Origin of the sequence: Nocardia sp. NPDC019323 (assembly GCF_044389845.1) — a bacterium.
Classification (GTDB): Bacteria; Actinomycetota; Actinomycetes; order Mycobacteriales; family Mycobacteriaceae; genus Nocardia; species Nocardia implantans.
The window spans coordinates 1-57,465 of sequence record NZ_JBIRYN010000005.1 but is presented as its reverse complement, the minus strand read 5'-3'; the positions used below and the strand labels follow the sequence as shown (position 1 = coordinate 57,465).

Genomic DNA, 57,465 nt, shown 5'->3' with positions numbered 1-57,465 from the left:
GGCGATCGGTCCGATCGATATCGGTCACCGGCATCAGCACATTCGAGCCGAACATCCGCCACGCCACGAATTCCTGCGGGAACTGATCGATCGACGACGCCGAGAAGAAATTCCGCGTCAACAACACCGACCGCAGCAACACCGCGTACAGCACCGACGAACTGTGCGCGGCCGGATTCCCCAGATACATGCCCACAGCACTGTTCCCGTGCTCGCGACGCACCTTCCGCAGCCGCCGCCCGATCTCGGCGAACGCCTCGTCCCAGCCGATCGGCTCGAACGACGAACCCACCCGCCGCACCGGCGTCCGCAACCGGTCCGGGTCGTGATGCAACCCGCCCATCGCCGTCGCCTTCGGGCAGATGTAGCCCTTCGACAACACGTCCTGCGGATTGCCCTCGATCCGCGTCACCTGATCACCCTCGACCGTGACGAGAATCCCGCAGTGCGCCTCACACAACGTGCACTGGCGGGCAATGGTGGTAGCACTCATGAAATTTCACCTTCTGCCGGATCGCTTCCCACAGGCTATCTGGGACAGCTCGTTCCGTACAGCTCTCTATGTCGGACCGATGCGGACATGCACGTGCATGTCGTGCCAGCCATCCGCGTGCAACCCCGCGCTGCGCTTCACACCTTCCGGCGCGAACCCCGCCTTCACCGCCGCCCGGCACGACGGCAGATTACGCACCGAATGCGACACCTCCAGCCGATGAAAACCCACCCCGAACGCCCACCCGGTCACCGTCTCCACCGCGGCGGGCGTCACCCCGCGACCCCGCCACCCCGGAGCCGTCCAGTACGCGATCCCCGCCACCCCGTCCGCCGGCGCCATATGCCGCAACCCGACCCGTGCCGCCACCACATCGCCGACCACGACCGCCCACTGCGGGCCGTCACCACCACGCCAACCCGCCCGCCAGCGCGCGATCAACTCCCGCGCCTCGGCCTCGGAAACAACATCACGAACATGCCAGCGTTGAATATCCGGATCCTGATAGACGGCCCGGATCACCGCCGCATCGTCATTCGTCCACGGCCGCAACAACACACCCTCACCCCGCAGGCTCGGCTGGGATTCGGCGGCGAACACTTCGGCGGCGACCACATCGGGCATCAGAGCGGACACACCCGGATTGTCACCCGACCCACCACCCGCCGCCACGGAATCGTCGAAGTGCCCGATGACGCCTCGCCGCAAGCGGTTCGCACGCAACCCGCACCGCCGGCGGTGAGCGCGGAGACGCCATCGGGCGCGGTTCGAGGACCTCGCGCTGCGCATACCGCGAATAGGCCGCGAACATCTCGGTGCCGAATCACCTCGCCGAACAGCGGCCCATTCCCACACGCGCGGCCGCCGACGGGGGACCGGCTTACCGAACACCCCTGTCCGGCCGTGGCCACAGGGCACCCCACGCCACCAACGAGACGGACGTGCTGTCAACCGTCCCAGACCGTGCGGCAGCTACACCGTGCCCGGTTCGGCGCGGGCGCTCGGCACCGGCACCGGCACACCGGAGTCGACCAGAATCGACGCCAGCAGCCGACGGGAGCGGGCCGGATCCGAGGCGAGCGCGTCCATCCGGTCGATCTCCGACTTCAGGATCGCCACCACCTCGGCACACGGTTCCAGCCCCGGGAGACCATCGCGGGTGCACGGCAGCAACCGGCCGATGACATCGGTGCTCAGTCCCGCCGCCAGAAGAGCCCTACGCGGCCGGGACTCCCACCGCCGCACCGCCGACGGCAGCCACCGGCTTCGGCGCCGAGAACCCCGGCAGGAACCGGTTCACCGCGGGGATCATCAGATGGATCAGCGGGCCGATCCCGAAGGCGTACACCAGCGTTCCGACGCCGACACTGCCACCGAGGACGAACCCCGTCGTCAACACCGTCAACTCGATCGCCGTGCGCACCACCCACACCGAGCGACCGGTCCGACGAACCAGTCCAGTCATCAGTCCATCCCGCGGACCCGGACCCATGCCCGCCCCGATATACAGCACACTGGCCACAGCGTTCAGCACAACCGCGGCCGCCATGGCGCCCACCCGCACCCCGAGCGCATCCCACGACGGCAACCACGCCAACCCGGCGTCGACCGACACCGCGATCACCACGACATTGCTCACCGTGCCCAGCCCGGGCAACTGCCGCAGCGGAATCCAGACCAACAACACGGCAACACCGGTGAGCGCCGTGACGGCACCGAAACTGATCGGCACATGCCGCGCCACACCCTGATGAAACACATCCCACGGATCCATCCCGAGCTCGGCCCGCACCATCACCGCCATCGAGAACCCGTACAACCACAATCCGACATACAACGCGACCAACCGACGAACCAGCACCACCCCAGCGTGCCCGCAACTGGACACCACAACCAGAGCCAATCACCGATCACTGGACCGTACAACGAAAGCCACGAAACGCGGCAGCGTGAGGACGTCGCACCGTAGTCCCTCATCCAGACGACGCAACAGGATGTGCCGCTAGGCCAGGGGAGTGCGATCTAGAAAAAATCCGAGACTTACCGCATCCCCGCCAGCCGAGTACGCGCCAGGCGCTCGGTTGCGAGGCGATGACGAAGGACGGGCACAGGGGACCGCGGCGGGTTCCGTCTCAGCCGCGCCGTTCCCTGGAGACGCCGTCCGAGGAGGTGACAATGCGTGGATACCGAGCCGAGGAGAAACCTGGTGACCTACGAAGACGATGCGGTCGCGTCACTGTGGGCGAGGAGGGCTCGCTGGGCCCGCGCCGCCGATGCCGGGAAGCGGCGCGCGGACCGCGCTCGCACCGCCGTACTGAATCTCGGCGGCGCCGGGGCCATCGCCGCGGCGATGACCGCGACGATCTTGCGGACATCCGGCCTGCCACAACTCGTGGTCACCACCATCGGCGCCATCTGCCTTGCCGTGGCGACCTTCCTCACAGCTCACTTCCTCACACCCGCCGAGTTCCGCCGCTGGTCTCGCGCCCGCGCGGTGGCAGAGAGCATCAAGCAAGTGATCTACCGGTTCCGCGCACGAGCGCACCCCTTCCTCGGGGACAGCGCCTTGCCCAACCTGTACCGGGCGATCGCCGAGATCGAGGAGAAAGCCGAGGACCTCCTGCCCTACATGACCGAAAACGCTCCCGACTCCACATCCAGAGGCGACACCCAACGCCCGGATACCGCGGCACCCCCTCCGCTGACCCCCGAAGACTACGTGGTCCTCCGAGTGCAGCACCAGATCACGCACTACTACCAGCACAGGGCGCAAAATTACGCCCGACGAGCACGGCGCCTGCGGAGGTGGACCCTCATGCTCGGCCTGGCTGCCACCGTCCTCGCCTCCGTCGCCGCGGTCCTGGCCGGCACCGCGACCGTCTCGACCCCCACCTCCCCGGCCTCCGCACTGACGCCATGGGTAGCGGCGCTCACCACGCTCAGCGCGGGAGTCGCCGGTCATCTGACCGGCCGCCGATACGAGTTCTTGGTGATGACATATTCCGCGACGGCACGTCGCCTGCAACAACTCCTCCAGGAGTGGAGGGCACAGGGAGCACCCACCGACGACCAGCGGTGGACAGCCTTCGTCGACAACTGCGAGAACATAATCGCCGCCGAGAACCAGACGTGGGTCGCGAAATGGGCCGAAGAACCACCTGACCACAGATGAAGCGCCGGTCCCGTGCACAGCGGCAGGCCGTCTTCGACACCGCGGAACGAGTAGTCCACTACTCGCGCCACCTGTCGCAAACCGCGACAGCATTTCCCTTATGTATCGGGTATTCGTGAGCCATTCCAGCCGCGACAAAACGGCCGCGGTAGCCGTCACCCGATGGCTGACCGAGAACGAACCGAGCCTGAGCGGGGAGATCTTCCTCGATGTCGACCCCCGAACCGGCATCGCACCAGGAACCCGCTGGAAGTCCGAACTCGTCCGCGCGGTTGACCGCTGCGAAGCGGTCATCTGCTTGATTTCCTCCGATTGGGAACGTTCAGCCGAGTGCCTAGCCGAATTCCGTCACGCGGAATCTCTCAACAAACGAATCTTCTGCGCTCGCATCGACCCCGCGGCTCGCGGACAGAAAACCCGCGAGTGGCAATTCTGTGACCTCTTCCCCGACGGGCACAGCCCGGTCACCACCATCACATCGGAAGACGGCGGCGCCCCGACCGTTCTCGCCAGCGACGGCCTCCACAGGATGCTCCGCGGTCTACGCGAAGCCGGAATCGGCGCCGAACACTTTCCGTGGCCACCACCGGGCGACTGCAAGCGTGCCCCCTACCGTGGCTGGCAATCGATGGAGGACGTCGACGCGGCCATCTTCTTCGGCCGTGACCCACAAATCCTGCGCGGCCTCGACGTCCTTCGCGGCATGCGCTCCACGGCTGTCGAGGGCCTGTTCGTCGTACTCGGCCCGTCCGGCGTCGGGAAGTCGTCATTCCTGCGCGCCGGACTTCTTCCCAGGCTGCGCCGCGACCGCGACAACTTCCTGCTCTGCGACATCGTCCGCCCCGAACGCGCCGCGGTAACCGGCGATCAAGGCCTCGCGAACGCCATCCTGCAACTCAGATCCAGCGCCGGCCTGACCCGTCCGGCGCTCGGCGACATCAAAGCCGCCTGCCTGGCAGGCGACACCGGCCAGCTGACGAACTGGCTACGCGAGGCACGGCGTGATCCGCTCGACCCGAGCGCGGCGCCGACGCTGATCCTGCCGATCGATCAAGCCGAGGAATTGTTCACCACCGAGGCCGGGCCGGAGGCAGCCACATGCCTCGGGTTGCTCGGCAAGCTGCTGCACTCCGACGCGATCGCCGAACTGCCCATGATCGCCGTCGTCACCATTCGAGCCGACCGATATGAGGCCCTACAGACAGCGCCGGAACTACTCGGCGTGCACACCAGGGAATTCAGCGACTTGAAACCGATGCCGGTGAGCGAATTCAAAGAAGTGATCACCGGACCGGCCGCTCGCGCCACCACCGCGGGCCTGCGCCTGAGCCTCGCCCCCGCGCTCGTCGCCCAGCTGGTCACCGACGCCACCGGCGGCGCGGACAGCCTGCCGCTGCTCGCGCTGACGCTCTCACGCCTCTACCTCGATTACGGCAGCACCGGCGAACTAACCCTCGCCAACTATCAATCGATGGGCGGCATGCAACATATCGTCCACGCCGAAATCGATACGCTGCTCGCCACCGATCCCGACCTCCGGTCACAGCAACTCGACGTGCTGCACGCGGCGTTCATTCCGTGGCTGGCCACCATCGATCCGAATACCGACCAGCCCTCACGCCGAGTCGCGCGCTGGAGCGAGCTGCCGCCGGCCAGCCACGACCTGATCAATGCCATGGTCGCCCGGCGACTGCTCGTCAAGAACGAGCGCGGCGGCGAGACAGTCATCGAGGTCGCGCTGGAAAGCCTCCTCCGGCAATGGCGCCCACTGACCCGGTGGCTCCAGGAACAGGCCAAGGACCTCAAGGAGGCTGACAACCTCGATCGCGCGGCTGCGGACTGGAACCGCAACGCACGCAGCCCGGAGTGGCTGATCGAAGGCGCACGACTCGCCACGGCGATGCAGTTGGCGAACTCCCCGATGTTCACCGACCGGGTTCGGCACGCGGCCGAGTTCCTCGAAGCTTCCAAGAAGCGCGAAGATGCCGAGGCTGAGGCCGAGCGGCAACGCCGAGAAACAGAATTGCGCAACGCGCAACAACGCCGAGACGAGGCTCAAGCGCACGCGGCCGTGCTGCACAAACGCACGAAGGTCCTGCGTGCGGTGCTCGCCCTGACACTGGCGGTGGCCCTGATCGCGGTGACCGGCTTCGTACTGGCGGTCGCCGCCCGCAACGACGCCAACACGAAACGCCGGGAAGCCGACGACCGCAGCCGTGAGGCACTCGCCGAACGACTGACCTCGCAAGCACAGGCGATGCTCGCAGGAGGCCAACCCGGCAGCGAACTACAGGCAATAACAAAATTGCTGGCCGCGCAGCGTATCTCCGCGAACCCGAACATCGGTGCACTGGTCACCGCGTTGAGCAAAAAGCCCGAACTGCAGAAGATCGTCGACCCCTCCGGTGGCGGTCCCGGGACTCCCGCGCTCAGCGCTGACGGTCAGCGGATCGCAGCGTACACCCCCTCAGGAATTCGACTGTTCGACACCGAGACCGGGCAGCCGATTGGAAAGCCGTTCGCAGACTCCAAGACCACCAGCATCATAAAGCCGAGTTCCGACGGCAGATTCGTCGCGATATACAGCAAGGACAAAAGGATCCGGGTATGGGACTCAGCCGTCCCACAGCCCATCGGTCAGCCGATGACCGGCACTGTGAATTATGCCGGTGTCGTGGCGGTCAGTTCCGACGGGCACCGAGTCGCCGCGATAGACAAAGGCAGTGCCGGCACCGCGGACACTTTGCGGTTGTGGGACACGGAGACCGGGCAGCAACTCGGAAGTCCATTGACAGGATCCGTCGGCCGAATGTCCGCTCTGGCGTTCAGCCCAGACGGGCGACACCTGGCATCAGCCAGCTCGGACAATACCGTTCACCTATGGGACGCAAGTAACGGATCGGCACTCGGCGAACCGTTGCGAGGCGGCGGCGACCCCCGCATGGGCGACAATGACGCGACCTTGAGCGTGGCATTCAGCCCAGACGGCCATGCCGTCGCCGCAGGCGGCCACACCGTGGGCATCGGAACATTGCTCAGTGCCGGTTCACCGCTACGGTTGTGGAACGCCGAGACCGGCGAGGCGATCGGCACACCGATTTTCGGAAACTACGGAGAAATTCAGTCTGTGGCATTCAGCCCGGACAGCGGCCGGATCGCCACCGGAAGCACCGACAAGACCGTACGACTGTGGGACGCACGCACCGGCCAGCCGATCGGCGATCCGCTCGAGTTCCAGGGACCGATGTCGGATGTCGCCTTCACCCGGCAAGGAAATCGGATCGTTTCGGTATCCAGCGACACCGTCCAGGTGTCGAATGCCGATACGTATGCGACACTCACCACGAAAATGGGTGGAAGCATGGCGGCTACCACGGGGGACGAGGGAGGCTACGGGCTCGACAGTACAGCCGATCGCCCGCGTATCCTCGATTTCCACGACGACACCTTCCGAAGCTTCGACGCCGATACCGGCGAACCGTTCGGGCCCGCCATTGTCACGGAGGCACTTCGCGGAACCCAAGCGTTCGACCTCAGCCCGGACCACCGCTGGCTCGCAGTCACGACCGGAAAAGAAATCCATATCGTGGACACCTCCAACGGACAGCCACACGGCGAACCCATCAGGGGACACGACGACTACGTGAACTATGTGGAATTCGACCCCAGCGGGCAGACAATCGCCACTGCAAGTGACGACAAAACAGTCCGACTCTGGGACTGGCGAAACGGCCGACAGATCGGCAATCCTATGACCGGTCACGAATACGGCGTCCGATCCATTGCCTTCAGCGACGACGGCCACCGTCTGTATTCCCACAGCGCGGACTCGCTTCGGATCTGGGACACAGCGACCGGACGAGCGATCGGCAAGTCGATCGGCCGCCCCAACGCTTTCGGTTTCGGCGACATGTCGATCAGCGCCGATGGTCGGCGCATCGCCGGGGCGAGTGGGAAAACGATCCAGCAATGGGACGCCGAGAGCGGCGAGGCGGTCGGCCCGCCGATGGAAGGCTCCGACCGACAAGTAGACATCGCCTACAGTCCCGATGGCCGCCACCTGGTCTCGATCTGCGCGGACAATACACTGCGATTTTGGGATACCACCACAGGAAGCCAGATCGGCGAGGCCGTCGACACGACGGCCGCCGGCCAAGCCACCTACGTCGAGTTCAGCCAGGACGGCCGCCGCATCTTCATCAGCGCCACACGCGTCTCCCTCGACGGCAGACCGCCATTCGTGGGCGGCGGTATCTGGCAGCTGCCGGCGCCCATAGCATGGATGGACGCGTTATGCGACAAGCTCACCTCGAATCCGAGCCATGAGCAGTGGAAAGACTGGATCTCGCCCGACGTGCCTTATCGAGAGCCGTGCCCCGGCAAGCCCAGTCCTTGATGTCATCGTGCTCATCAGTTGGTCGCCACTGTTGGGCAGTACCGTCAGATGAGCAGCAACTCAAGCTGCGCTACGTCACTGTGACGAAACCATGCGGAGCGGGGAGGGGCAGTAGAAGGGCGTGGCAGTCAGACGTCACAGCGGCAACGCAACGCATGCATATTTATGCATGCGTTGGGGAGTCATTCGACCACACGGAACAGCCATGGCCGAAGCCCAACACGAGCCCGGCAGCTCTTGAGCCTCACCGGATGAACCTGTCCGCACGCCAGATCGAACAGCACGCCACACGTACTCAACCACCCCCACCGACCAGCCCGAAACTTTGCCGATAATCGACATTATGTCAACTAGAGGTCGGGCCCGACTCCCCTCGAGTCGGGTGCCGTCATCCGACAGCAAGCAGCTCGGCGTCAGCCCTTCACGCCTCGGCAATTTCTTGGCCCCGTCCGTAGATGTGAGACGTGTCAGTCGCGCTGAGAATCGTGCGGCAAGGCCCTGAGCCACTCGCTTGATACCGGACCCGACCCCAAATGACCCGGCGCCAAGGCTTCAGAGCCGAGCCAGCATGTCCGCCAGTTCCGCGTGCAGGTCGAACAGTGCGGGAATCTGGTCCGACGGGCGCCGGCCCATCCCGCACTCGGTGGCGATGCCGAATTCGGCGACCGCCGTGCGGGCAGCCTCGATGCGTTCGATCGCGCCGGCGCGGCCGTCGGTGGCGTGCACCAAACCGAGGTACAGGTCCGTCTCCGGCGGCAGAGCGAGATCGGCGAGGGGCTTGAAATAGTCGGCGTCCGCGCGAGAACGCGGCACCGGCAGATGAATCCAGTCGACCGGCCGGTCCAGACCGGCCAGGATGCGGCCCGCGACCGCCGCCAGCTTACTGGTATCGACGGGCTCCGCGAAGTGGCGATGTCCGAAATCCCCGTAACAAAGGTGATAGCCGAGCTCCACCGTTTCGGGCACCGCGGCACCCAGCCGAATCAGTCGTTCCCCCACACCTTCCAGCTGCGCCGGATAGTCGGCACCGAACCAGGACGGGAAGATGCCCTCGAAAATGGCGAACTCGACAGCGGCATCCCATTGCACCGCAAGGTCTTCGGCCGGTATCCCGGCGAGGATGACGGCGAGTTCGTCCAGCAGCCGCGCCTCGTACCTGCGTTCCAACTCCCCCTGCGGGCCTGCGACGAATGCTCCGATCACCGCGATGGGCGTCGGCAAGCTCACCTGGAACCGGGTACCCGCGGGTATGGTGCCGCCTTCGCGCAACTGCCGGAAGACCTGCCAGGATTCCAGAGCCGCCGCCGCGTAACCCAGAGCGCCGAAGTCGATCGACGCCGCCGCCACGCCGGGTTTGGGCTGCACCCGTTCGCTCGGCCCGTATTCCGGACTGGGCGGCGGAACAGTTTCCAGGTCCGGATGTGCCTGCATCTTCGGCAGCTGCCACACCACCCAGTTGTCCCGCTCACCCGTCTCTCCGTCCGGTATGCGCTTCAAGTGCTTCCCGATCCGCCGCGACGCCTCGGAGAAGACCGTCCGCGCATCCGCCAACGGAACACTGCCGCACAGATGGACCCCACGCCATTCACCCACCGCAACCTCCTCCAGGCCGCCCACCGCTGCCAGATATTTGCCGCACATCCAGACAGAAGTCCGATGTGACAGAAAGCAATCGATCAGTTCACGCTATGCGGTGCAGCGTAGGGGCAGATGGCGAACTAAGTTCACCACCCCTGGGAAACTGTCAGCGATCGGTTCACCAGCGGACCGCCTCAACCGGCGGCCTTGCCGGTCCGCCGAAGATCGGTGCGGTTGGCGCATGCCGGGTGAACGCTCGCGCCGCCTGTACCAGGACAACACGCACCTCGCCCATGGCGGTCTGACCGAACCGCACTCTCCCCCTCCGGTCATTCACCGTCGACACCACCGATCCGATCGACCGATCAGACCTACCACGGTGCGGCCGTGGCGATGGTTGCTGTCGGCGACGCCCTCGCCTTCTGGCAACACCTGCGTTTTGACGGAGAGGCCCCCCGCGGTGTCTGTGCTGTTGTGTGTTTCGGTTTGGTTGGTGCGTGATTCTGTTTGGGTTGCGATCTATGCATATATACGCACAGGAACGTATCGCAATTTTTAATCGAGTTGTCACACAGTTACGCCGCCGGACCAGCTGCCGACGCCAGAGCTCTGGGCAAGGCAACGCGCACGTGTTCGACGCCGAATCGGACAATCACTGTTCTGCGCAACGTCTTCCGGCCCGTCCCGACTTCCGTCAGCACTCCCCTACCCCATCTCGCAAAACCGGTCGACGAGACGTACTCCTCCCTTGCTCCCGCTCGCGCAGCGGCATTCGCGATCCGATACGAAGCTGAACTAACGTTCGAATGGTGCTTGGACATTCACATGCGACCAGTGGCGCGCTGGCCTGGTCGGCGGCAGCGGCGACGCTGCCGGTCACGATCTTGACGTTTCCGGCTCTGCAGGACGCGACGGGACATCTCGGTACCGTCGATCTGCTGCTGGGGGTCTTCCTCACCGCCGGCGCCGCACTGCTGCCCGATGCGGACCATCCCGACGGAACCATCTCGCATGCCTTGGGCCCGATCACGCACACCGCATGCAAGCTCATCTCGTGGGTTTCCGGAGGTCACCGCGGCGCCACCCACTCTTTGGCGTTCGTCGCGGCCGTGGCCTACGGCACGTGGGCCGGCGAGCACTGGCTCGGCCGCTGGTTCACCCTCGGGCTGGTCTTCTTCCTGCTGGCCCTGGCCGTGCGCGCTCTGCATCTGTGCCCGTCCGGCAACAACTTCAAGGCGTGGGGACCGATCGTCGTACTCGCCTCCGCGGGCACCTTCGCGATGGAACATTGGATCGCCGACAAGCCGGTCTGGCTGCCGTTCGCGGTCGGGCTCGGCGCGCTGGCCCATCTGATCGGCGATTGCCTCACCGAGCGCGGCTGCCGCTTGTTCTGGCCTTTCGATGTTCGAGTCAGTTTTCCCGTCATCGAGCGCACCGGCAACAAGGTCGAAACCTTTCTCGTGGCACCACTGTTCACGGTCGGTACGCTGGCCATCCTCTGGTACACCATCACGCACCAGCCCTGACGTCACCGCTCCGCTCCCCTGGCTTCCGACACCCGGCGAGATGGCGCCCTGATCGGAGGCCTGGGCAGCGGCAGGCGACCACTGATTTCGCATAAACGCTGCCTCCTTGTCCTCTGTGCTTTCTTTGGTTTGTTCGCTTTTGTGTGAGGTAGGTGGAACCAGAGGGAGATACATCGTTCAATGCGCATATCTAAGTATCGACATCTTATTTTGCAGGCTGCCAACCCGGCACCGTTTTCCAGGAGCTCCGCACTTCCCGGGCTACCCTGATGCGATGCTCGCCTCCGCCATGAAGCCGCAGCGCTGGACTCCGCCGCCCTCCCCAGCCCGAGCACGGCAAACCCGCAGTACCCCGCCTCTTCCCGCGGTGCGGCGTATCGAGCTGCCCGGCGCGGGCCCGGAGGATGTCGTCCTCTCCCCCGACGGCAGGATCATCGCGGGCGTCGAGGGTGGCGCCGTTCTCAGCATCGATCCGGCGACCGGCGAGGTCCGCGAACTCGCGAACACCGGGGGCCGTCCGCTCGGCCTGCACGCCGACGCCGACGGGCGCGTGTTGATCTGCGATTTCGAGCGCGGCTTGCTGGAGCTCGATACCGAGGGCGCATTGACCGTTCTGGTGGACGAGATCGATGGGGAGCGACTCCGGTTCGCCAGCAACGTGGTGCGCGATACCGACGGCACGATCTACTTCTCCGCCTCGTCGCGCCGATACTCGCTGGATGAGTACATGGGTGACATCCTGGAGCATTCCGGCACCGGTCGCCTGTTCCGCCGGGACCCCGCAGGCGAGGTCGAGACGCTGATCGATGATCTGCAATTCGCCAACGGCGTCGTCCTGGCGCCGGATCGCTCCGGTGTGGTCGTCGCGGAAACCGGCGGTTACCGCCTCACGCGTTATTGGCTGACCGGCCCGAAGGCCGGCACGCAGGAGCGGTTGATCGAGAACCTGCCTGGATTCCCGGACAACCTCGGTCTCGGCAGTGACGGCCTGATCTGGATCACGCTTCCTTCCCCGCGCAATCCGTTGCTGGACCGGCTGCTTCCCCTGCCGGGCGTGCTGCGGCGGATCGTGTGGAAACTGCCGACATGGGTGCAGCCGAAGCCGGCGCGGACGGTGTGGGTATTGGCGGTCGATTTCGACGGCAATGTCGTGCACGACCTTCAGGTCGAAGGCACCGACTATTCGATGGTGACCGGCGTGGTGGAGCAGGACGGCGTGTTGTATCTGGGCAGTCTCACCGAGCGGGCCGTGGCTGTGTCGAGGGTGCCGTAGGGTTCACTTTTCAGTGCACACTTGTACACTCGAATGGTGACGAATGGTGTGCCCCAGCGGCAAGCGGAGGTCAGGGCGCTGGCTCGGCTGGCCGGTGACGAGCTCGGCGGCGCGGTCGATGGGATCGCGGCCGTGCACCGGGCGATCGCCCGCCGTGTGTTCGGTGCGGTGCGGTGGGGCGTGGGGCCCGCGGCGGCTCCGGTGCAGCTGATGCACGACGCGATCGCCGAGAGCGTCTACCGCGTGGTCAGCGGTTCCGCGGTGGCGGTGGGTATGGTCGCGGAACGGGCGGCGGATCTGCCCGGTGTCGCGCCGTCGCGCACGGTGTACGGCTCGGGGTTGCTGGCCGCGTTGCAGGGTTTGATCGGTGACGATCTCGAGCGGACGCGGCCGATTCTGGCCGGTCCGATGACGTTTCGCATCGACGGCGCTCCCGTGCCCGCAGAGCTGGTGGGTGCGCGAGTGCGGCGGCCCGGTGGGCATGTCGTGGTGTTCCTGCACGGCTTGGTGGAAACCGAGCACGCGTGGCGTTGGGGCGGCGGGCCGGCCTATGGCGAGCGGCTGGAGGCCGATCTGGGATGCACGTCGCTGCAGGTTCGGTACAACTCGGGGCTGCACATTTCGGAGAACGCGGCGCAGTTCAGCGAATTGATGCAGGGACTGGTCGACGGGTGGCCGGTGCCGATCGAGCGGGTATCGCTGGTGGGGCATTCGATGGGCGGGTTGGTCGCCCGTGGCGCGTGTTTCGTGGCGAGTGAAGCCGGGTTGCCGTGGGTGCGGCGGGTGCGTCAGGTGGTGTGCCTGGGTTCGCCGCATCTGGGCGCGCCGCTGGAGCAGGTGGTGCATTACGCGTCGGCGGCGCTGGTGCGGTTGCCGGAGACTCGTCCGTTCGGGCGGCTGTTGCGGCGCCGTAGCGGGGGTATCCGGGATCTTCGGGACGGCTCGCTGGTGGATGAGGATTGGCGTGATCTGGACGCCGACGCACTGCGTCGCCGGGTGGTCCGCGAGGTTCCGTTGTTGCGGGATGTGGACCACTATTTCGTCACCGCGACCGTGACGCGCAGTGCACGGCATCCGCTGGGGCGTGTGATCGGTGACGGGTTGGTGCTGACGCCGAGCGGTTCGGGTCGTGCGCGGGCCCGGCGCATCGGGTTCGATGTCGACAAGGGGATGCATCTGGCGTCGGCGCATCACTTCACGCTGCTCAATCATGCGGCGGTCTATCGCGCGCTGCGTGCCTGGTTGGCCTCGGAAGCGGTGGTGTCGGGCGAAGTTTCGCCGTGAATTCCCTGCGGGCGGGGCAGGGGGTGGCCGTGCCCCGCCGCGGCGTTCAGAGGAGGTCTTCGGGGTCGGCGTCGGCTTCGAGGCGTACGTCTTCGGCGAAGTGGGTTTCGGGGTCGTCGTGCTCGGTGTGGGCGGCGTAGAGCAGCAGGCAGCCGCGGATGCCGTCGAGGAGGTCTTCCAGGAGGTCGAGGGCGGGGCGGGCGGGGTCGAGGCGGCTGATGCGGAAGCCGGTGAGCATTGCTTCGCGGGTGTCGGCGTCGACGCCGAACCGGTGGGCTTGGGCTTCGATCTCGGCGACGCGGGCGACGAGGCTCCATGGGGCCGGGACGCGGCCTTCGTGGACGGCCACCGCTTCGGCGATCAGGTCGAGGACGACTTCGGTGGGGGTGTCGCCCTGGGCGAGTCGTTCGAGGACGAGGGTGGGGGTTTCGACTTGGAGTGCTTCGATGTCGTCGGCTTCGGCGACGACGTCGGTGGTCGGTACGTTCGCGGCCTCGCCCGCGACTTCGGCGGCGGCGTAGAGCCAGTGTGCGGCGGCGACGGAGGCGGAGGCTGGGTCGAGTTCGGTGAACAGTTCGATGCTGCCGAGCGGGTCGGCGCGCAGGAGTGCGTCGGCGGCGTGCACCTGCGCCGGGGAGACGTCGGGGCGGGACAGTTCGACGGCTTGGCGGGCGCGGCCGGAGAGGTCGCCGCGTTCGGCGGATTCGATGGCTTCCTGCTCGATGCGTACTTCGGCGGCGACGGTTTCGAGTAGGGCGGCGTCGTCGATGTCGTGGAGGGTGCGGCCGATGCGGTGGGCGGATTCGACGACGCCGCTGTAGGAGACGAGCAGTCCTTCGTCGGTGGGCAGGTTGGGGCTGCGCAGGCCTGCTTCGACTTCTTTGAAGTTGCGGCGTTCTTCGGCGCGGCGCCATGCTTCGCTGTTGGGGACGTCGGGGTCGCCCGCGGCGCTGGCGGGGTGGGTGTAGGTGCGCCATTGGAACCGCGAGAGGGTGGTGAGGTTCGACGCCAGATCGGTTGCCTGGTCCCTGGTCACCTGCGGGGGCAGGGTGGCCACCGTTTGGGCGAGGTCGCCTCGTCCGGTCGCCCAGGTGGCGACGAGGGCGGCGCGGTCGGCATCGAATGCGTATCTGGTCACCTGGGCAAGTCTGGTCGATCAGCGGCGGATGCGCTCGGTCAATTGATTCGCTTGTGTGATGTTGTACGGCGTTTCCCGGGGACGCGCTGGGTGGATGGATTCCGGCTCGGGACGCCGGCGAGACCGGTTGCGCGTGTGCCGACCGTTGCGGGTCGGGTCCGCGGGTGGTGACGCCGCGCGGTGTGGCGCGGACCCGGGTGGGTTTCGTGGCGTGGTCGGCTGCGATGGGTGAGGGTGCTGGCGGCGGGCGTGGCGTCGGCGCGGCGGTCGCGGATGGGGTGATCGTGACCATGGTGGGATCTGCGACACGCTGGTGCTTGCCGGACACTTCAGCAATCTTCCAGTTACGCTACCGCGATGCGTACACGCACTCACCGGCGCGGGTTCGCCGCGTTGTCGGCCGCTGCGGCGATGCTGATGGCCTCGGGGGTTTCAGCTGCTCAGCCGGGCCGGGAGCTGCCGGTGTTCGGTCGCGACTTCTTGTGGGGTGTGGCGTCGTCCGGATTTCAGTCGGAGGGTCACGCGCCGGACAGCAACTGGTCGCGTTTCATCGAGGCGGGTGGGACCGAGCACCCGTACCTGGATTCGGTGGACTTCGCCCGGCGCTATCGCACCGATATCGACCTGGCGGCGCGGCTGGGTGTGCGGGTCTACCGGGTCGGTCTGGAGTGGGCGCGGCTGCAACCGGCGCCGTACGCGTGGGATGAGGCGGCGTTCGGGTTCTACGACGATGTGATCGCCCGGATCGTCGCGGCGGGGATGCGGCCGATGCTGACGCTGGATCACTGGGTGTATCCGGGGTGGGCGGTGGATCGGGGCGGATGGCGCAACCCGGGCATGGTGGAGGATTGGCTGGCGAACATGCGGGAGGTGGTGCGCCGGTATGCCTCGCACGATCCGCTGTGGGTGACGTTCAACGAGCCGGTGGCGTATGTGGGCACGGAGTTGCGCACGGGCGGGATCGGTGTGGACGAGGCGCCGGTGATGCTGGACCGGATCGCGCGGGCGCACAACGAGATCTACGACGTCATCCACGGTTATCGGCCGGATGCTCAGGTGACGAGCAATCTGGGTTATGTGGCGGGCGCGGAGACGGAGGTGAATCAGCCTATCGTGGACCGGATTTCGGCCAAGCTGGATTTCATCGGGCTGGACTATTACTTCGCTCCGCTGCCGCAGACCGGGGAGTCGGCACAGGGCGGCGCGGAGGGTGGGCCACCGATGTGGGAGCTGCCGGTGCATCCGGAGGGCATCTACTACGCGTTGCGGCATTACGCGCGCCAGTTTCCCGGTCGTCCCCTGTATGTGGTGGAGAACGGGCTTCCGACGGACAACGGGCAGGTGCGCTCGGATGGGTACACCCGCGCCGATCATCTGCGGGACACGGTGTATTGGTTGCAGCGGGCGAAGGCCGACGGCATGAACGTGATCGGTTACAACTATTGGAGTCTGACCGACAACTACGAGTGGGGTTCCTACGCGCCGCGGTTCGGGCTCTACACGGTCGATGTGCTGACCGATCCGACGTTGGCGCGCCGTCCGACCGATGGGGTCGACGCGTATGCCCGGCTGATCCGCGCGGGTGGTGTCGAGCCTGCGTATCGGCCGACGCGGCCTCCGGTGCCGTGTGTGCACATCGATGCGGCGGAGACCTGCGTCGGGGAGGATCCGGCCTAGCGCGGTGGGGGCCGGATGGGTGCCGGGGGTGGCGTGAAGTTGTCTGTGGCGTTGTGGATTTGCGGCCGTAGCGGTGGCGGGAGAATTTGTGACCGAGGTCCCAGTGTCGGCTTGTTAAGCGTGTCACAGCAATCGGGGGCGCAGGGTTTCGTGCTCGTCGCGGCGGATCTGCGTATGACGAGTTCAACGACGTGCGTGAAATGTTACTCATCGGTTGGGTCACGCTCGGCTGGTAGGCCGTCGGAGCTGCGGTGATGTGTGGGACATCGATCACGCTTGCTTGCTGTGGCGCAGGTGCTTACGGTGATTTCCGTCGATGGCCGATGACGCCCGATCGAATTACATCTCATTGATGTGCCGCGATATTCACCGTCCCGGGGCAATTCCACTGTTATTGCTCTGGGCGGCAGCATTATTCCTGCGGCACCGGCGAAACTGGAGCAATGGTACAACCAACCCCTTGGCAGGTAAGCGAAGCGCGAGACCGTCGGAGCCGTGGCTCCGGAGGCGCCGGACGCGGGGCGAGGCCACCACGGGGTGTGGATTGGGGCTTCTTGTTCGCCGCGGTCGTGAGCGCGGTCGGCTTCGCCTTGTTGTTCCAGCCGTGGCTTTCGGCGTCGGGTGCGGGAGGTGAGGCCCGCTCCGATGCGTTCGGCCGGGTCACCGGCGTCACCAACGGTTTCGACGAGTGGTCGGTGTCGAAGTTCCGTGATGTGAACATCAGCGGCGCGTGGGGTCTGCTGGCCGCGGCGGCGATGCTCGTCACCGTGTTCGCCGCGCTGGCGCAGATCCGGTTGCGCACCCGCGCGCTCGCCGTGCTGGTGATCGGCTCCAGCGTGACCGCGGCGGTGGTGGTGCTGATCGCCCTGATGTATCTGGATGCCAGGGGGCCGGAATTGCGGATACTGATCGATCCGGGTGAAGGTCTGGGCGCGGGATTGGTGCACCGGTTTCTCGGCGAATTCGGCGGTGCTTCCGGTCCGGGTGAGCGGCGCATGGCCAGCGCTGGACTGACCGAGATGGCGTTGCTCGCCGGGGTGCTGAGCTGCGCGGCCGCGGTGGCCGCGATCGCGCAGGGCACTCGTCGCTACGGCTTGGGCCCGATGCGAGCCCTGACTTGGCTGGTGACGCCGCTGCCCGCCAAGCCTGCGCGGGATGCCGAGCCCGTGCGGCCCGCGGCCGTCACCACGGCGCCGCGTCCGGTGGCGCAGCCCGCGCCGGATGCCGCCGAGCGGTTGCTGTGGGACGAACTGGTCTTCGACGACGACTTGGTCGCCAATGTCACGTGGGTGCGGAATACCAATCCCCCGCGACGCGAGTCCGCCGGGCATCGGTCGGAGACCTCGACGCCGGTCCTCACGCGCTAGCGGCGGACGGCCGGTCCGGTCCCAGGACGAGCGCTCGCGTCTCGGGCGACCACTGCACGTATTCCAGTTGGGCGCCGTCGGCGTGGCGGACGTACACGAACGTGCCGGTGGCGCTGGTGAACGGCCCACCGATCAGCTCCGCCCCGTGCTCGGTCACCGTTCGCAGCAGGGTGTCGAGGTCGTCGACGATCACCGGGCCTACCGTGCCGCGGTACCGCTCGACGTCGTCGGGATCGCCCGCGATGAGCAGGAAGTCGCCGACGGCGGCGAGTTCGGCGCGTTCGAAGCCGAAACGGAGGTCGGCCTTGGCGCCGGCCAGCCGTTCGTAGATCGGCAGCGCGGTGTCGAGGTCGGAGACGAGGACTCTGGCATAGGTTTTCAGGATGCGCACATCTGCGACGCTAGGTGGGGATCGGCGTGACCGGCAGTACGCACTTGAAAGTGAGTGGTGAGGGTGAGCGAGACCGAGGAGCAGCAGGCCAGGGCTGTCGCCCTGCGTGTCTTCGCGGCGCTGTCGACGAAGTGGGCGTTGCGGGTGCTCGAGCAGATCGGTGACGGGGAACACCGTTTCGGCGAGTTGCATCGGTCGATGGATGGCATCAGCTACAAGATGCTGGCCGAGACCTTGCGTGCGCTGGAACGTGAGGGCTTGGTCGCGCGCCGCGATCATCGGACGGCCAATCCGCGGGTGGAGTATTCCCTGACCGCGGCCGGAGGCGAGTTGCTGCGGCTGGTGCACGGTATGTGCGCGTGGTCGCGCGCCCATCTCGCGGAGCTGATGTGAGGGTGGCGGCGCGGCGCCGGGTCAGTCCGGTAGCGGGGGCAGTTCGAGGTTGTCGCGGAAGGTCGCCCCGACGTAGTCGGAACCGACGATGCTGCGGCGGCGTAGTTCCGGCAGCAGCCCGTTGACGACGAAGTCGCGGGTGCGTTCGTCGGCGAGCCCGCCGAGGGAGATCACGTCGAGCACGCCCGCGTTGTAGCGTTCTTCGATCGCGTCGGCGAGTTGTTCGGGGGTTCCCGCGGCCGCCCAGTGGCCGGTGTCCTTGGCGGCGATGATCAGCTCTCGCAGTGTCTTTCCCGAGCGTGCGAAGTTGTTGAAGATCTCCACGCGGCCGCGTCTGCGGTGCACGGATGTCACCTCGGGCAGCAGGCTTTCCGGCAGCGGCTTGTCCAGCGGCAGGCCGGACAGGTCGATGCCGCCGCCGAGCATGTCGGCGAGGGCGGCGCGTCCGGCCTCGAAGTCGGTCGCCTCGGCTTGTTCGCGCACGAGGCGCTCGGCTTCGGCTTCGGTGGCGCCGTAGGTGGCGTGGAAGGAGCTCATGATCAACGGCAGGCCGTCGGCGCGGCCGAGTTCGCTCGCGCGGGCGCGGATGCGTTTGGTGTAGGTGACGGCGTCTTCGAGGGTGGGCAGGGAGGTGAACACGACCTCGGCGAACCGCGCGCCGAGTTCGATGCCGCCCGCGGATTGCCCGGCCTGGAATTGCACGGGTCTGCGTTGTGGCAGGGGCGGTATGTTCAGCGGCCCTCGGACGGTGAAGTACCGGCCCGCGTGGTCGATGGGCCGCACGCGGGTGGCGTCCAGGATCGCGCCGCCGTGCCCGTCGGAGGTCAGGGCGCCGGGCTGCCAGCTGTCGAACAGGGAGTTGACCACTTCGAAGGATTCGGTAGCGCGGGCATACCGGTCTTCGGGGCTGGGCAGTTCCTGCTCGCCGTAGTTCTCCTCCCCCACCGATGAGGTCACCGCGTTCCATGCCGCGCGGCCGTTGCTGATGTGGTCGAGGGTGCCGAAGAGCCGGGCGAGGTTGTAGGGGTGGTGGAAGGTGGTGGTCACCGTCGCGATGAGTCCGACGTGCGAGGTGACGGCACTCAACGCGGACAGGAAGATCAGCGGTTCCTGCGCGCCGATCGCGCCTTGGGCGCCGAAACTGAGCAGGTCGGCGGCGAACAGGGCGTCGAATTTGTGTTGTTCGGCGATTTTCGCGACGTCGATCGATGACGCGATCGTGGTGGCGGACGGATCGATGGCCGCCGCGTAGACGCTGACCGCGCCGCTGACTCCGGTGACGGTCTTCAGCGGCCGTCGTCGCCCACCAGCATTGCCCATTGCGGTGACGCTACCGGCGCGCACCGCCGCGGTAACGGGTTGCGATCAGCGAGATGTTTTCCGGCCGAGCGGGTTTTGGGCTGCCGAGGGTGGGGCCGCGGTGAGGCGTCGCTAGGCGGGTTCCGGACCGTCGGTGCGGTCTTGGGTGCCGGCGCGGCCGATGCGCGACAGTCGTACGACTCCGGTGTCGAGATCGATGTCGAACCGTGGCGTGTGGGTCTGCCCGTCGCTGTCCTCGCTGCCCTCATGGGTCAGCTTCTTGCCCGGAAACAGCTCCCCGATGACGCCCATGCGATCACCATACGCGTCGACGGCCTCCGCCGGCCCGGGGCGGCGCTTCGGTCCGGGCGGTGTTGGGTCGACGAGCGGGACGGCCGGTCGCCACGTGGTAGCCGGTAGCCGGTTTCATTTCGGCACCCGAGTGAGCGGGGCTCGGTTAGCATCGTGTTCGCTCCGATCGGCTGAGGACCGCGGTACGGGGAGCACTGGGCGACCGACATCGGAATCGAACGACAGATCGGCCCATCGCATGGAACAAGACGCCGACCTCGCCCAGGCCCGGGTCTTCGTGGAGTTGTTGACCCGGCGTGCCCGGATGCTGGTGCGGGACATCGAATCCGCGCAGCGCCGCGATCCCGCCGCGCGGCACGAACTGTTCAGCGAATTGTGTGTGGTGCGCGGCTATATCGACCGGCTGCATCGCAGGTTCCCGCAACTCGCGCATCCGCAGCCGGCCTCGGTGCCCGTGGCACGGCGGACGCCGGGTTGAGTGGGTGCCGGTTCAGCGTCCCGGCGCGGCGGGGGTGTGCTCGGGGACGGGCACGGTGAGCATGGCGACGATCATGTCGACGATCTCCGCCGCGTCCCCGGGGCGGGCGGTGCGCACGCCCGCTTCCAGGGTGCGCTCGTAGTCGGCGATCAACGCGAACATGACGGTGGCCATGGTTTCCAGGCGTTGTCTGCGCAGGCGCCGTGGCAGGCCGGTGAGGGCGGCGTCGAGGCGGGTGGTGATGATGCGGACCGCGGCGCGGTCGGCCCCGGCGAGGCGGTGCGCGTCCGCGACGACGGGATGGGTGCGCACCACTTCCAGGAACCGGCCCAGATGGGTGACCCGGTCGTGGCCGAGCAGTTCGAGGATGGGTGTGGCGAGCATGGCGACGAGGGCGTGCACGTCGTTGGCGCGGCCGTCGGTTTCGTGGGCGGCGAGCAGTTGCATGCGCCGCTGTTCGAGCCAGTTCATCCGCCGTTCGACGATGGCTTCGATCAGGCCGATGCGCGAGTCGAAGTAGTAGTGCACGGCGGAGTTGTTGCGCTGGCCCGCCGCGGCGGCGATGTCGCGCAGCGGCACGTCGGCGCCGCGTTCGGCGATGAGGCGTTCGGCGGCGTCGAGCAGGGCGGTGCGCGAATCGTCGCTCGGCATAGCAGCACTGTACTGAACATGAGTATTGACGATGTTAAACACAGATGCTTAATTGAACGGCGTGGATGATGTGGCGGAGGTCACCGGCGCCGGACCGTGCCGCCCGCCTGCCGGGCGGGCCGTCGCGCTGGGTTTCTGCCGGTGGTGGCACGGCGGGAGCAGGCCCGGGGGCCGCCGATGATCACCAGCGGTCCGATCTTCCAGCTGTGCTGGGTGGTGGAGGATCTGGCGTCGGCCTGCGAGGTCTTCACCAGCCGGTACGGGGTCGGCGAGTGGTTCACCATCCCGGAGGTCCACTTCGGGCCCGATGCCGCGCAGCTGCGCGGCGCACCCGCCGACTACACGATCGGTGTGGCGCTCGGTTATGCGGGCGGCCAGCAGTTGGAGCTGATCGAGCCGCGCGGCGGAGCGAGCTTGTACGCCGAGCATCTGGACCGCGCGGGCGCCGGACTGCATCATGCCGCCTGGGTGCCCGAGGACTACGACGCCGCGCTCGCCGAGGCCGCCGCGGCGGGCATCGAGATCACCGCGCGCGGCCGGTTCGACGGCGTGGGGATGGAGTTCGCCTATCTCGACGGCGGGCCGATCGGTTCGCACATCGAACTGCTGCGGTTGTCCCCGCAGATGAAGGCGTTGTTCGACCATTTGATTCCGGAAGGCTTCACCAACCCATGGCGGTAGGCGGTGAACGCTACGTCGTCCTCGGCGCCGTCGAGGGCGGTTCTGCGCCGTCTGCGGCAGTTCCCATCACGTCACGGCCCTGACCGGCGCCGGGACCCCTGTGGCGCGCTCGGCGCGCCAGGAAGGCGAGCACCATGCGTTTCACCTACGCGGAGACGATGACCGATCCGTCGTACTACCTCGCTCTGGCCAAGGCCGCCGAGGAGGCGGGCTACACCTCCATGGCGGTGGCCGACAGCGTGGCGTATCCGAAGGAATCCGACGCGAAGTACCCCTACACCCCCGACGGCAGCCGGGAGTTCCTGGAGGACAAGCCGTTCGTCGAGGCGTTCGTGCTCAGCGCGGCGATGGCGGCGGTGACCACCACGCTGCGTTTCACGCCGTTCGTGCTGAAGCTGCCGATCCGGCCGCCCGTGCTGGTGGCCAAGCAGGCCGCGTCGGTGGCCGCGCTCAGCGGCAACCGGTTCGGGCTCGGTGTCGGCATCAGCCCGTGGCCGGACGACTTCGAGATCATGGGCGTGCCGTTCGACAAGCGCGGCGCGCGGATGGACGAATGCATCGATATCGTGCGCGGGCTCTCGGCCGGTGGGTACTTCGAATACCACGGGCAGTTCTACGACATCCCGCCGATCAAGATCAGCCCGGTGCCGACCGAACCGGTGCCGATCCTCGTCGGCGGGCACAGCAGGCCCGCGTTGCGCCGGGCCGCGCAGCGCGGCGACGGGTGGATGCACGCCGGTGGCGACGGCGCCGAACTGGACCGGCTGCTGGGCGAGTTGGCCGCGTTGCGCGCGGAGTACGGCACCCGGGAGGACTTCGAGGTGCACGTCATCTCGCTGGATGGATTCACCGTCGACGGGATCAAACGCCTCGAGGACAAAGGGGTCACCGATGTGATCGTCGGCTTCCGGCTGCCCTACACCACCGAGCAGGACACCGAGCCGCTGGAGACCAAGATCGCCAGCCTGTCCCGCTTCGCGGAGAAGGTCATCGCCAAGGTCGATAGGTGAAGCCGGACGTCAGGATCGCAGTGCGGCGGTGGCCGCGGCGAGGGTCTGCGCGCGGTAGCCCGCGCCGAACAGCGCGACGTGCACCAGCAGTGGATGCAGCTGGTGCAGCGGCGTGCGGGTGCGCCAACCGTCGGCGAGCGGATGGGTTTCGTGGTAGGCGGCGCGGATTCGGTCCAGGTGCGGTGCGCCGAAGAGGGCGAGCATGGCCAGATCGGTTTCGCGGTGGCCCGCGTGCGCGGCGGGGTCGACGAGCATCGCCCGCTCCCGCGTCCACACGATGTTGCCCGACCACAGGTCGCCGTGGAGGCGGGCCGGTGGTTCGGCGGGGCCTGCCAGCTCGTCGATGCGGTCGATGACCCGCTCGATCAGGCCGACGCCGTCGGCGCCGAGCGTGCCGGCCGCCCGGGCGAGGTAGGGCGCGAGGCGCTGTTCGGCGTACCACCGCGACCACGATCCGTCGGTGGGGGCGTTGGGCAGCGGCAGACTCGCGATCCAGCCCTCCCATGGTGCGCCGAACGACTCGGCGCGCGCGGCGTGCAGCGCGGCCAGTTCACGGCCGAAGCGCTCGGCGGCCGCGGGGCCGGGAGCGGTCTCCTCCAGCCAGGGCAGCACCAGTGTGCGGTCGTCGGCGGCCACGACCTCCGGTAGCAGGCACTCGGCCGGGCCGGGCGCGGCACGCAGCCAGCACAGGCCCGCCGCCTCGGCCGCGAATACCGGTGCGGGATCGGCCGAGGCCTTCACGAAAAATGTTCGGCCGTCGGCGGTTTCGGCGCGGTGCAGGGTCCATGCGTGGCTGGCGCCGAGATCGGTCACGGCGCGGACGGGCGCCTCCAGCAGCGCCGACAGCTGGGCCGCGCGGCTCACCCGGTGCCCGCGGTGAGCCGTTTCATGGTGTCCTCGTCGGCGGGGAAGAACGATTCGATGGCCAGTTCGGCGACGGTGACGTTCATCGGGGTGCCGAACACCGTGGTGACGCTGAGGAACGACAACTCGGCGCCGTCGTGGTCGATCCGCAGCGGGACCACCGCCTGGTCGGGTTCGGGGACGGTGAGTTCGACTTCACCGCCGGGGTAGGACCGCAGTTCCTCGAGCAGGTCGGCCAGGTCCCTGGAGCCGGTGACCTCGGCTTGACGGGCCAGGCGGGCGAAGATGTGGCCGCGCCATTCGGGCAGGTTGCGGATGCGCCCCGCCATGCCGTCGGGGTGCAGGCTCAGCCGCAGCGCGTTCACCGGCGGTGTCGTCAGTGCCGGATCGATGCCGGCGATGAGCACGGCGACTCCGCTGTTGGCGTCGATCATCGTCCAGTTCTGGTCGATGGCCAGCGCGGGGTAGGGCTCGTGGCCTGCGAGGATCTGGCGCATGGCGCCGCGCACGGCGTCCATGGCCGGAGTGTCCAGACCGGGTTGCGCGTAGGCGGGGGCGTAGCCCGCGGCGAGCAGGACGCGGTTGCGTTCGCGCAACGGGATCTCCAGGTGTTCGGACAAGTGCACGATCATGGTGCGGCTCGGGGTGGCGCGCCCGGTTTCGATGAAGCTCAGGTGCCGCGCCGAGGTGTCGGCCCGTCCGGCCAGCTCCAGCTGGCTCAGCCTGCGTTCCAAGCGCCAATGTCGCAGCAGGTCACCTGCCGTTGGGGTAGTCACGCCCCGATATTACGAACGGCCGAGCGGGACGGCCATTACCTCTCGGGTAATGGCCGCCGATACCCGCTGCGATGTCAGGCCATTTCGGGAACGCGCAGATGCGCGAACGCCAGGTCGAACTCCCCTACCTCGAGCACGTTGGCGCCCACCCGCTGGGTCGCCGCGCTCCTGATCCGATTGCTGTGCTCGCGGGTGGCGTCCATCGCCTCGCGACTCGACCAGACCATCGCGCCCACCCCGCGGCCGCTGTCCCGGTCGACGAACAGGCTGGCGCTGCAGAATCCGTCGAGCGTCTCGATCTGTGGCAGCACTTCCATCCGGAAGGTGTCGATCAGGCGCTCGACCTGCCCGGGATCGACCTGCACCCAGCTGCACCTGGCGCACGCGGTGTCGTCGGCCGGATGGTCCCGGTGCATCACCGCGATGTCCCATTCCTCGACGCGCTCCACCGCGCCGCCGAGCTGCCTGGCCAAGCCGTCGCGCAGTTGCTGCGCGCGTCCTCTGCTGGCGTGCAACGCCTGCTGCGACTCCCACGAGGTCGAAGCGATGCAGCGTCCCGTCGACCGGTTCACCAGCAACGACAGTCCGACCCATCCTTCGAGCTGCGGCAGATTCGGCATCACTTCATCGCGCAGGTATGCGATCCCGTCGTCCATCGATGACGGCTGGGCCGCGATTGTGCTGGAACGTGCGTACACGGGCCACCTCCCGCCCTACTCTGGGTGGCGCCCCGGTGGCGCCACCGGACATACTCACCTTCCTCCGGCCTCCGCCCGCACGCAATGCCTCGGTCGCCGCCACCGAACGGCCGTAGCCTGAGACCGTGACCGACCTGGTGAAGCTGGAGGATTCCGCGTCGCTGCGCTTGGCGCGCCTATTCCTCGGCGCTACAGTGGATCTCGTCATCGACCGCCCGTACGGCAGCAGGCACCCGCGCTGCGGCTTCCGCTATCTGCTCAACTACGGCTACGTGCCGCTCACCCGCGCTCCCGACGGCCAGGAACTGGACGGGTACTTCCTCGGCCCCCCCGAACCGTTGGACTTCGCCCGCGGACGATGCGCCGGGATCATCCACCGGTGGTACGACGACGACGACAAACTGCTCGTCGTCCCGAGCGGCGACCCGGCGCCGACCGCCTCGGCGATCGCCGAGGCGGTCGAGTTCCAGGAGACCGCCGGTCACTACGTGATCATCGGCGGATGACCGGCGCGCGCATCGGGCCCGGCTCGATTGGGCGGGCCGATACCGGGTAGGTCCCTGCCATGGAACTGTTGGTGATTCTCGGACTCGCGGTGCTCGTCGGCGCGGTGATCCTGTATCGCAAGAGGTCCGGTAAACGGCCCGGCGCACCCGAGGTCCCCGGAAACGACGGCGAGTAGGGAGCGGCTATGAGCGCGATGGATCCCGATCCCGCGAAAACCCCTGACCTGGAACCCGGCGGCGGCGTCGCCCCCGGCTCCACGCCACCGGACACCCCGCAGACGTCCGGGCTGTCCGCGCCGGAGCCGAGCACCCGGCACCACTTCCCGGTCACCGGCGTGTTGGCGATGCTCATCGGCGCACTGGTGGTCCTGCTGTTCGTGGCCGTCGCGGTCGGGCTCGTGGTGTCGATGCTGTGACCCGCCGCTACCGACGGTCGGCCGATCCAGCAGATCAGCCGACCGTGGGTCATCGCGCGCCGGTCACAGAATCGGCCTGCCGCCGGTGACGGCGATGCGAGCGCCGGAGACGTAGCTGCCGTCGTCGGAGGCCAGCATGACGTAGGTGGGCGCCAGTTCGGCCGGCTGGCCCGCGCGGCCGAGCGGGGTGTCGTCGCCGAACTGGGTGACCTTCTCGACCGGCATGGTGGAGGGGATCAGCGGAGTCCAGATCGGTCCGGGCGCGACGCTGTTGACCCGGATCCCGCGCTCGCCCAGCAGCTGCGCGAGGCTGGCGGAGAAGTTCGCGATGGCGGCTTTGGTCGCCGCGTACGGCGCCAGCGTGGGTGAGGGCATGTCGGAGTTCACCGAGGAGCTGCCGATGATCGACGACCCCGGCGGCATGTGCGGCAGCGCCGCCTTCACCAGGTAGAAGTAGGCGTTGATGTTCAGCTTGACGGTGTGTTCGAACTCCTCGTCGCTGATCTCCTCCAGAGTCTCGTGCGTCATCTGGAAGGCGGCGTTGCTGACCAGGACGTCGATCTTGCCGAATTCCCGCACCGCCCGATCGATGACGGCGCGGCAGTGCGCGGCCTCGGACAGGTCGCCGGGCACGAGCACGGCTTTGCGTCCGGCCTGGGTCACCAGGTCGGCGACTTCCTTCGCGTCCTCGTCCTCGTCGAGGTAGGAGATCAGCACGTCGGCGCCTTCGCGGGCGTAGGCGATCGCCACCGCCCGCCCGATGCCGCTGTCGGCGCCGGTGATGACGGCGGCCTTGCCGGTCAGTTTGCCGGAGCCGCGGTAGCTGTCCTCACCGCAGTCCGGTACCGGATTCATCCTGGCCTGGATGCCGGGGACTTTCTGCTGCTGTTCGGGAAACCCCATGTCGGTCCTCTCCTTCTCCGTGTCGGGGCTGCGGATGGTTCAGGTGTCCTGCCGCAGGCGCCAGTCGCGCACCGCGTCGCGGGCACGGTCGAACAGCGCCAACGGCGGGCCCGCCACCAGATTCGCCAGCGCGGACTCCCCCGCGCGCGGATGCGGCCGGGTGGGCGCCACGGCCTCGGCGGCGCGCAGGGAACCGGCCATCCGCCGCAGCTGGCCGGTGGAGAACTGCGCGCGCAGCAGGGCGAACTCCTCGGCCTCCTCGTGGGCGGCGTGTTCGTGCACGGCGTCGGCGAAGCGGGCGAGCCGTGCGTCGAAGTCGGGATGGTCCACTCCTAGGTCGTAGAGGTCGGCCAACGCGCGCTTGGCCGCGTTCTCCTCCTCGAGCCGCGGCTGCACGATATCGGCGTCGGCGCCGAAACGGGCGCGTCCGGCGACCGGATGCACGACCTCCTCCTCGGCGCTCTCGTGCACCGCCAGCAAGCGCACCAGATCGGTGAACAGCTCCTGTTTCCCGTCGTGCCCGGCCTTCAGTCGCGCCAGCAGGGTGCGAATCTCCTCGTGCTGGGCGGTGAGCAGGTCGACGACATCCTGGTCGGTCATCGCAACACTCGTTTCTGTCGCTGTGAAATGCCTTGCCCGGCTTGATCATTCGTGGAGGCAACCGGCTCCACGTCTCGGGGTCGCCGGGCCCCGCTGCCGGGCGGGTACCCCGGCGGCCGGGCGCCAATCAGCGTGCCCGTCCCTACTCGGCTTCCTGCGGGGGCAGCAGCCGCGGAAGCAGCGCCGCGGCGGCGGTGGCGGTGGTCGCGCAGGTGGTCGCGATCCCCCAGCCGACCGGATCCAGCGGGCGGCAACCGAAGTATCCGCACAGTCCCGGCGTCATCACGATCGCGCCGAGCACCGCGCCGCTGGCGGCCGTGGTCAGCCACACCAGTGGGCTGCGGTAGCCGGAGACCAGCGTCTGGCCCAGCTGCGTGCCGATGAGCGCGACCAGGCCGATGGTGGCGGCGCGCCGCTGCGTGCCGGTCATCCGGCCCAGGGTCCAGGCCACCGAGGCGCTGGTGGCCGTGGCGACACCGCGGACACCGAGCGTGCGCAGCAGATCGGGACCCAGCCGCGCGGGCGGGAGTTCGGCCAGCCGCTCGGCGGCCCGCTGCGCCTGGGCCTGCGGATCGTCGGCGTCGTCCGGATCGACCGCGTCCCCTTCGCGCGAGAGGGCAAGCGCCATCGCGGGGAACATGTCGGTGAGCATGTTCACCAGCAGGAATTGCCGGGTGCCCAGCGGCGCCTGGCCGCTGACGGCGGTGCCGTAGAGCGTGAAGGCCACCTCCCCGGCATTGCCGCCGACCAGCACCCCGACGGCGTCGCCGACGCGCTGCCACATGCCGCGGCCTTCGACGAGGGCGTGCAACAGCACCAGCGGGTCGGGGCGGGTGAGCACCATGTCGGCGGCGTTGCGGGCGGCGACCGAACCCTGTGCGGCCAAACCGATTCCGACGTCGGCGGTGCGGATGGCGGCGGCGTCGTTGCTGCCGTCGCCGGTCATGCCGACCACGTGACCCGCGCGGCGCAGCGCCGCCACGATGCGCACCTTCTGCTCCGGGCTGACGCGGGCGAAGACGGTGCTCTGCTCGATCAGTTCCGCGCGCGCGGTCTCGTCGAGGCGGTCGAGGTCGGCGCCGGTGACCACCTGCCCCGCCTCGATGCCGAGCTGGCGGGCCACCGCCGCCGCGGTCACCGGATGGTCGCCGGTGATCATGCGGACGCTGATGTCGTTGCGCTGCAGCGCGGTCACCAGCGGCACCGTCTGCGGGCGCGGGGCGTCGGCGAGGCCGATGAAGCCGAGCAGGCTGAGTTCGGCGACCGCCGCCTCGACGTCGTCGGGTGCGGCGGACAGGTCGCGGCGCGCCACCACCAGCACCCGCAGGCCCTGCTCGGCGAGATCGCGGACCACCTGCTCGGCGCGCTCGCGCATGCGGCCGTCGAAGGGGAGGTCGGTGTCGTCCATCCGCACGCCGGTGCAGCGCGACAGCACCACTTCGGGCGCGCCCTTGACGATCAGCCGCAGTTTGCGTGCGGTGTGGCCGAGGGTGGCGGCGTAGCCGCGGTTGGATTCGAACGGGATCTCCTCGATCGCGTCCCAGTGGCGGGGGTCCTCGCCGAGCGCCTCGGCCGCGGCCTCGACCACCGCGCGGTCGGTGGCGTGCGCGGGTGGGCCCTCGGCGGGATCGGGGCAGGCGCGGGCCGCGGCGCGCAGCAGTCGGCGGGCTTGCTCGCAGTCGGCGTCCGGAGCCCACTGCTCGTCGAGATCGGCGAGGGTGGTCAGGCGCAGCCGCCCTTCGGTGAGGGTGCCGGTCTTGTCGAAGCACAGGGTGTCCACCCGGCCCAGCGCCTCCACGGTGCGGCTGGCGCGCACCAGCACGCCGTGCCGCGACAGCCTGCGGGCGGCCGCGAGCTGCGCGACCGTGGCCACCAGCGGCAGCCCTTCGGGGACCGCGGCGACCGCGACCGCGACGCCGTCGGCGATCGCGGTGCGCAGCGGCCTGCCCCTCAGCATGCCCAGTCCGGTCACGATGCCGCCGCCGCTCAGGGTCAGCGGCAGGGCGCGGTCGGTCAGGCGGCGCAATTGCGCTTGCACACCGGCCTTCTCCGGCGGGATGGCTCCGGCGGCGGCGCGGCCGGCCTGGGTGTCGTCGCCGACCGCCACGACGATCGCTCGCCCGGTGCCGTTGACCACGGTGCTGCCTTCGAAGACCATGCAGGCGCGGTCGGCCAGCGCCCGGCCAGGGGTGGCCGCGACCTGTTTCTCGACGGTGATCGATTCGCCGGTGAGACCGGATTCGTCCATTTCGAGGTCGTCGGCGCGCAGCAGCCTGGCGTCGGCGGGGACGACCTCCCCTGCGCGCAGCACGATCACGTCGCCGAGCGCGAGGACGTCCGCGGGCACATGGTGTTCGCGCGGCTCGGCGGTGTCGAGTTCGGCGCGATCGATCACGCGTGCGCTGAGTTGTTCACCCTCGAACAGGCGGTGCAGCGCGTTCTCCGCGCGCTGGCGCTGCCAGGCGGAGACCAGTGCGTTGACACCGAGCACCGACGACAGCAGCACCGCGTCCGAGGGCGCGCCGAGCACGGCGGTGGCGACCGCGCCGACCCCCAGAATGGGGGTGAGCGGATCGGCGAGTTCGCGGCGCAGCTGGCCGGCGAACGACGCCGCCGACGCGACGACGCGCACGCCGGGGATGCGGGTGACCGCGCCGGGCCGAGCGCGTTCGGTCACCGGGAGCGGGCGCGGCAACCGGCTGAGCACCTCGTCGGGTTCGAGGGCATGCCAGGGCAGCAGCGGGGCGAGCGTGGCGGGCGGGACGGTGCGTCCGCAACGCCATCCGGTGTAGGCGCCGGAGAGCAGGCCGGTGTAGTGGGCGGCGGTCATGGGCGAGGAGCGGCCCGCGCTGTGCGGGGCGATCGCCAGCAGCAGCCCGCCCAGCGCCGCTCCCGACAAGGCCAGCGAACGGCCGCGTTCGCTTACCTGACGAGCCGGAGCGATGGCGGCCAGGACGCGATCGGCCTGCGCGAGGTCGCGGCAGACCGCGTCGGCGGTCCACGGCATCCGCAGCGCCTTGCCTTCCCGCACCGCCAGGCCGATCGCGACATCGGCGTGGGCCAGCGCCTTGTGCGCGCGGGGGCTGAGCACGGCTACGACGTGACCGTCCTTCTGCAGCGCGCGCACCAGCCCGCTCATCGACGTGGACGGGGAGACGAATTCGTCGGCCATGGACCGCAACTCGGCGGCGTCGGCGCCACCGGCGAGAGTCACGCGCAGGCCCGCGCTGCGGGCGCGGCCGAGCAGGGCGTGCGCCCTGCGGTCGAGTTCGCGGCCGATCAGCACGCGTCCGACCGGTGTTCCGTTGTCGTGCAGCTCGCGCCACACCGGGCGCAGCGTCACACCGTCATCGGGTTTTCCGGTCGCGGGGTGCACCAGCCGGCGGTGGCCTCCGGCCGACAGGTAGCGTCCGGTGCCGTCCGGTTGCGCGTCGTCGCCGTCGGCGGTCTCGTGTTCCCACAGCAAGCGCTGGCCTGCGCTCCATACCTGCGCGACCGACCATCTCGGGTCGGTCGCTTCGGCGTCGAGCACCAGACGCCGGGCGGTCAGCAGCGACTCTCCATCGATGACCAGCGCCGACAATCGGTCCAGCCGCCGCCACACCCGCGGGTGCAACGTCAGCACACCCGCCCGGCTCAGCATCGTGGAGACCAGCGCCCCGTAGGCCTCGCGACTGGCCCGCGCCGCCTTGGGCGCGCCGAGCTCCAGCGCGTCGGCCGCGCCGAACAGGCCGCGTCCGCCCAGGACGGAGGTCACCGCGCCCGCGAGCGCGCCGGCGGCCGTTTCGTCGGCGACCCGTTCGATCGGTCCCTGCGGCATCTCGACCACGCGGTCGGGCGGCGACAGCGGATCGCAGACTTCCGCCGGACGCCGGTCGATCTCGACTTCCCAGTCCTGCCATTGCACATAGCGGGTCAGCGATTCGGTCAGCGTGAAGCCGCGGTGCACCGCGTCGATCACCAGATTCGCCGTGCCGGCCGCCGCCGTGTTGCCCAGGGCGTTGCCGATCGCGTTCGCCGTGGTGAGCACCAGGTCGGTCCGGGTGCGGCCGAGCTGCTCCTCCAGCCGTTTGCGCAGGCGCGGCTGGGTGTCGACGAAGGCGGCGGCCGCGCGCAGCACGCGGGCGGGCCCGCGCAACGGCAGCACCGCGCTCACGGCGGACAATCCGATCGCGCACACGTCGCCCGCGACCTGGATTCCGGCCGCCAGCAACGGTTCGCGGTCGCCCGGGTGCTCGCAGCCGCGACTCCAGTCCAGGTCGCCGACCGCGGTGTCGGCCTCGACGGATTCGATGGCCGACACCAGCGCGGGCAGGTCGGCCGCACCGTGTTCCAGGGCGGCCACCACGCGGCCGGTCACCGCGTTCACCCGCCACCAGCGCACATCGCGGCGGCGATCCAGCCTCCGGTGCAGCGCCTCGGTGACGTCCGAGCTCTTGCCTGAGTCCAGTCCGCGCACCTCTACGGTGGCCCGGTCCTCGTACAGCGCCACCCGGCGGCGCGACCGCAGCGCGTGCGGGTCGATCAACGCCGCCAATTCGTCGCGCAGTTCCTCGTCACGGCTGAGGTTCAGCAGCGACGCGCTCGCCCGCGCGCCCGCCGCCACCGCCTGCGCCGGCGCCTGCACGGCTCTGGTTCCCAGATCGACGGCCTTCTCCACGCTTGCGCGGGCCATCTCCGCCGCCACCGACGTCGGCGCCTCGAGCCACCACGGTGAGACGACTCCGCGTAGTAAGAAGCTCATACACGGCAGCTACCCAGGCAAGGACAGAGCAAACCGTCGCGGCCGCGGCGCGTGCGCCGTGGCCGGGCCCTTCGCGGGCCCGCCGCGCCGGTCAGTTCGCGGTCGGGTCCAGCACGATCTTCACCGCGCCGTCGGTCTTCTGCTGGAAGGTGGCGTAGGCCTGCGGCGCATCGGTCAGCGGGAGGCGATGGGTGGCGAAGGTGTCCACGCCCAGCGGGTCGCCGTCGCGCAGCAGCGGCATGATGTCCTCGACCCACCGTTTGACGTTGGCCTGGCCCATCCGCAGCTGGATCTGCTTGTCGAACAGCACCCGCATCGGCATGGGGTCGAGCATGCCGCCGTAGACGCCGATCACCGAGATCGTGCCGCCGCGGCGGACGATGTCGATGGCCGAGTGCAGGGCCGCAAGCCGGTCGACGCCCGCGGTGTCCATCACCTTCTTGGCCACCGGATCCGGCAGGAACGCCGCCGAGCGCTGGGCCGCCGATGCCAGCGGCGAGCCGTGGGCCTCCATGCCCACCGCGTCGATCACCGAGTCGGTGCCCCTACCGTCGGTCCAGCCGCGGATGATGTCGCCGAGCGGCTCGTCGACGGCGTCCAGGTCGATCACCTCCACGCCGCGTTCGGCCACCCGCGCCAGCCGCTCGGGCACCCGGTCGACGCCGATGACGCGGTAGCCGCGGTGCGCGGCGACCCGGCAGGCCATGTCACCGATCGGGCCGAGACCCAGCACGGTCACCGATCCGCCGTCGGGCACCGCGGCGTATTCCACCGCCTGCCACGCGGTGGGCAGCACGTCCGACAGGTACAGGAAGCGGTCGTCGGACGGGCCGTCGGGCACTGTGATGTGGGTGGCGTCCGCGTGCGGCACTCGCAGATACTCCGCTTGGCCGCCGGGCACCTGCCCGTAGAGCTTCGAATAGCCGAACAGGGCCGCGCCGCAGCCGTATTCGCGCACCTGCGTCGTCTCGCATTGGGTGGGCAGGCCTGCCCGGCACATGTAGCAGGCGCCGCAGCTGATCTGGAACGGGATGACGACGCGATCGCCGGGCCGCAGCCCGGTGACGGCCGAGCCGGTCTCCACCACCCGTCCGATGGGTTCGTGGCCGAGGACGTCGCCGTTGCTCATGTAGGCGCCGAGCACTTCGTACAGGTGCAGGTCGGATCCGCAGATACCGGTGGAGGTGACCTCGATGATCGCGTCCGTCGGGGCCTCGATCCGAGGATCGGGCACCGTCTCCACAGCGACTTTGCGTCGTCCTTGCCAGGTCACTGCCTTCATCCGCGCGGCTCCTCGGTCGGGGTTCGATACCTGTCCCGGTCCTACCCGGACACTTCGGCCCGAAACGACCGCACCGGGTCGGCCGCCGGCGGCGGCCGGGCAAGACCGCAGGTCACCGGGCGGCGGCGCGGCCCGATACGCGGCAGGTGTGCCGCCGCCGATTCCGGGTAGGCGGTAGCCGTGGACCATTCACGAGCTCCTCTCCTGGAAGCGCTTGCCGACTATCACCGGCTGGGCCGCTACGGCTTCACGCCGCCGGGACACCGGCAAGGCCGCGGTACCGACGAACGCGTCCTGGAGGTGATCGGCCGCGACGCCTTCGCCTCCGATGTCCTGGCCACCGCGGGGCTGGACGACCGGCTCTCCCGCGGCGGCTATCTGTCGCGCGCGGAGGCGCTGATGGCCGACGCGGTGCGGGCGGAATCGGCGTTCTTCTCCACTTGCGGCAGTTCGCTGTCGGTCAAGGCCGCCATGATGACGGTGGCGGGCGGGCAGGACGGCGGCCTGCTCGTGGCCCGCGACAGCCACAAATCGGTGGTCGCCGGGCTGATCTTCTCCGGTGTCCAGCCGCACTGGATCACCCCGCGCTGGGACGCCGAGATGCATTTCGCGCACCCGCCCTCACCGTGGCAGGTGGCCGAGGCATGGGACGCGCACCCCGACGCCGCGGGCGCGTTGATCGTGAGCCCGAGTCCCTACGGCACCTGCGCGGACATCGCGGGCATCGCCGAGGTCTGCCACGAGCGGGGCAAGCCGCTCATCGTCGACGAGGCGTGGGGCGCGCATCTGCCGTTCCACGACGACCTGCCGACCTGGGCGATGGACGCCGGCGCCGACCTGTGCGTGGTCAGCGTGCACAAGATGGGCGCCGGATTCGAACAGGGCTCGGTGTTCCACCTGCAAGGCGACCTGGTGGATCCGATCCGGCTCAGCGAATGCGCCGACCTGCTGATGACCACCAGCCCGAACGTGCTGGTCTACGCCGCGCTCGACGGCTGGCGCAGGCAGATGGTCGAGCGCGGGCAGGAACTGCTCGGTGCGGCGCTGCGCACGGCCGAACAGGCGCGCCGACAGCTGACCGAGATCCCGGGCATCACGGTGCTCGAAGACGAACTGCTCGGCGCCGAAGCCTCGCACGACCTCGACCGTTTACAGGTCCTCATGGACGTCTCCGGCACCGGAGCCAGCGGCTATCAGGCCGCCGACTGGCTGCGCGAGCATCGCCGCCTCGATCTGGGATTGAGCGATCACCGCAGGCTGCTGGCCACGCTGTCGCTGGCCGACGACAAGGACACCATCGACACCCTGATCGACGGCGTCGCCGCCTGGCGCGATCAACTGACCGATCCGCAGCCACCGCGCATCCAGCTGCCCTCGCCCGAGGATCTGCAGCTGGAGTCGGTGATGCTGCCGCGCGACGCGTTCTTCGGCCCGGTGGAGACGGTGGACGCGCGCGACGCCGTCGGCCGGATCGCCGCCGAGCAGCTCACTCCCTACCCGCCGGGCATTCCGGTGGTGGTGCCCGGTGAGCGCATCGACGCCGCCGTCGTCGACTACCTGCGCACCGGGCTCGACGCGGGCATGAACGTACCCGACGCCGCCGACGCCCGGCTGCGCACGATCCGGGTCGTCGCCCGCGAGTGAACCGAAATACCTTATTTCTCAGGAGGTTTCGAACATGGCCGGACCGATCGCGCTCGCCTTGGTGTGCACGCTGAAGAAGTCGCCCGCCGAATCCAGCAGCGACCTCATCGCCCGCCAGGTGCTCGACGAACTGGCCGGGCACGACGTGCAGGGCACGGCGCTGCGGGTGGTCGACTACGACGTGCTGCCCGGTGTGACCGCCGACGAGGGCCCCGGCGACCAGTGGCCGTCGATCCGCGAGCGGATCGCCGCGGCCGACATCCTGCTGGTCGCGACCCCCACCTGGGTCGGGCACATGTCCTCGGTGGCGCAGCGGGTGCTGGAGCGATTGGACGCCGAGCTGTCGGAGACCGACGACGCGGGCCGCCCCGCGATGGTCGGCAAGGTGGCGACGGTCGCGGTGGTCGGCAACGAGGACGGCGCGCACAAGATCGTCGCCGATCTGTACCAGGGCCTCAACGACATCGGCTTCACCATCCCGGCCCAGGGGTGCACGTACTGGAACGACCAAGCCATGGGCGGCACCGACTACCAGGATCTCGACTCGGTGCCCAAGGCGGTGGCTTCGGCGACCGCCGCGCTCGCACGCAACGCCGCACATCTGGCGCGCGTGCTGCGCGCCCAGCAGTACCCGCCCGCCGCATGAGGTGCGGATGATCGCGCCGGCGCCTTCGCCAGCGCCGGCGCGATCGCCTCGCTCAGGCCAGCACCGCGTCCACGGTCTTCTTCAGCGCCGACGGCTGCGCGGGCGAGGTCGGAGCCTTCTTCCTGAGTTCCTGCATGCGCGCGCCGATCTCCTGAAGCTGTTTGCGCCCCAAGGCTTCCCGTACCTTCGGGAACCACTCGTTCTCCTCCTCGTCGATATGGTGGTCGACGTTCTCGATGAGCACGGTGGTCTTGGCGGTGAAGTGCTCGTCGTCGGGCTTCATCGCCGCCAGCTCGGTGACCAGCACGTCGGCGACGTGGTGCTCCTCGTAGGACTCCAGGATGTCGTCCTCGAGGTCGGGCACGAGTTTGCGCACCTCGGGGTACATGCACTCGTTTTCCAGATAGGTGTGCACGGTGAGCGCCTCGATGATCTTGTTCACCACGTCGGCTTTGGCGCGGGTGGCGTCCTCGCCCGCTTTCTCGAACTCGCGGAACAGCTTCCGGATCGCCTTGTGGTCGTCGCGAAGCAGCACGATCGCGTCGGTGGTCATCGCTTTCTCCTTGCGTCGGGGCCGGTCTGTGCCGGGCATTCCCGGCGCCGCGCCGCCGAAACCGTGGCCTGCGCCCTACAGCCGGATCCCGCGCCGGCCGTATGGTGGTGAGCCGCACCCAGCACAGGAAGGTTCCAGATGCCCCACGCGGACGACTACGCACACGAGGTGGCCGAACTGGCCGGGCAGGCGGAGATCACCGTCGCGGTCGCCGAATCGCTCACCGCGGGCCGGCTGTGCGCCACGCTGGGCGCGGCACCCGACTCCTCCGCCTGGTTCCGCGGGGGCCTCGTCGCCTACAGCACCGAGGTCAAGCGCACCGTTCTCGGCGTGCCCGACGTGCCGGTGGTATCGCGCTCCGCCGCCGAAGCGATGGCGACCGGCGTCCGCGAGTTGCTGAAGGCCGTTGTCGCCGTGTCGGTCACCGGTGCGGGCGGTCCCGACCCGCAGGACGGGCAACCGCCGGGCTCGGTGTGGTTCGCGATCGCCACCGAGAACGACGTGCGTGCCTGGCATCATCAGTTCGACGGGGAACCGAAGGACGTGCTCGACCAGACCGTCGCCTGCGCGTCCGAGGCGCTGTTGGACACCGTGCGCGCCTTGCACGCGCGGCGGTCGCCGAGCTGACCCGCGCGGTCAGGACGAGCGGCGATGCCTGCGGTGGCTGGTGTCGCAGAACGGGTAGTTCTTCGAGCGCTTGCACAGGCACAGCGCCACCATGAACCGGTCGCAGCGCAGCGTCCGGCCGTCCGCGGTGACGAACTCCACCGGCCCCTCGATCAACGCGGGGCCGTCCGCGGTGAGTGTCACTCGCCGCCACTGCTCATTGCCGGATTCGGTCGGCACGGATCACCACCAGATCTTCCATTCGCTGGCCGGGGCTGATCAGCCCGGCCGCTTCCAGCCAGTCCGCGCGGCGGCGCAGCACCGGCCCGAACGGCACCGTCGCCCGCGCCACCACCGCGGCCTTCAGGCCCCGCTCGCGCAGCTGGTCGAGGGTCGTATCGGGATCCGACAGCGCCGAGTGCACGATCAGCGCGATCCCGCGTGGTTTCAGCAGCGTCGGCAGCGCCGCGCACAACTGATCGAGAATCGCCCTGCCCTGCGTTCCCGCGTCCCACGCGCGGGCGATGCCGCGGCTGTCGGTGCCCGCGGGAGCAGGGACATACGGCGGGTTGGCCAGCACCAGATCGAAACTGCGCCCACCGAGCACGGCGGCGAAATCACCGCGCAGCACCTCGGCTTCGATGCCGCGCAGCCGGCAGTTCAACCAGGCCGACGCGACCGCGGCCCTCGACACGTCCACGGCGGTCACCCGCGCGGCGCCGGTATAGGCGGCGGCGACGGCCAGCGCGCCGGTGCCGGTGCACACATCCACCGCGTGCCCGCCGCGCGGAATGCCCGCCTCGGACAGGGCACGCACGAGCAACCAGGTGTCCAACTGCGGCGGATAGACGCCGGGGGGTCGAATCAACATCACTCTGGCCGGATAGCCAGCTCAGCGCCGCTCAATCAGCCGCGCCCGGCGCGCCCCCGGTCTCCCGCAACGAACTGCGGCCCGCGCGCCAGGCGTCGAGCACATGATCGGCGAATCGGTCCTCGAGCAGATTCGTCACCTGGATGCCGAAGGCCACCGACTCGGTCAGCTCCGGTTCCCGCCGCAGCAGGTCACCGATCACGCCGGTGCGCATGATCTGCTCGTGCACCGCGTCGGCTTCGACGTGCTCGCGGAAGAACAGCACGCACGCCGGGTCGGCGTCCAGCCGTTCCAACGCCTCCACCAGACGCTGCGCACCGGGTGGCGAGGTGATCTCCACCGTGGCGAAATGCCCCACCAGCGCGCCACGCAACGACCGGTGCAGCCCGAACAGCGACATCATGTTCACCAGCGCGAGCATCGGCGCGGGCACCACGTCCAGGTAGTGCAGATAGTCCGGATCCAGCCCCGCGCCCGCCAGCAGATCGGCGTACAGCTGCGCGTGCACGCGCTCGCCGCGCCCACCCCCGAACTCGTCGAACTCCACCGCCACCAGCGACGCCTTCGCTTGGCCGCGCAGCCGCGGAATCACCCAGGCGTACGGGTCGGCCTCTTTGTGGTGGTAGATCGAGCGGTGCACAAAGTACTCGCGCATCTGCCACCACTCGCCCTCGTCGCGCAGGAAACGGCTCAGACCCTCCGGGTCGGCGGGGGTCACCAGCAACCGGTCGAGTTCGGCGTCCAGATCGGCTCCGCCGGGCACGTCCTCGCGCAGCGCCCGCAGGAACCGCTGTTCCAGCGCGGCGCGCAGACCCAGCAGGCCCGGATCCCATTCCCAGCCCGCGTCGACCGTCGTGAAACCGTGATAGTGCAGCTCGTAGCAGGTGTGCAACGCCAGATGCAGGTCCTCGCCGTACGGGTCCGCCGGACCCGGCTCCGGTACCGGATCGCGCCCGGGCGCACCGCGCAACAGCTCCACCACCGCCTCCGACAGCTCGCCGCGTGGGCGCGGCAGATCCTGTTTCGGGGCGCCTATCATCACCGTCATACCGGGCGCTTACCCCGGCCGGGCGCCCTTATCGCGGCGCCGCGCGGAAAGAATGCGGTGGCCGTCCCCACACTGTGGGGACGGCCACCGACGAGACGGACCTGCGGAGCTACCCGTTCGCCTTCTTGTACGCCTCGACGACCTCCGCGGAGATCCGTCCCCGCGCCGAGACGTCGATGCCGTTCTTGCGCGCCCACTCCCGGATCACCGTGGCCTGTTCCCGATCGGTCGCCGACCGCAGGGCACCGCCGCGGCCGCCGCGGCGCGCGCGACCGATCTTGCGGGCATACGGAACCCATTGTTCGAAGAATCCGCGCAACTGACCGGCATTCTCCGCCGACAAGTCCATCTCGTAGGCCACGCCGTCAACGGCGAAAGACACGGTTTCCTCGGCCTGAGACTTGCCGTCGTAGTCATCGACCAGTGTGACGACGACCTTGCGTGCCATAGAGATAATCCCTTCACGGTTACCGAGCGCGTGCAGTCGAAAAAACAATCGTAGCCAGTAGATAACAGATCGGTTCCACCCCCGGAACACCGGGGTCCCCTGCCGGCGCGCGGGACGCGACGCAGCGGACGATTCGCCGCGGGCGGCCGCTGCGCCATCACATAGTGCACGCGCACGCGGCCGAACGGCAAACGCCGCATCGACCGCGGCACGGCCTACCGCCTGCCGCTGCATCTGGCGAAGCAGGCAGGCGCGCGGCCACTTCCCCACTCCGCACCGGCACGAGACGATCACCGCACGGGCGGGAACAAGGTCTGCGGCGGCCCGCCGCGGGGCGCAACTTTCACTGAATGAACGATTCCGCGAGTCCGACTTCGTGGTTCCCGTCCTGGCCGTTGCGCACACTTCACAGGGGACCGCGGGTGCGGTCGGTGTGCGCGGAGCAGAAAAAAGCGGTGCATGAGCATTCGGTGTTCGATCCGCGGCCGCTCGACGCATCGAAGGCGGACCCGAATCGCGATCAGCTGTTGTCGCCGACGTGATTCGCCGCGCACTCCGCAATTTCTCGTCCCGGCGTCCGGGTTCGCGCGCACCGCACCGGGTCACTCGATCCGGCGTAGCCTTCGCCTGCCCGGAATCGACGCCATTCGCGCGCCCGGGTTTCTTTTCCGCCGGGCGGCATCACCGTCGCGGGTCGATGCCGCCGGTCGGTCCTCTCGTTCGACGAAATATCGGAGTACCCCTTCCATGAGTATTCCTCGGCCGCTGGGCATGCCGGCCCAGCCCGTGCGCGTCCCCCTCGCCGGAACTGCTAGCTGCGTCCGACCGTCCCGCTGGAACCGCACCACCGGCTACACCGCCGCCGTGCCGTATCGCGCTCCCGCCGGGCTCGAGCCTCCCAGTTTTCGCACGCCAGGGCCGGGCATCGCCCGATGGCACGGCCCGCCCGTCGTGCGGATCGGGCGGATGCGGAGCGACGCCGTGACCACAGGGATCCGCCTGTGGCGCCGGATGATTCGTCAGGACGACGGTGCGTCACCGTACACGGTCAACCAGATGGCCCGCCCCAGCGCCTCCGCGAGTGCGTCGTCGGTGACCCCCGACCCGGAAGAGAAGCTCGCCGCGATCGCCCGCTCCACCATCGAGGTGAGCACGATGGCGGTGGCCTGCGGGTCGATCGCCGGACTGATCCTGCCCTCGGCCCGGTCGGTCTCCAGCCGCGATCGCACCACCCGCACGAACGAGGCGACCCGGCCACGCCAGTACGCGCCGACGTCGCGGTCGTAGGCGGCCACCTCGCTCAGCGCCAGCAGCAGGGATCGGTGCTCGCGGAAGCCGGCGATCATGGTTCGCACGGCCGCGACCACACCGGCCTGCCGCCCGGTGTGCTCGGTGACCCACCAGCGCTCGGCGGCCTCGAACAGATCCGCCGTGGCCAATTCGGCCATCCGGATCAGCAGCCGGCTCTTGTCCGGGAAGTACCGGTAGAACGTCGATCGCGCCGACTGCGAGGCGGCGGCGATCCGGTGCACGGCGATCTCGGTGTAGGGCGTGCCGTCGGCGAGCAGTTCCTCCACCGCGGCCAGGACACGCCGCTCGAACTCCGCGCGCCGGTCGTCGACCGGTTTCCGCGCGTTCCTGGGGACTCGGGTCAGCGAGGGCATCCGGTTCCTCTCCGCGGCGCGACGGCCGTCTCGGTCGGCTGTGCCGGTCGGTTGCGTCCCACCATGGCGTCCATTCTGCCGACACGGCACCGATATTGACATTCGGACGCGCACCGCTCACCATCGATCGGACACAGTGTCCGAGACTATGTGACCGAGGTGTTCGGGCATGCGCGGATCCCCTTCTCCGGCAATCGAGTACACCGATGTGGTGGTCGTCGGCGCGCGCTGCGCGGGCTCCGCGGCCGCCATCGCGTTCGCCCGCGCGGGCCGGGACGTCGTCGCGCTGGACTCGGCGCGTTTTCCCTCCGACACCCTCTCGACCCATCTGCTGTGGCCCGCAGGCCTGGCCGAACTGCGCCGCGCCGGAGCGCTCGAGCGCGTCCTTCGGCTCGGCGCGCCCGCACTGACCACGGCCTTCGCCGACGGCGACGGCGTCGCGGTCCGCTCGTCGTTCGCGCCGGTGGACGGCATCGACCACGCGATGTGCGTGCGGCGGACCGGACTGGACGCCGCGCTCGTGGCCACCGCGGTCGAGGCCGGAGCGCGGATCCGGGAGGGCGTGCGGGTCACCGATCTGCTGTGGTCCGGCGGGCGCTGCGCCGGTGTCCGCTACAGCGCGGGCGGCGGCGAGCACGAGCTGCGCGCCCGCCTGGTCGTCGGGGCCGACGGCCGCCGCAGCACGGTGGCCAGGCTCGTCGGCGCCACCCGGCCCCGGTTGTCCGCGCCGAGCGGGCGCGACTGCTACTTCGCGTACTGGCACGACGGCGCGGCCGACCAGCGGCACATCGCCGCGCAGTGGCGCCGCGGTCCCGATCTGGGCACCGCGTTCCCCTGCGACGACGGCTTGCTGCTGAGCCTGGTCCAACCACCCGCGCAGCCCGGCGGACCGGGCGCGGGACGCGCCGAACTCCGATACCAGGAAGCCATCGAGCGGCTACCGGGACTGCGGCTGCGGCTGCGCGACTGCCGCAGAGTCGGGCGGGTGCGCGCGGCCACCGGCCTGTCCTCCTATTTCCGGCGCTCGACCGGGCCGGGCTGGGCGCTGGCGGGTGACGCGGGCCATTTCAAGGACCCGGTGACCGCGCAGGGCATCCGCGACGCCTTGCGTTACGGCCGGTTGCTCGGTGAACTCGCCGCGCCGGCCCTCGACGACACCGAGCATCTCGACACCGTCCTGACCGCATGGCAACAGCTGCGCGATCGCGAGTGCCTCGGCGTCTACCAGTGGACCAATCGCCTGGCCAGGGGCACGGCGATGCGCCCGCTGGAAATCGAGCTCTACCGCAGGGCCGCGGGCGACCCGGCATTGGCCGACCGGGTCACCGAAGTCTTCTCCCGCACCGTGGAACCGAAGGACGTCTTCACTCCCGCCCGCGCCGCCCTGTTCGCCGCGGGAGCGCTGCGCGAGTCCTGGCGGGCGCCGTGGCCCGTCCTCGCCGACCTGGCCGGCGAATGCCGCGACGCGGTCTCCGAACTAAGGGAAGCCCGCGCCTTCACGCGCACCGGTTCCGCCGAAGCCATCCCGTCCCGCCCGCCGCGGGACACTCTCGCGGCATCTTCAGGAGATCGACATGCATGACCCGCGTCCCCGGCCGACCATCGACCTCACCCGCCGCGACCTGCTGCGCGGCGCGCTCGCGGCCGGCGTATCCGTCGCCGCCGCCGCGCAGGCACACGCCGCGCCACCGGAAGCCCGCCGAACGCCCGGATTGCGCACCGGCGGGAAGTCGGTCGCAATCCTCGGCGGCGGAGTCGCCGGGCTGTCGGCCGCCCACGAATTGATCGAACGCGGATACGAGGTCACCGTCTACGAACCGGCGTTCCTCGGCGGCAAGGCGCGCAGCATGGGCGTGCCTGGCACCGGCACCGACGGCCGCGCGGACCTGCCAGGGGAGCACGGCTTCCGATTCTTCCCCGGCTGCTACCAGAATCTGCCGGACACCATGCGCCGGATTCCGTTCCCCGGCAATCCCGATGGCGTGGCGGGCAACCTGGTTCGCGTCGAGGGCACGGTCGCGGGTTTCCGCGGCAGGCCGCCGCTGTTCGCGCCGGTCGAATTCGGCGGCCTCGATCAGCTGACACCGCAGCGCATCCAGAACACGCTGATCGGCGCGTTCGGGTTCATCCCCGAGCTGCCCCCGGCCGAACTGGCGTTCTTCGCCAAGCAGATGACCGTGTGGTTCACCTCGTGTACCGAACGGCGGTTCGGGCAGTGGGAATACGTGACGTGGGAGCAGATCCTGCGTGCCGAGGGCAAATCGGCGGCCTATCGCGAATACCTGGTCAGCGCCCTCACCCGGATCACCGTCGCGGCCAAACCCCAGTTGAGTTCGGCCCGCACGATCGGCACCATCGGTGAGGCCCTCGTGCTGGCCGGCACCGGGGCGATCCCGCAATATTCGGCCGGTATCGACCGTATCCTCAACCGCCCCACCAACGAGGCCTGGATCGATCCCTGGGTGACGTATCTGCGGTCGCGGGGCGTGCGATTCGCTCTGGGACAGCGGGCGACGCGGCTGGAGTTGCGGGACGGCCGGATCGCCTCGGCCACAGTGACCGGCACCGACGGCCGCTCCACCGCGGTCACCGCGGACTGGTATCTGTGCGCCATGCCCGTGGACAAGGCGGTCGGGCTGCTGAGCGACGAGATCATCGACGCGGACCCGCATCTGGCGGGAATGCGCGAACTCAGGACCGACTGGATGGTCGGCATCCAGTACTACCTCGCCCGCCCGACCGAACTGCCGGAAGGCCACATCGCCGCGCTGGGCTCGCCCTGGGCGCTCACCGCCCTGCGGCAGGCGCCGATGTGGGTCGGCGACTTCGCCGCGCGATACGGCGACGGCACGGTGCGCGAATGCCTTTCGGTGGACATCTCCGACTGGGACTCCCCCGGCATCCGATTCCACCGGCCCGCCAAGCAGTGCACCGCCGACGAGATCGCCGAAGAGGTCTGGGCCCAGCTGAGCGAATGGCTCAACACCGGCACGGGCTGGCTGCGCCCCGAGGACATCCGCTCCTGGCATCTGGACCCGGGGATCACGTGGACCGCGAGCGGCATCCACAACGAAACCCCGCTGCTGGTCAATACCGTCGGCTCCTACGACCACCGCCCTGAGGCCCGCTGCGCCGTCGCCAACCTGTTCTTCGGCGGCGACCACGTGCGCAACAACATCGACCTCGCCACCATGGAGGGCGCCAACGAGTCCGGGCGCGCCGCCACCAACGCGATCCTCGATGCCGCCGACGACCCCGCGCCCCGCGTCCCGGTCTTTCCCCTGGTATCCCTGCCGGTCTTCGACCCGTTGAAACGCATCGACGCCGACCGCTACCGCGCCGGACTGCCGCATCTGCTCGACGTGTGACCAGGCGGGCGGAGCCGGCCGGATGACCGAGCCGACGCGGCGCGGGAGGCAGCCGGATCAGGACGCCTCGGCGGCGGTCGTGCTCGTGGTGGTCAGAATCGTGTGTGCGACGAGCCGGGGGTCGTCGATCATCGGCACGTGGCCGGTGTCCGGCAGAACGGAGAACGCGGCCTCGGGCAGCCGGGTCCGCGCGATCGGCAAGTGAGTCTGTGCGGGCAGCACACGATCGTGCTCCGACCAGGCCACCGTGACCGGGCACGGCAGCGGGTCCAGCGCGGCGATCTGCTCGTCGGTGCCGAGCAGATCGGCCGTGACGGTGCAGCCGAGCAGGTCACGCAGGAAGGTCATGGCCTGCGCCGCGTCGGCGCGGTCTCCGTGGACGGCGATGTTGCGCAACGCCGCTCGCCGCACCGCCGCGCTGCGCAGGCCCACCGGGGCGAGGAAACCCAGCAGCCGCCCCGTGATCACCTCGCGGGCGATGCGGCGGGTGGCGGCCGTACGGCTTCGGTCTCCGGCTTCCCAGAAACCCGCGGGCGAGAGCGCGCACACGGTCTCGGCTCGGCCGCGCCGGGCCAATTCGATCGCCATCCAGCCGCCCAGCGAATTGCCCGCGACGTGTACCCGCCGCAATCCCAGCGCGTCCAACCGGCGCTCGATGTCGTCCACCAGGTGCTCGACCCGCGCCGGCCGCCGCAGGGCGGGCGGACCACCGCGATGCCCGACCGCGGTCGGGGTGATCACCTCGTGGCGCGCGGCGAGCAAGGGTGTGACGTGATCCCACACCCGTTCGGACATCGTGACTCCGTGCAGCAGAACGAGCGGGGGCTTGCTGGGCATTGGCGTCCCTTCGAATTCGTGGTGCGGTCTCGAAGGTGGATACCACAATCTCGCCTATGGTTGCAGCGGAAACCCCTACTTCACCGCGCGATTGCCGGGGTTTGCTCCCCGGAATGCTGCTTCGCTCCGACGGTGTCGCCACCGCCCCGGTATCCCCCGCACCGACACACCATGAATTCCGCGTGCCGGAGTTGTGAAGCACCACAATGTCTCCGGCGCGCGGAAGCATCGGGCCCGGAGATGTCCCCCACCGAATCCGGCCCGGCCGAGCATGTTCAAGCCCGGTGAACGGATCGTCCGGCAGCGCGGGATGTCCGCCTACCGAGGCGCGCTTCCCGGTCCGGGATACCGACAGCAACCGGGCGCGGTGCCGCGGATCGCAGCACGTGGTTCGCGTCGGCTACCGCGAAGCACGACCCGCGGGGAATGGCGAGACGCTCGAGCACCCGGAGGCCGCCGCGCCGCCGGCCAACGGGACGCGGCGCCGCCGGGGTGCTCGAACTGCTCGCGCGCCGCCCCGACCCGGGCGCGAAGTGTCCGCCCGGGTCAGACCGCTTCCGGACGCCAGGTGGCGATCGCCCAGATCACGACGATGTTCAGCGCGATGACCAGGATCGACCATGCCGGGTAGTACGGCAGCCACATGAAGTTCGCCAGGATCGACAGGGCCGCCAGGCAGATCGCCACCACCCGCGCCCAGGTCGCGCCGGTCATCAGGCCCAGCGCCGCGATGACCAGCAGGATGCCGAGCACGATGTGGATCCAACCCCACGTCGTGGTGTCGAACTTGTAGACGTAGTCGGCGCCGACGACGATGAGCTCGTCCTCGGCGACGGCCGAGATCCCCTCGAAGATCGACAGCACCCCCACGGTCAGCAACAGGATCGCGGCCGCGATGGACGTGCCCGCCGCGATGCCACGGCGGACGGGGTGTGACTCCGGTTCGGTCATGTGCGTCATCGGTCGCCCCCTTTCTCGGGAAGTAATAGACGCCTTCCGAATCTCCACCAGTCGCCCCGTCCGGCACTTCACCCGTTTCGGGTGACTCCCATATTCCGCGATCGCGCGAAATGAAAATTCCATAACGACGACACACGATCTGATCGAGCGGAGTTCGTACCGGGTAAGTTCCGCTACCGAGGCGCGGTAGTGATCTGTCAGCACACGGCCCGGGAGGCACGGTGACCACATCGCACGTCCCCGCTCTACGCCGCATCCCGGCCGCGGCGGGATACGCTGCCGAGATACCGGCGTTGCCGTTCACTCCGATACCCCGGCCCGATCTGTACGCCGCCGCCGACAACATGACGGGCACCGGGCACGTGCTGCTGATCCACGCTCCCGCCGGGACCGGGAAATCCGTACTGGCGGCCGCCTGGGCAGCCCGGCAGGCCGCGCGCGGATCCGAGGTCGCCTGGTTGACCGTCACCGAGCAGCTCGACGAGGTGACGTCGCTGTGGGCGGTCCTGCACGCCCGGTTCGACATCGCGGCGATCACCGAGCCCGGCTCACCGACCACGTACGCCGCGGCGCTCGCCGAGACGCTGGCCGCGCGGACGACGCCGACGGTCCTGGTGGTCGACGACGCGCATCTGCTCACCGATCCGGCCGCGCTGGCCGTCGTCGAGAACTTCCTGCTCCACGCGCCGCCCACCGTCACGACGGTGCTGTGCGCCCGCTTCGCCCCGCCGATACGCTGGCACGCCCTCGAACTCCACGCCCGGCTGACCCGCTGGGGGGCAGGCGAACTGGCCTTCACCGCGGACGGGATCGACGCGCTGTGCCGCGACCACGGGTGCCGACTCACCGCCGCTGAGCTCGACGCGCTCGACACCATGACGCGGGGCTGGGCCGCGCTCGTGCGCATCGCCGCGAGCCATATGGCCGCCGCGACCGGCGATCGCACCGCTGCGCTCGCCGCGCTCGCTCGCCCGGCGCGCGCGGTCGCCGATTTCCTGCACGGGGAACTGATCGAGGCACTGCCGCCTGCGCTGCGCCGGTTCCTCACCGACACCAGCGTTCCGATCGCGTTCACCGAGCAGCTCGCCGACGAACTCGTGGGCGGCGGTGCGGGGCAGGCACTGCAGGAACTGGACCGGGCCGGCTTCCCGATCGACGCGGTCGTGCGCGACGGCGACGTGTGGTTCTCCTGTCCTCCGCTGCTGCGCGCGTATTTCCTGGCCGAAGCCCGGCGCCTCGGACCGGATGTCTGCGCGCAACTGCACCGCCGGGCGGCCCGATGGCTGCGGTCCGCGGGGCTGCCCGAGACCGCCCTGCCGCATCAGCTCGCGGGCGCCGACCACGACCAGCTGTGCGAATTCTTGTCGGCGTCTGCGCTGCGGATGGTTCTCGACGGCACGGGCCCGACGCTGTTCGATCAGCTGGCCCGCTCGGCGCCCGCGTTGCTCGACGACCCGTTCCTGTGGTTGGTGCGCGTCGTCGACGCGGTCGTCGCGGGCAGCGCCGCCGCAGCGGTGGCGTGCCTGGACACCGCGGCGGCGCGGCGCGCGGCCAAGGTCTCCTTCGCCGCGCCCGAGCGGCTGGACGCGCTGACCCTCGCCGCGACCATCGACGTCGCGGCGACCACCGGCGCGGTCTTCCCGGAGTTTCCGGAGGACCTCGCGCCGACCGGCGACCCCGATCTCGACGCCTACACCGAGATCCAGATCGCCACCGCCTTCGTCGCAGGCGGCGCCGTCACGCGGGGGGAACAGCTGCTGCATTCCGGACTGGCGCTGGCCGAGCACGCGGGGCGGCCCCGCCTGGTGCTGCGTGCGCTGACCCGGCTGGCGTTCGCCGCCGACGCCGTCGACGCCGCCACCGCGATGCGGGCGCGTGCGGCACGCGCGCTGGCGGTCGCGGAGGAACACGGGCTGCTGGAGAGCACCGACGCCGTCCAGGCGACCGCCGTGGCCGCCTACGGCGCCTACCTGCAAGGTGAGACGCCCGGTGCGGCGCAGGTCGCGTCCGTGCTCACCGAGCGGGTCGATCACGACGGATCACACGGTCCGGTCGCGGGCCGGCGCGGCCACGTCATCGGCCGCCTGCTCGACCTGGAACAGGCGGAGGAGCAGTCGGCCGCGGTCGACGCGCTGCGCCGCAGCCTGCTGGCCCTGCTGGAGCACACGGCGGTGCCCGCCACCACCGGCAGCCTGATCCTGCCGGTGGTGTGGGCGCTGCTGCGCGTGCACGATGCCAGGACGGCCCAACTGCTGGTCGAACGCGCCCGCGGCATCGTCGGCGAACTGCCCGAGGTGCGGCTGGCCGACGCGGCACTGCACGCGGCCGCCGATCGTCGCAAGGCGACCTGCGCGGTGCTCGAACCACTGCTGGACCGCGCGGGCGATCTGCGCCCGGTCAGCGCGGTCACCGGGTGGCTGCTCTACTCCGCGGCGCAACACGAGTCACGGGCTCCGGCCAGGGCCCTCACCGCGTTGGAGAACGCGTTGGGTTCCGCGACGCCGCACCGGCTGCTGCGGCCGTTCCTCGACGTGCCGGCCGCGATGCCTTTGCTGGACAGCTACGCGGGCCGTCTCGGCCGGGCGGAGAGCTTCGCGGAGGCGATCCGGCGTCATCCCGCGGCGCGCCGCAGACCCGCCTACCCCGCCTTGACCCACACCGAGATGACCGTGCTCAAGCAGTTGCCCTCCGGCCGCACCGCCCAGCAGATCGCCGAGGACCTCGGGGTCTCGGTCAACACCGTGAAGACGCACCTGCGCGGCATCTACGGCAAGCTCGGCACCAATTCCCGGGTCGACGCGCTGCACCACGCGCGCCGCGGCGGCCTGCTCTGACGTCGCGACCGGACTTCCCGCCGCCGGGCGCGGCTCTACGCTGAGGTATGGCCCTCTCACGCCGGGAACTGTTGCGCGTCGGCACCGCCGGGTCGGCCGCGGTCCTGGCCGGCGCCGCGGCGGCGAGCAGCGCCCGTTTTCCCGCCCCGCGCCGGCTCGGCGATCCGTTCTCGCTCGGCGTCGCGTCCGGCGATCCGGCTCCCGACGGTGTGGTGCTGTGGACGCGGCTGGCCCCGGACCCGCTGGCGCCGGACGGCCTCGGCGGCATGCCGGTGGACCCGGTGACGGTCGACTACGAGGTCGCCGAGGACGAGTACTTCCGCCGAGTCGTGGCGCGCGGATCGGCGGTGGCCACCCGCGCGCTCGGCCACAGCGTGCATCCGGAGGTGCACGGACTCGCGCCGGATCGCTGGTATCACTACCGGTTCCGGGCGGGTTCGGCCGTCTCGCCGATCGGGCGCACCCGCACCGCCCCCGCGCCCGGTCGAGCCTTGGCGCGGTTGCGCTTCGCCTTCGCCTCCTGCCAGTCCTGGAGTTCGGGCTACTACACCGCCTACGAGCACATGAGCCGCGAAGACCTGGATCTGGTGGTGCATCTGGGCGACTACATCTACGAGCGAGCCTGGTCACGCGGGCGGGCCGGCGTGGCGATGGGTCCGCATTTCCGCGACGAAGCCGTCGATCTGCCCGGCTACCGGCTGCGCTACGCGCTCTACAAAGCGGAGCAGCCGCTGCGCGCCGCGCACGCCGCGTTTCCGTGGCTGGTCACCATGGACGACCACGAGATCGACAACAACTGGGCCGGCGAGGAGCCCGGCATCGGTCTGGACATCTGGCGGGTGCCCGCGCTGTTCCGAAGGCGCCGCGCCGCCGCCTTCCAGGCCATGTACGAGCACCAGCCGCTGCGCTTGGCGCAGTTGCCGTCCGCGGCGGGCATCCGCCTGCACCGCCGTTTCCGGTTCGGCGACCTCGCGGAGATCACGATGCTCGACACCCGCCAGTACCGCACGCCGCAGGCCTGCGGCGGCGCCGTGGTCAGCGGCTGCGCCGAGCGGTTCTCCCCCGGCCGCACGATTCTCGGTGCGGCACAGCGCGATTGGCTGATCGACGGCCTGACCCGGTCGCCGGCGCGCTGGCAGGTTCTCGGCAATCAGGTGGGCATGAGCCAGAACGACTCCGATCCGGGTCCCGGGGTCAGCGTCTCCACCGACGCCTGGGACGGCTACGTCGCCGACCGCAACGCCGTGCTGGGCGCCGCCGCGGCCCGCGGGGCGGGAAACCTGGTGGTGATCACCGGCGACCGGCACGAGAACCAGGCCGCCGACCTGCGGCGTGACTACTCCGATCCCGGATCACCGGTGGTGGCCGCGGAATTCACCGGGACCTCGATCACCAGCAACGGCGACGGAACCGATCTGAGCGACAAAGGCCGCCGTCTGCTCGCGGCCGATCCGGACGTCAAATTCTTGAACGCCCAGCGCGGGTACGTCCGGGTGGAACTCGACCATCGAGTATGGCGCAACGATTTCCGCGTGGTGCCCTATGTGCGCCATCGCGGCGCGCCGATCCACACCCGCGCCAGTTACGTGGTCCAGGACGGCGTTGCGGGTGTCACCGAGGCGTGGACTCCCGGCCACACCCCCGCCCCGCCGTCGGCGCCCGATGCGGTGAGCCGCGCCGACGCCGAGCACGGCCCGCGCTGACTTCACCCGCCCCGCTTCACCCCGCCGACTCCGCGCGCAAGACCAGCACGGTGATCTCACTCGGCGCGAACACGCGCAACTGCGGCCCCCAGAATCCCGTGCCCCGGCTGGTGTAGAGCTGGGTGCGCTCGCCGTGGCGGCTCAGCCCGGCGACGACGGGCTGCTCGAGGCGGACCAGATAGTGGAACGGCCAGATCTGGCCACCGTGGGTGTGGCCGGAGATCTGCAGCGCCACACCGGCGGCCACCGCCTGCGCGATCTGTCTGGGCTGATGGGCGAGCAACACGACCGGTACGTCCGGGTCCGCGCCCGCGAGCGCTGCGGGCAGGTCGGGGCCGTGCCCGGTCAAGCCGACACCGGTGGGGTCGTCGATGCCTGCGATCACCAGCCGATCGCCGCCGCGGCGCACCACCTCGTGCTGGTTGTGCAACGGCTGCCAGCCGAGCGAGGTCATGTGCTGGATCCAGCCTTCGGCATCGCCGAAATACTCGTGATTGCCGGTGATGTAGAACCGGCCGAGTTCGGCCTCCACCTTGCCGAGCGGGTCGACCTGCGCGCGCCGCTTCGCCACCGATCCGTCGGCGAGGTCGCCGGCGTGACAGGCGATGTCGGGTCGTTGCGCGTTGACCACCTCCACCACGCGTTCCGACCAGCGCAGCCGGTCCAGCGCGGCGTAGTGGGTGTCGGTCACGACGACCATGCGCAGTCCGTCGAGCGCGGAGCCGAGACCGGGAATCGACACCTCCACCGTGCGCACCCTCGGCACCCGGCGCGCCTCGATCACACCCCACACCACCAGCACCGTCGCGACCGCGAGCACGCCGACGGCCACGATCCGGGAGCGAGCCGGGTCGCCGACGCCGGCGACCGTCAATCCCGCGCGCGCCAGATTGCCCAGCACCGACCAGCTGAACAGCACCCACATCACACCGAGCACAGTGTCGCCGACGATCGAGGCCGCGTCCGACTGCGCGGGCCCGTGACCCAGATACATCGCCGCGGGCAGGCCCGCGAACCCGAGCAGGAACAGCGCCGAACCAAGCCAGAACAGCGGACCGGATTCATCGGTGGTCGCGGCCACCAGCGTCCACCAGGGCAGCAGGAACAAGACAGCGGGAATCGCCAGGAACAAGATCAGGCGGGGCACATACTTCAAGAGGGCTCGTCCTCGTGCGCGGGTGTAGCGCGCGGTCCCTCTCCGGCGCCATGGGCGCTTCCGACCATAGCAGCGGTCATGCCACGCCGAGCCGCTCGGCGGCGACGGCGAGATCCTTGTCCCCTCGGCCGGACAGGCACAGCACGATCAGCGAGCCCGCGGGGATCTCACCACGGTCGGCCATCTCCATCAGGTGGCCGACGGCGTGGGCGGATTCCAATGCGGCGAGGATGCCTTCGGTGTGGCTGAGCGCCTGCATGCCCCGCAGGGCGACCGCGTCCGTCGCGGCTCGATAGGTCACCCGGCCGCTGTGCTTCAGATGGCTGAGCTCCGGCCCGACCCCCGGATAGTCCAGTCCCGCCGCGATACTGTGCGTCCGCGCGATCTGGCCGTCCTCGTCCTGCAGCAGATAGCTGTAGGAGCCGTCGATCTCGCCGGGGCTGCCCATGCACAGGGTCGCCGCGTGCTCGCCGGTGTCCACCCCCAATCCGGCCGCTTCGACGCCGATCAGCCGGACCTGCGGGTCGTCGGCGAACGGATGGAAGACCCCGATCGCGTTGCTGCCGCCGCCCACACAGGCCAGGACGTAATCGGGCAGTCTGCCTTCGACGCGCGCGATCTGGGCCCTGGTCTCGGTGCCGATCACCGTCTGGAAGTCCCGCACGATCCGCGGATACGGCGCGGGCCCGGCCGCGGTCCCGAACAGGTAGTAGGTGGTGTCCACGCTGGCCACCCAGTCGCGCACCGACTCGCTGATCGCCTCCTTCAGCCGTCGCGAGCCGATGTCGACCGGCCGCACCTCGGCGCCGAGCAGCTTCATCCGCATCACGTTCGACGACTGACGGCGCATGTCCTCGGTTCCCATGTACACCACACAGGTCAATCCGAGCATCGCCGCCACCGTCGCCACCGCGACGCCGTGCTGTCCCGCGCCGGTCTCGGCGACGATCCGCTTCTTGCCCATCCGCCGGGCCAGCAACGCCTGCCCGATGGCATTGTTGATCTTGTGGGCGCCGGTGTGGGCCATGTCTTCGCGCTTGAGATACACCCGGACGCCCGGCACGCCCAGCAACCGTCCGAAGCGCCGTACCTGATGCAGCAGCGTCGGCCGACCCACCCGGTCCCGCAACAGCTCTCGGTACTCGGTGACGAAGCCGGGGTCCTCCCGCGCCAGGCGATAGGCGTCCTCCAGGTCCAGCAGGGCGGCCATCAGGCCCTCGGGAACGAATCTGCCTCCGAACACGCCGAACCGGCCACGCTCGTCGGGAAACATCTCGTGCCGGGATGCGCTCACCGCCACGTCAAGGTCAATCCTCATCAACACCAACGCTTTCACCGCCAAAGAGCCGACGGGTCAGTCTGTTCCGCTAGCGCTAGCACAACCCGACAGGTTGGCAACGACCGAGTTAACAGACTAAATCGGTCGGATGGCTAAGGTCTTCTCACTGGTGGAGGCCCTCGGCGCGGGATGCCCTGGCGCGTGGCTACCGGTCGGCAGGCACCGTGGCGGAGATCTGGGCGACCAGCTGCCACGGACGCTTGGTGTCGGTGGTGGCCTTGCCGCTGGTGAGGATGGCCCCGGACAGCCCGCGAGCCGGGTCGGCCCAGCCGTACTGGGTGGTCAATCCGCTACGCCCGAAGTGCGATCCGGTGTCGCGGCCGAATTTCGACCTGCGCCCGCCGAGTTCGAATCCGGCTCGGCTGACGCGTCCGGCGACGCCGGGTATCCAGCGCGCCGGGCGCACCGCCTCGGCCAACGTCTCCGGCCGGATGATGCGCCTGCCGTCCGGTGCGCCGCGGGTGAGGATCTCGTAGAACCGCGACAACTCCGCCGCGGTGGTGACCAGATTGCCCGACGGCAGTTCGGCGGTGAGGAAGGCGTCGGTCGCCGAGCGCGATGCCCGGTCCATTCGCCCGCCGATGGCCTTGCGCGCCAGGTAACTCGCCGTGCGCGACGGCGCCGGACCGGTCTTCACGCTCGGCACGACTTCGCCCACATCCTCCGGATGCACACCGAAATTGGTCCAGCGGAAACCGAACGGCTCCAGCACCTGCTCGGCGAGGTGCTCGCGCAGCCGCTTGCCGGTGGCCCGCTGCACCAGCAGCCGCAGGATCAACCCGATGGTCAGCGCGTGGTACACGCGGAACCGTCCCGGCTTCCAGCTCGGGACCAGATCGGCCAGCCCGCGCACGGCCAATTCCTCGTCGAGCACCAGATCGACGCCTCGGTATGGCGGTGGGACGAACGGGATCCCGGCCGAGTGCGAAAGCACGTCACCGATCGTGATGGCGGCCTTGCCGTTGGCGGCGAACTCCGGGATGTACACGGACACCGGCTCGTCGAGGGCGAACGCGCCCTGTTCGACGAGCATGAACATCAGCGCCGCGGCCACGCCCTTCGCGGTCGAGAAGCCGCAGAACGGCGTCTCCGGAGTGGCCTGCACCTTGACCGCGTCGGGTCCGTCCTCCGGCGCGTTGCCCCAGCCGTGACCGATGGTGCGGTTGAGCACGATCTTCCCGTCACGGCGCAGGCAGACCTGGATCGCCGGGGTGGTGCCGAGGCGGTACCACGCCTGCACCGACGCCCACAGCGATTCCACGTCGGCGCGGCCGATCCCGGTCGCGGTGGGTTCGTCTTCGTGACCTCGGGTCGTCACGGCCTCCAGGTCGTCGACGATCGCCACCCTTCCGGCGGTTGGTGCGCTCACCCGGCCAGCTTATCGGCCGGCCGAGGATGTCGCCGCCGCGCGGGCGGGGCGGTCGATGTCATCAGCGGCCGCTCAGCCAGCTCTCCTTCAGCTTCGCGTGGTTGTCCCACCAGGCCTGGACGACGGCAGGGTCGGCATTCCAGGGTGGCGGCGGCGACTCGCCCGGGAACAGGAAGGTGTCGTCGGGGACGGCGGCGGTTGTCGGTTCCGGGTACTCCGTCGAGGTGCGCGGGTGCGGCGGCGGCTGCTGCTCGGCGGGCGGCGGTCCGGGGGGCATTGGTATCGGCGGGGCGGGCAATTGAGCATGCGCGTTCGCGGGAGGCGGCGGCGGCACCGGCGGTTCGGGATACGGCTCGGGAGTGGCGGCCGCCTCCGGCACCACGGAGATGGGCGCCTGCTCGACCGCAGGAGCGGGGGCCGCCTGCGCCGGATTCGGGTCGACCGGCTGGGTGGCGGTGGCGGCCGCCGCTCCACCGATCTCGGCGTCGGCCGGACGGTCGTCCCGTGCCTGCGCGACCGCGATCGCGGCGCCGCCGAGCAGCGCGGCGACGGCGGCCCCGGCCAGGATCACCCGGCCGCCGTGCTTGCGATCGGCCGCTGCCGGTTCCGCCGCCGCGCCCCGGAACGGAGCCGCGACGACCAAGGCCGCACCGTAAGCGGCGGCGTTGGCATGGTCGGGCGCCGTGACGACCGGCGCGTCGAGCCCGGCTCGCAATGCGGAGACGACCTCCGGATCTCCCGCCGACGAGCCGCACAGCACCACGGCGTCGGGCAGTACCCCGGCTGCTTCCAGAGCGGGCCTGATCCGGTCGGCCGCCGAACCCGCGGTCTCCGCGTCGACGACACCGGACGACCAGGATCCGGACAGCAGGATTTCCTCTCGATTCGGCGCGGCCACGAGATACGACGTGTGGTAGCCGACGACCTCCATCACCAGCAGGGTGTCGTCCTCGGCCAGTCCGGGCAGGTCAGCGAGCAGCGCGAGCAGCGCCGTCTTGGTCGACACGAGCGACGACGAACGCCATGAGGCCGACGAGAGTTGCGAGACGATTGCCCGCCGTTCGGCCACGGTGCGGTAGGCGACCGCGACGTCATCGATTCGAGCGCCGGAGCCCGCGGCGGCGGTCAACGCGTCGAGCGCGGCGGCCACCGATGCGGCGGTGGAGTGCTCGACCGGCTGTTCGATCTCCCCCAGCACGGCGGGACGGGTGCCTCGCCGCGCCGTCGACGCGATCATCACCCCACGTACCACCGCCTGCTCCGCTGATATTCCGACTGTGGCCCTCATGAGATCACCTCTGCTCGACCGGTCCCGGTAAAGGTTCGTCACCGCGGTCGCCGGCGACCGGCCCCGGTCGGTGCACCGGGCCACCCATCCGCCGAGCGCCCACCGCACGAAATGGCGTCCTCGAAGGCCACTGACAGTGACTGGCCTCTTGGGCGCCGCTGGTAGATGCCACGCGATAGCTAACGACCACAATACGTCGGTTGACGCGGTCCGGATACGCCTTTGCGGCAGGCGTCGCGCGCTCGGGGGCACGGTCGTGGCCGCATCCATCGGCGCCACTCCGGCGGCGGTGTTCGAACCGATCCGATGGCGTGCGGAAGCGGCTGGTATCGCATGGCGATCGGCGGAGAAACACGGTTGGGGCCAGTGCTCGAAGACCTCTTCGAGCGCTTCGGCGGCTCGCCTGCACGCGGGTCGAGTCACGTCCGCGCCGCCCTCAGGCCGACAGACCCGAACGCAACCGCGGCCGACGTCGACGACGCCGCATTCACCCCGGGTTCCCCTCAGGGCTGGGGCGGGCCGTCGCCGGATGCGAGCCGGCTCGGGTGACAGCCGATGTCAGCCCGCCGGTGGCGGCGGGGGTGGCCCTGGCAGCGGGATGACGATGCCGAAGGGCAGGGTGATAGCGGGCGGCGGCGGGGGTGCCGGCTCCACGCCGCGTTCCGGTTCCGGTTCGGGTTCCGGCGCGGGCGGGGTGGTGGTGGCAGGTTCGGGGTGGCGTGGTGCGACGTCCCGCTGTGGGGCGTCCGGCGCGGGTACGGGGACGGTGGCCGCTTCCGGCTGCGCGCAGTCGACCGTTCCGGCGTCGGCGCTTCGCGGTTCGGCGTCGGCACCGTCGACGTCCGGGTTGCGCAGGTGTCCGGGGGCCGCACCGTATGTTTGCCCGGGCGCGAGGGGGATGCGGCCGGATTCCGGCTGTCCCGGTTGCGGCATCGGAGCGGGAATCGGTTGCACCAGGCAGGGATGCACCGGCTGGGGAGGCGGGCAGAAGATCCCGCACGGAATCGGCGGCAGACCGGGCAGCGTGATCATCACCTGTGTCTGTGTCTGCGTCTGCGGCCGTGGCGACGGCGGCGGCGTCGCCACCTCGGGCGCGGGCACCGTCGCGGTGACCGCGGTCATGTCGGTGCCAGGCCCCACCGGCGGCAACGACCCCGGCGCCACCAGATCCGGCGACACCCGCACCGGCGTCGGCGAACCACCCGTCCGATACGCCCGCGCCC

At 69.6% G+C, this 57,465-nt stretch carries 50 protein-coding genes and 1 pseudogene (1 of these 51 only partly in view); 21 read left to right on the top strand and 30 right to left on the bottom strand.

Going from position 1 to position 57,465, the window contains the following annotated elements; translation table 11 throughout:
- The 4 genes from ACH49X_RS19660 to ACH49X_RS19645 all read right to left on the bottom strand — a co-directional run.
- Positions 1–493: the 5' portion of a molybdopterin oxidoreductase family protein gene (locus tag ACH49X_RS19660; protein WP_357107423.1), read on the bottom strand. 1,721 nt of this gene lie to the left of the window's left edge; the window shows 493 of its 2,214 coding nt (coding positions 1–493); the start codon lies at positions 491–493; its stop codon lies beyond the left edge, outside the window.
- Between the two features lie 66 nt (positions 494–559).
- Positions 560–1,117 (bottom strand): GNAT family N-acetyltransferase, encoded by a 558-nt coding sequence (locus tag ACH49X_RS19655; protein WP_195082901.1) that lies wholly within the window; start codon positions 1,115–1,117, stop codon positions 560–562.
- 348 nt (positions 1,118–1,465) lie between these two features.
- Positions 1,466–1,615, bottom strand: a complete 150-nt coding sequence (locus ACH49X_RS19650; protein ID WP_357207957.1) for a hypothetical protein — start codon at positions 1,613–1,615, stop codon at positions 1,466–1,468.
- Between the two features lie 94 nt (positions 1,616–1,709).
- A complete protein-coding gene (locus ACH49X_RS19645; RefSeq protein WP_357208007.1) occupies positions 1,710–2,297 on the bottom strand; it encodes a hypothetical protein in 588 nt (195 codons plus the stop codon).
- A 402-nt stretch (positions 2,298–2,699) separates the two neighbouring features.
- On the opposite strand from ACH49X_RS19645, the gene ACH49X_RS19640 reads away from it, so the two are divergent.
- Positions 2,700–3,665 (top strand): DUF4231 domain-containing protein, encoded by a 966-nt coding sequence (locus tag ACH49X_RS19640; RefSeq protein WP_357207959.1) that lies wholly within the window; start codon positions 2,700–2,702, stop codon positions 3,663–3,665.
- Between the two features lie 100 nt (positions 3,666–3,765).
- Positions 3,766–8,061 carry a TIR domain-containing protein gene (locus ACH49X_RS19635; RefSeq protein ID WP_357207961.1) on the top strand — a complete coding sequence of 1,432 codons (4,296 nt, stop codon included), beginning with the start codon at positions 3,766–3,768 and terminating at the stop codon, positions 8,059–8,061.
- A gap of 552 nt (positions 8,062–8,613) precedes the next feature.
- Here ACH49X_RS19635 and ACH49X_RS19630 read toward each other — a convergent pair.
- Entirely contained in the window at positions 8,614–9,654 is a 1,041-nt protein-coding gene (locus tag ACH49X_RS19630; protein WP_357207962.1) for a hypothetical protein, read from the bottom strand.
- Between the two features lie 794 nt (positions 9,655–10,448).
- Between ACH49X_RS19630 and ACH49X_RS19625 the strand changes: the two genes are divergently transcribed.
- The 3 genes from ACH49X_RS19625 (at position 10,449) to ACH49X_RS19615 (ending at position 13,722) form a co-directional block, all read left to right on the top strand.
- Positions 10,449–11,165 carry a metal-dependent hydrolase gene (locus tag ACH49X_RS19625; protein WP_195082895.1) on the top strand — a complete coding sequence of 239 codons (717 nt, stop codon included), beginning with the start codon at positions 10,449–10,451 and terminating at the stop codon, positions 11,163–11,165.
- A 115-nt stretch (positions 11,166–11,280) separates the two neighbouring features.
- Positions 11,281–12,438, top strand: coding sequence for an SMP-30/gluconolactonase/LRE family protein (locus ACH49X_RS19620; protein WP_357208009.1), 1,158 nt, complete (start codon positions 11,281–11,283; stop codon positions 12,436–12,438).
- A gap of 36 nt (positions 12,439–12,474) precedes the next feature.
- The gene (locus ACH49X_RS19615) at positions 12,475–13,722 is read left to right on the top strand and encodes an alpha/beta fold hydrolase (protein ID WP_357207967.1); all 1,248 of its coding nucleotides are present in this window, start codon (positions 12,475–12,477) and stop codon (positions 13,720–13,722) included.
- Positions 13,723–13,768: 46 nt separating this feature from the next.
- Here ACH49X_RS19615 and ACH49X_RS19610 read toward each other — a convergent pair whose 3' ends face one another.
- The gene (locus ACH49X_RS19610; RefSeq protein ID WP_357107445.1) at positions 13,769–14,860 is read right to left on the bottom strand and encodes a hypothetical protein; all 1,092 of its coding nucleotides are present in this window, start codon (positions 14,858–14,860) and stop codon (positions 13,769–13,771) included.
- Between the two features lie 357 nt (positions 14,861–15,217).
- On the opposite strand from ACH49X_RS19610, the gene ACH49X_RS19605 reads away from it, so the two are divergent.
- Together ACH49X_RS19605 and ACH49X_RS19600 are read left to right on the top strand one after the other, a co-directional pair.
- Entirely contained in the window at positions 15,218–16,537 is a 1,320-nt protein-coding gene (locus ACH49X_RS19605; protein ID WP_195082892.1) for a family 1 glycosylhydrolase, read from the top strand.
- A 554-nt stretch (positions 16,538–17,091) separates the two neighbouring features.
- On the top strand, positions 17,092–17,904 hold the full coding sequence (locus ACH49X_RS19600; protein ID WP_357207969.1) for a hypothetical protein: 813 nt from the start codon (positions 17,092–17,094) through the stop codon (positions 17,902–17,904).
- Here the strand turns inward: ACH49X_RS19600 and ACH49X_RS19595 are convergent.
- Positions 17,894–18,295, bottom strand: a complete 402-nt coding sequence (locus ACH49X_RS19595) for a VOC family protein (protein ID WP_067805479.1) — start codon at positions 18,293–18,295, stop codon at positions 17,894–17,896. The two genes, ACH49X_RS19600 and ACH49X_RS19595, sit on opposite strands and share 11 nt — an antisense overlap.
- A gap of 63 nt (positions 18,296–18,358) precedes the next feature.
- On the opposite strand from ACH49X_RS19595, the gene ACH49X_RS19590 reads away from it, so the two are divergent.
- Positions 18,359–18,688, top strand: coding sequence for a helix-turn-helix domain-containing protein (locus tag ACH49X_RS19590; RefSeq protein ID WP_323124551.1), 330 nt, complete (start codon positions 18,359–18,361; stop codon positions 18,686–18,688).
- Between the two features lie 21 nt (positions 18,689–18,709).
- Here the strand turns inward: ACH49X_RS19590 and ACH49X_RS19585 are convergent, their stop codons facing one another.
- Positions 18,710–20,008 carry an NtaA/DmoA family FMN-dependent monooxygenase gene (locus ACH49X_RS19585; RefSeq protein ID WP_357207971.1) on the bottom strand — a complete coding sequence of 433 codons (1,299 nt, stop codon included), beginning with the start codon at positions 20,006–20,008 and terminating at the stop codon, positions 18,710–18,712.
- A 111-nt stretch (positions 20,009–20,119) separates the two neighbouring features.
- Complete coding sequence (locus ACH49X_RS19580; protein ID WP_195082889.1) at positions 20,120–20,299, bottom strand: hypothetical protein; 180 nt, start codon at positions 20,297–20,299, stop codon at positions 20,120–20,122.
- 238 nt (positions 20,300–20,537) lie between these two features.
- Here ACH49X_RS19580 and ACH49X_RS19575 point away from each other — a divergent pair, with 238 nt between their 5' ends.
- The gene (locus ACH49X_RS19575; RefSeq protein ID WP_195082888.1) at positions 20,538–20,777 is read left to right on the top strand and encodes a hypothetical protein; all 240 of its coding nucleotides are present in this window, start codon (positions 20,538–20,540) and stop codon (positions 20,775–20,777) included.
- A 12-nt stretch (positions 20,778–20,789) separates the two neighbouring features.
- Here ACH49X_RS19575 and ACH49X_RS19570 read toward each other — a convergent pair whose 3' ends face one another.
- Positions 20,790–21,428: a helix-turn-helix domain-containing protein gene (locus ACH49X_RS19570; RefSeq protein WP_357207972.1), complete on the bottom strand. Its 639-nt coding sequence runs from the start codon at positions 21,426–21,428 to the stop codon at positions 20,790–20,792.
- Between the two features lie 141 nt (positions 21,429–21,569).
- Between ACH49X_RS19570 and ACH49X_RS19565 the strand changes: the two genes are divergently transcribed.
- Together ACH49X_RS19565 and ACH49X_RS19560 are read left to right on the top strand one after the other, a co-directional pair.
- The gene (locus ACH49X_RS19565) at positions 21,570–22,109 is read left to right on the top strand and encodes a VOC family protein (protein ID WP_357207974.1); all 540 of its coding nucleotides are present in this window, start codon (positions 21,570–21,572) and stop codon (positions 22,107–22,109) included.
- Between the two features lie 134 nt (positions 22,110–22,243).
- On the top strand, positions 22,244–23,119 hold the full coding sequence (locus ACH49X_RS19560; RefSeq protein WP_357207977.1) for a TIGR03619 family F420-dependent LLM class oxidoreductase: 876 nt from the start codon (positions 22,244–22,246) through the stop codon (positions 23,117–23,119).
- A 9-nt stretch (positions 23,120–23,128) separates the two neighbouring features.
- Here ACH49X_RS19560 and ACH49X_RS19555 read toward each other — a convergent pair whose 3' ends face one another.
- The 3 genes from ACH49X_RS19555 to ACH49X_RS19545 form a co-directional block, all read right to left on the bottom strand.
- Complete coding sequence (locus tag ACH49X_RS19555) at positions 23,129–23,983, bottom strand: fructosamine kinase family protein (protein ID WP_357107458.1); 855 nt, start codon at positions 23,981–23,983, stop codon at positions 23,129–23,131.
- Entirely contained in the window at positions 23,980–24,759 is a 780-nt protein-coding gene (locus ACH49X_RS19550; RefSeq protein ID WP_195082883.1) for a helix-turn-helix domain-containing protein, read from the bottom strand. Before ACH49X_RS19550 ends, ACH49X_RS19555 begins: the two co-directional genes overlap by 4 nt.
- A gap of 74 nt (positions 24,760–24,833) precedes the next feature.
- Positions 24,834–25,457, bottom strand: a complete 624-nt coding sequence (locus ACH49X_RS19545; protein ID WP_357107461.1) for a hypothetical protein — start codon at positions 25,455–25,457, stop codon at positions 24,834–24,836.
- Between the two features lie 125 nt (positions 25,458–25,582).
- On the opposite strand from ACH49X_RS19545, the gene ACH49X_RS19540 reads away from it, so the two are divergent.
- The 3 genes from ACH49X_RS19540 to ACH49X_RS19530 are packed head-to-tail and all read left to right on the top strand — an operon-like array spanning position 25,583 to position 26,379.
- Entirely contained in the window at positions 25,583–25,963 is a 381-nt protein-coding gene (locus tag ACH49X_RS19540; RefSeq protein WP_195082881.1) for an inorganic diphosphatase, read from the top strand.
- Positions 25,964–26,022: 59 nt separating this feature from the next.
- The gene (locus tag ACH49X_RS19535) at positions 26,023–26,139 is read left to right on the top strand and encodes an LPXTG cell wall anchor domain-containing protein (RefSeq protein ID WP_157111893.1); all 117 of its coding nucleotides are present in this window, start codon (positions 26,023–26,025) and stop codon (positions 26,137–26,139) included.
- Between the two features lie 9 nt (positions 26,140–26,148).
- Positions 26,149–26,379: a DUF6480 family protein gene (locus ACH49X_RS19530; protein ID WP_357207979.1), complete on the top strand. Its 231-nt coding sequence runs from the start codon at positions 26,149–26,151 to the stop codon at positions 26,377–26,379.
- Between the two features lie 63 nt (positions 26,380–26,442).
- Here the strand turns inward: ACH49X_RS19530 and ACH49X_RS19525 are convergent, their stop codons facing one another.
- The 4 genes from ACH49X_RS19525 to ACH49X_RS19510 form a co-directional block, all read right to left on the bottom strand.
- Entirely contained in the window at positions 26,443–27,282 is an 840-nt protein-coding gene (locus ACH49X_RS19525) for an SDR family oxidoreductase (RefSeq protein ID WP_195082879.1), read from the bottom strand.
- Positions 27,283–27,321: 39 nt separating this feature from the next.
- Entirely contained in the window at positions 27,322–27,882 is a 561-nt protein-coding gene (locus ACH49X_RS19520) for a hemerythrin domain-containing protein (protein WP_195082878.1), read from the bottom strand.
- A 142-nt stretch (positions 27,883–28,024) separates the two neighbouring features.
- Positions 28,025–32,626 (bottom strand): cation-translocating P-type ATPase, encoded by a 4,602-nt coding sequence (locus ACH49X_RS19515; protein ID WP_357207982.1) that lies wholly within the window; start codon positions 32,624–32,626, stop codon positions 28,025–28,027.
- Positions 32,627–32,717: 91 nt separating this feature from the next.
- A complete protein-coding gene (locus tag ACH49X_RS19510; RefSeq protein ID WP_357207984.1) occupies positions 32,718–33,908 on the bottom strand; it encodes a zinc-dependent alcohol dehydrogenase in 1,191 nt (396 codons plus the stop codon).
- A 180-nt stretch (positions 33,909–34,088) separates the two neighbouring features.
- Here ACH49X_RS19510 and ACH49X_RS19505 point away from each other — a divergent pair, with 180 nt between their 5' ends.
- A complete protein-coding gene (locus tag ACH49X_RS19505) occupies positions 34,089–35,552 on the top strand; it encodes an aminotransferase class I/II-fold pyridoxal phosphate-dependent enzyme (protein WP_195082875.1) in 1,464 nt (487 codons plus the stop codon).
- 34 nt (positions 35,553–35,586) lie between these two features.
- Entirely contained in the window at positions 35,587–36,198 is a 612-nt protein-coding gene (locus ACH49X_RS19500) for an NAD(P)H-dependent oxidoreductase (protein WP_357207987.1), read from the top strand.
- 52 nt (positions 36,199–36,250) lie between these two features.
- On the opposite strand, the gene ACH49X_RS19495 is transcribed toward ACH49X_RS19500, so the two are convergent.
- Positions 36,251–36,751, bottom strand: a complete 501-nt coding sequence (locus ACH49X_RS19495; RefSeq protein ID WP_357207990.1) for a hemerythrin domain-containing protein — start codon at positions 36,749–36,751, stop codon at positions 36,251–36,253.
- A gap of 138 nt (positions 36,752–36,889) precedes the next feature.
- On the opposite strand from ACH49X_RS19495, the gene ACH49X_RS19490 reads away from it, so the two are divergent.
- On the top strand, positions 36,890–37,378 hold the full coding sequence (locus tag ACH49X_RS19490) for a CinA family protein (RefSeq protein WP_357207993.1): 489 nt from the start codon (positions 36,890–36,892) through the stop codon (positions 37,376–37,378).
- Between the two features lie 9 nt (positions 37,379–37,387).
- On the opposite strand, the gene ACH49X_RS19485 is transcribed toward ACH49X_RS19490, so the two are convergent.
- The 5 genes from ACH49X_RS19485 to ACH49X_RS19465 form a co-directional block, all read right to left on the bottom strand.
- Entirely contained in the window at positions 37,388–37,561 is a 174-nt protein-coding gene (locus tag ACH49X_RS19485) for a CDGSH iron-sulfur domain-containing protein (RefSeq protein WP_195082871.1), read from the bottom strand.
- A gap of 13 nt (positions 37,562–37,574) precedes the next feature.
- Positions 37,575–38,228 (bottom strand): HemK2/MTQ2 family protein methyltransferase, encoded by a 654-nt coding sequence (locus tag ACH49X_RS19480; RefSeq protein WP_195082870.1) that lies wholly within the window; start codon positions 38,226–38,228, stop codon positions 37,575–37,577.
- 31 nt (positions 38,229–38,259) lie between these two features.
- A complete protein-coding gene (locus tag ACH49X_RS19475) occupies positions 38,260–39,276 on the bottom strand; it encodes an iron-containing redox enzyme family protein (RefSeq protein WP_357107477.1) in 1,017 nt (338 codons plus the stop codon).
- Between the two features lie 109 nt (positions 39,277–39,385).
- Positions 39,386–39,724, bottom strand: coding sequence for an Lsr2 family protein (locus ACH49X_RS19470; protein WP_195082868.1), 339 nt, complete (start codon positions 39,722–39,724; stop codon positions 39,386–39,388).
- 1,019 nt (positions 39,725–40,743) lie between these two features.
- Complete coding sequence (locus tag ACH49X_RS19465; protein ID WP_195082867.1) at positions 40,744–41,388, bottom strand: TetR/AcrR family transcriptional regulator; 645 nt, start codon at positions 41,386–41,388, stop codon at positions 40,744–40,746.
- Between the two features lie 169 nt (positions 41,389–41,557).
- Between ACH49X_RS19465 and ACH49X_RS19460 the strand changes: the two genes are divergently transcribed.
- Positions 41,558–42,970 carry an FAD-dependent monooxygenase gene (locus tag ACH49X_RS19460; protein ID WP_357207996.1) on the top strand — a complete coding sequence of 471 codons (1,413 nt, stop codon included), beginning with the start codon at positions 41,558–41,560 and terminating at the stop codon, positions 42,968–42,970.
- Positions 42,963–44,756 (top strand): FAD-dependent oxidoreductase, encoded by a 1,794-nt coding sequence (locus ACH49X_RS19455; protein WP_357107481.1) that lies wholly within the window; start codon positions 42,963–42,965, stop codon positions 44,754–44,756. Before ACH49X_RS19460 ends, ACH49X_RS19455 begins: the two co-directional genes overlap by 8 nt.
- Positions 44,757–44,813: 57 nt before the next feature.
- Here the strand turns inward: ACH49X_RS19455 and ACH49X_RS19450 are convergent, their stop codons facing one another.
- On the bottom strand, positions 44,814–45,593 hold the full coding sequence (locus ACH49X_RS19450; RefSeq protein WP_195082864.1) for an alpha/beta fold hydrolase: 780 nt from the start codon (positions 45,591–45,593) through the stop codon (positions 44,814–44,816).
- 546 nt (positions 45,594–46,139) lie between these two features.
- Positions 46,140–46,553, bottom strand: a complete 414-nt coding sequence (locus tag ACH49X_RS19445) for a hypothetical protein (RefSeq protein ID WP_195082863.1) — start codon at positions 46,551–46,553, stop codon at positions 46,140–46,142.
- A 221-nt stretch (positions 46,554–46,774) separates the two neighbouring features.
- On the opposite strand from ACH49X_RS19445, the gene ACH49X_RS19440 reads away from it, so the two are divergent.
- Together ACH49X_RS19440 and ACH49X_RS19435 are read left to right on the top strand one after the other, a co-directional pair.
- The gene (locus ACH49X_RS19440; RefSeq protein WP_195082862.1) at positions 46,775–49,387 is read left to right on the top strand and encodes a LuxR C-terminal-related transcriptional regulator; all 2,613 of its coding nucleotides are present in this window, start codon (positions 46,775–46,777) and stop codon (positions 49,385–49,387) included.
- Positions 49,388–49,434: 47 nt separating this feature from the next.
- Positions 49,435–51,090, top strand: a complete 1,656-nt coding sequence (locus ACH49X_RS19435) for an alkaline phosphatase D family protein (RefSeq protein WP_357207999.1) — start codon at positions 49,435–49,437, stop codon at positions 51,088–51,090.
- Positions 51,091–51,106: 16 nt separating this feature from the next.
- Here ACH49X_RS19435 and ACH49X_RS19430 read toward each other — a convergent pair whose 3' ends face one another.
- From ACH49X_RS19430 to ACH49X_RS19410, 5 genes and pseudogenes are all read right to left on the bottom strand, one after another.
- Positions 51,107–52,246: a metallophosphoesterase gene (locus ACH49X_RS19430; protein WP_195082860.1), complete on the bottom strand. Its 1,140-nt coding sequence runs from the start codon at positions 52,244–52,246 to the stop codon at positions 51,107–51,109.
- Between the two features lie 76 nt (positions 52,247–52,322).
- A complete protein-coding gene (gene trpB, locus ACH49X_RS19425; protein ID WP_357107488.1) occupies positions 52,323–53,564 on the bottom strand; it encodes a tryptophan synthase subunit beta in 1,242 nt (413 codons plus the stop codon).
- A 166-nt stretch (positions 53,565–53,730) separates the two neighbouring features.
- Complete coding sequence (locus tag ACH49X_RS19420; protein ID WP_357107491.1) at positions 53,731–54,954, bottom strand: serine hydrolase; 1,224 nt, start codon at positions 54,952–54,954, stop codon at positions 53,731–53,733.
- A 61-nt stretch (positions 54,955–55,015) separates the two neighbouring features.
- Positions 55,016–56,242, bottom strand: coding sequence for a hypothetical protein (locus ACH49X_RS19415; protein ID WP_357208001.1), 1,227 nt, complete (start codon positions 56,240–56,242; stop codon positions 55,016–55,018).
- Between the two features lie 558 nt (positions 56,243–56,800).
- Positions 56,801–57,465 (bottom strand): annotated as a pseudogene (locus tag ACH49X_RS19410) (lytic transglycosylase); the annotation flags it as partial.

What these genes read in the sequence shown, in the direction of transcription:
- ACH49X_RS19655 (WP_195082901.1), bottom strand. Translation starts at nt 1,117, where the DNA reads ATGCCCGATGTGGTCGCCGCCGAAGTGTTCGCCGCCGAATCCCAGCCG.
- ACH49X_RS19645 (WP_357208007.1), bottom strand. Translation starts at nt 2,297, where the DNA reads ATGGCGGTGATGGTGCGGGCCGAGCTCGGGATGGATCCGTGGGATGTG.
- ACH49X_RS19635 (WP_357207961.1), top strand. Translation starts at nt 3,766, where the DNA reads ATGTATCGGGTATTCGTGAGCCATTCCAGCCGCGACAAAACGGCCGCG.
- ACH49X_RS19605 (WP_195082892.1), top strand. Translation starts at nt 15,218, where the DNA reads ATGCGTACACGCACTCACCGGCGCGGGTTCGCCGCGTTGTCGGCCGCT.
- ACH49X_RS19585 (WP_357207971.1), bottom strand. Translation starts at nt 20,008, where the DNA reads ATGGGCAATGCTGGTGGGCGACGACGGCCGCTGAAGACCGTCACCGGA.
- ACH49X_RS19580 (WP_195082889.1), bottom strand. Translation starts at nt 20,299, where the DNA reads ATGGGCGTCATCGGGGAGCTGTTTCCGGGCAAGAAGCTGACCCATGAG.
- ACH49X_RS19575 (WP_195082888.1), top strand. Translation starts at nt 20,538, where the DNA reads ATGGAACAAGACGCCGACCTCGCCCAGGCCCGGGTCTTCGTGGAGTTG.
- ACH49X_RS19570 (WP_357207972.1), bottom strand. Translation starts at nt 21,428, where the DNA reads ATGCCGAGCGACGATTCGCGCACCGCCCTGCTCGACGCCGCCGAACGC.
- ACH49X_RS19560 (WP_357207977.1), top strand. Translation starts at nt 22,244, where the DNA reads ATGCGTTTCACCTACGCGGAGACGATGACCGATCCGTCGTACTACCTC.
- ACH49X_RS19535 (WP_157111893.1), top strand. Translation starts at nt 26,023, where the DNA reads ATGGAACTGTTGGTGATTCTCGGACTCGCGGTGCTCGTCGGCGCGGTG.
- ACH49X_RS19530 (WP_357207979.1), top strand. Translation starts at nt 26,149, where the DNA reads ATGAGCGCGATGGATCCCGATCCCGCGAAAACCCCTGACCTGGAACCC.
- ACH49X_RS19525 (WP_195082879.1), bottom strand. Translation starts at nt 27,282, where the DNA reads ATGGGGTTTCCCGAACAGCAGCAGAAAGTCCCCGGCATCCAGGCCAGG.
- ACH49X_RS19520 (WP_195082878.1), bottom strand. Translation starts at nt 27,882, where the DNA reads ATGACCGACCAGGATGTCGTCGACCTGCTCACCGCCCAGCACGAGGAG.
- ACH49X_RS19515 (WP_357207982.1), bottom strand. Translation starts at nt 32,626, where the DNA reads ATGAGCTTCTTACTACGCGGAGTCGTCTCACCGTGGTGGCTCGAGGCG.
- ACH49X_RS19510 (WP_357207984.1), bottom strand. Translation starts at nt 33,908, where the DNA reads ATGAAGGCAGTGACCTGGCAAGGACGACGCAAAGTCGCTGTGGAGACG.
- ACH49X_RS19500 (WP_357207987.1), top strand. Translation starts at nt 35,587, where the DNA reads ATGGCCGGACCGATCGCGCTCGCCTTGGTGTGCACGCTGAAGAAGTCG.
- ACH49X_RS19495 (WP_357207990.1), bottom strand. Translation starts at nt 36,751, where the DNA reads ATGACCACCGACGCGATCGTGCTGCTTCGCGACGACCACAAGGCGATC.
- ACH49X_RS19490 (WP_357207993.1), top strand. Translation starts at nt 36,890, where the DNA reads ATGCCCCACGCGGACGACTACGCACACGAGGTGGCCGAACTGGCCGGG.
- ACH49X_RS19480 (WP_195082870.1), bottom strand. Translation starts at nt 38,228, where the DNA reads ATGTTGATTCGACCCCCCGGCGTCTATCCGCCGCAGTTGGACACCTGG.
- ACH49X_RS19475 (WP_357107477.1), bottom strand. Translation starts at nt 39,276, where the DNA reads ATGACGGTGATGATAGGCGCCCCGAAACAGGATCTGCCGCGCCCACGC.
- ACH49X_RS19470 (WP_195082868.1), bottom strand. Translation starts at nt 39,724, where the DNA reads ATGGCACGCAAGGTCGTCGTCACACTGGTCGATGACTACGACGGCAAG.
- ACH49X_RS19465 (WP_195082867.1), bottom strand. Translation starts at nt 41,388, where the DNA reads ATGCCCTCGCTGACCCGAGTCCCCAGGAACGCGCGGAAACCGGTCGAC.
- ACH49X_RS19460 (WP_357207996.1), top strand. Translation starts at nt 41,558, where the DNA reads ATGCGCGGATCCCCTTCTCCGGCAATCGAGTACACCGATGTGGTGGTC.
- ACH49X_RS19455 (WP_357107481.1), top strand. Translation starts at nt 42,963, where the DNA reads ATGCATGACCCGCGTCCCCGGCCGACCATCGACCTCACCCGCCGCGAC.
- ACH49X_RS19450 (WP_195082864.1), bottom strand. Translation starts at nt 45,593, where the DNA reads ATGCCCAGCAAGCCCCCGCTCGTTCTGCTGCACGGAGTCACGATGTCC.
- ACH49X_RS19445 (WP_195082863.1), bottom strand. Translation starts at nt 46,553, where the DNA reads ATGACGCACATGACCGAACCGGAGTCACACCCCGTCCGCCGTGGCATC.
- ACH49X_RS19435 (WP_357207999.1), top strand. Translation starts at nt 49,435, where the DNA reads ATGGCCCTCTCACGCCGGGAACTGTTGCGCGTCGGCACCGCCGGGTCG.
- trpB (WP_357107488.1), bottom strand. Translation starts at nt 53,564, where the DNA reads ATGAGGATTGACCTTGACGTGGCGGTGAGCGCATCCCGGCACGAGATG.
- ACH49X_RS19415 (WP_357208001.1), bottom strand. Translation starts at nt 56,242, where the DNA reads ATGAGGGCCACAGTCGGAATATCAGCGGAGCAGGCGGTGGTACGTGGG.